Source organism: Aeromonas sp. A04 (genome assembly GCF_047780465.1).
GTDB classification, from domain to species: Bacteria; Pseudomonadota; Gammaproteobacteria; order Enterobacterales; family Aeromonadaceae; genus Aeromonas; species Aeromonas bestiarum.
The window spans coordinates 1-55,267 of record NZ_JBLNHP010000003.1 but is presented as its reverse complement, the minus strand read 5'-3'; the positions used below and the strand labels follow the sequence as shown (position 1 = coordinate 55,267).

Sequence of the window (55,267 nt, the reverse complement as noted above, 5' to 3'; positions counted from 1 at the left end):
GACCGAGTATTCCGGCCTGATGTTCGTGGTGCTGCTGGGGGTCTGGCTGTTTGGCGAGATCCCGGCCTGGAACCTTTGGGTCGGGGTGGGCTTTATCCTGCTGGCCATCCATTGGCAGCGTCGCCTGCGCTAGCGCGCTCTCCTCCATATGACAAACCGGCTGCTTGCCGGTTTGTCATATGAGCAGCTTATGAAGCCGATCCCGGTTGTGGCATCGAAAATAGGCTAGCCTGTCCCGCTCTCAGTGACAGGAACTCCGTCGTGACTCCCACCCTCTTTGCGGCCATCCTGCTGGCCGCGCTGCTGCACGCCCTCTGGAATGCGCTGGCCAAGCGCCAGGCCGAGGGGCGCGTCAGCGTCTTGCTGGTCTCCCTCTGCTCCGGGCTGTTTGCCGCCCCCTTCTTGCCGCTGGTGGGATTGCCTGTGGCTGCCGAATACCCCTGGCTGGCGCTCTCCATCCTGCTGCATTGCGGCTATTGCCTGTTTCTCGGTCGGGCCTATCGACTGGGGGAGTTCGGCCAGATCTATCCGCTGGCCCGTGGCAGTGCCCCCCTGGTGACCCTCTTGCTCGGGGCTCTGCTGCTGGGGGAGGTGCCCGGTGGGCTGGCGGTAGCGGGTGCCCTGGTGCTGGTGAGCGGGGTGCTGTTGATGGCCTGGCGCGGCGGTATCAGGCTGGCGCCTGCGGCACTGCGGGCCGTGCTGATCACTGCGCTGTTCACCGCCGCCTATACCCTCTCCGACGGCGCTGGCGCCCGCTCGGCCGGTGAACCGATACGCTATACCCTCTGGCTGTTTGCCCTGACTGCGCTGATGATGCCGCTGCTGATGCGCTGGCAGAGTCGCACCGCCTGGCGCGCGCTCGATCTCGCGGCATGGCGTACCGGTGCCCTCGGCGGCGCTCTGTCACTGCTTGCCTACGGCATCGTCATCTGGGCCATGACCCAGGCGCCCATCGGGCTGGTGGCGGCGCTGCGCGAGAGCAGCGTGCTGTTTGCCGTGTTGCTCTCCTGGTGCTGGCTGGGGGAGAAGCTGGGGCGGGTACGGCTGTGGGCCGCGCTGGTGATCCTCTGCGGTATCTTGCTGATCCGCCTCGGCTGATGGGTGACGACGTCAGGCCGGGATAGCCCCGGCCTGACGGTTGGCTCAGGGAGTGACCCGGGTCGTCAGGGTGAAGCCCTCCTCGCAGGGGGCGAGCTGCACCCGAACCTGGCCCAGCTCGGCCAGGGTGCCGACATGGGTGCCGCCGCAGGGGATGGTGACCTCTTGACCTTCAAGCATGCAGTGCCAGTAGCGCGAATCTATGATGGCCTCGCCGGCCCGGCTGCGGCGGATCTCGCCACCGGCCGACAGCCAGTCTGCCAACTGCTGGTTTACGCTGGTCTCGATCTGCGCCAGTTCCGCCAACAAAGCGTCACTATTGACCCCCTTCTTGCGCAGGCTTTTGCCGATACGGTACTGCTCTTGGGATCCCATGGGCTCGACCCGCGAGGTCTGGATGGCGAGGCGGTCAAAGTCGGCCTGATCCAGCGTGTCGCGCTCGCTCACCTCCTTGCGCCAGTAGGGAACCAGCATCCGGTTGAGGGCCAGCGCCGCCAGATGGCAGCCGCTGTGGCCCAGGCTCAGGGCGTGGCGGGCTGCGGCATCCACCTTCAGTTCAACCCGTGAGCCCACCGCCAGAGAGTGCCGGCCTGCCAGGGGATGCACCACCACGAAGGCCCAGCCTTCGGCGCCACGCTTGACCGGAATCTCTGTGTCCATGAACAGTTCGCCCTCTGGGCTGATGGCGCCCATGCGGCAGGGGCCCACGTTGGCGTCGCCGTCATCCCAGCAAACCGTGCCCACATCGCCTGGCTGATCGGGCCAGAGGTGGCTCTGGGGGTGGAAAGGAGTGAGGTCGGTGACCAGCAGGCTGGTGTCGCCGCTCTGGCAGAAGAGCACGCTGGCCTGTTCATGATGGTGGCCCAGCACGAAGCTGGCTCGGGTATGTTCCATGGATGGCTCCTGCGAATCGAAGAGGAAGAGAGAGCCGCAGCATACGCCAAAGTGCAGGCCGGCTCATTAACCTGGGTTAATGAGCCGGCCTGAATCGCGGGTTGTGAGCGCTAGATCATGGCAACCAGCAGGTAGGCGTTGAGCCCGATCACCAGCGCGACTATGAGGCGGCCGACGGCCTGGGTCACCGGGTGGTTGCGATACTCGCCCATCAGCGCCCGATCGCCGGTCAGGATCAGCAGTGGAATGAGCGCCAGCGCGATACCGAAGCTCAGCACCACCTGGCTCAGCACCAATATTTCGGTGGTGTTGAGCCCCATGGCGATCACCACGAAGGCGGGGGCCATGGTGATGGCGCGGCGTAGCCAGAGCGGTATGGTGAAGCGCACGAAGCCTTGCATCACCACCTGACCGGCGAGTGTACCCACGACCGTGGAGGAGATGCCTGAGGCCACCAGTGACAGGCCGAACAGGGTGGCGGCGGCCTGACCCAGCAAGGGAGTGAGCGTCTGGTAGGCGGTTTCGAGTTCGGCCACGGGCTGGTTGCCGGCGCCGTGGAAGGCTGCCGCCGCCATGGCCATCATGGCCAGGTTGACGAAGCCGGCTATGGTCATGGCGATCGCTACGTCCACCCGGGTGGTGTGCAGTCGCTGAGGCACTGTGCCCTGATCCTGGGTGTGCTGGGTCAGCGCCGAGTGCAGGTAGATGACGTGAGGCATGACAGTTGCACCGAGCACGCCAGCGGCCAGATAGACGGCGTCGCTGTTGGGCAGGCCGGGGAAGAGGGCGCCTTCCAGCAGGCTGGGCAGGTGGGGGCGGGAGAACACCAGCTCGACGATATAGGCCGCCGCCACGAACAGCAAGAGGCCGCCAACCACGAACTCCAGCGGCTTCTGACCGCGGGATTGCAGCATCAGAATGCCCCAGGTGACCACGGCCGTGATGCCGGCGCCTTCCAGCAGGGTGACGCCGAGCAGCAGCTTGAAGCCCACGGCCGCACCTATGAACTCGGCGAGATCCGTGGCCATGGCGATGATCTCCGCCTGTACCCAGTAGGCCCAGACCGCCGGTTTGGGCAGCCGATCGCGGATGTGCTCCGCCAGGTTCTTGCCGGTGACTATGCCGAGCTTGGCTGAGAGGGCCTGCACCAGCATGGCCATCAGATTCGCCCACACCACCACCCACAGCAGCTGATAACCGAAGGTGGAGCCGGCCTGGATATTGGTGGCGAAGTTGCCCGGATCTATATAGCCGATGGCGGCGATAAAGGCGGGGCCAAGCAGGGTCAGTTTGAATTTGCGGGCCGGGATGGCCGTGGTCAGCGCGGGTTGCATGGAATCACCCTCCATAAGATTATGGAGATAGAATAGATCTAAATGATAATTATTATCAATTGATGTTTTGTATCATACCCATAGATAAAAACATCTGTGGCGGCCAGTTGCAGTGAGGGATGTGATTTCGTACAATACGCCGCCCTAGAAAGCAGTGTCTAAACACACCATACGTTCCTTGCCTCCGAGGTCTGGCTGCACCTGGGCGGAGGCTGAATTAATCCGTAAGGAGCTAAAATGCGTCATTACGAAATCGTCTTCATGGTTCATCCGGACCAGAGCGAGCAAGTACCCGGCATGATCGAGCGTTACACCGGCGCTATCACCACCGCGGGTGGTACTATCCATCGCATGGAAGATTGGGGCCGTCGTCAACTGGCTTACCCGATCGACAAGCTGCACAAAGCTCACTACGTTCTGATGAACGTGGAAGCAGAGCAAGCCGTTATCGATGAACTGGAAACCAACTTCCGTTTCAACGATGCCGTTATCCGCAACATGATCATGCGCACCAAGCACGCCGTGACTGAAGTTTCTCCGATGGCCAAGGCCAAGGAAGAGCGCTTCGTCCGTCGTGACGACGAGCGCCGCGAAGATACTGTTGAAGCAGCGTCTTCCGAAGAGTAATTCTGGATCACTGAATAGAGGATAAAGGCCATGGCACGTTATTTCCGTCGTCGTAAGTTCTGCCGCTTCACTGCCGAGAACGTTACCGAGATCGACTACAAAGATATCGTTACTCTGAAAAACTACGTCACTGAATCTGGCAAGATCGTACCGAGCCGTATCACCGGTACCCGCGCCAAGTATCAGCGTCAGCTGGCACGCGCCATCAAGCGTGCTCGTTACCTGGCTCTGCTGCCGTACACCGATCTGCACAACAAGTAAGAATCGGCCCGGCACTTAAGCCTAACTCAACTTTTATAGAGGAAAGGTAATGCAAGTTATCCTGCTCGACAAAATCGCCAAACTGGGCGGTCTGGGTGATCAAGTCGCTGTTAAAGCTGGCTACGCCCGTAACTATCTGATCCCGCAAGGCAAAGCCGTTATGGCTACCAAGGCCAACATCGAGACTTTCGATGCTCGCCGTGCTGAACTGGAAGCCAAACTGGCTGCCGGTAAAGCTGCCGCTGAAGAGCGCGCTGCCAAGCTGGGTGAACTGGCTGCTGTTGTCATCGCCTCCAAATCTGGCGACGAAGGCAAGCTGTTCGGTTCCATCGGTACCCGTGACGTGGCTGAAGCCATCACTGCTGCCGGCGTTGCTGTTGCCAAGAGCGAGGTCCGCATGGGCAACGTTCTGCGTAACACCGGCGAGTACGAAGTTGTTGTTCAGCTGCACGCTGACGTCAAAGCAACCGTACAAGTTCAGGTTGTTGCCCTGTAATAGCGTTTCGCTTTTGCAGAAAAACCCGCGCACTTGCGCGGGTTTTTTATTTTGGGATCAAAGGGTAAAGTGAGGTTCTGTTCCTCTGGAGGAGATCCTTATGGCAGCCTGGGTCGAAGGTAGGGTCATCGAGCGCATCGAATGGACCCCTACCCTGTTTTCCCTGCGTGTGGAGGCCGAACTCGCCCCCTACAAGGCAGGTCAATTTACCAAGCTGGCCCTCGAGCAGGGTGAGCGCCGCATCCAGCGGGCCTACTCTTTCGTCAATCCCCCCTCTGCGCCTTACCACGAGTTTTACTTCGTCGAGATACAGGGCGGTGAGCTGACTCCTTCCCTCGGTTCCCTGCAAGCGGGCGACACTCTGCTGGTGCAATCCCAGGCGACCGGCTTTCTGACCCTGGATGAGCTCCCGCCCGGCCGCGATCTCTGGCTGCTCTCCACAGGTACCGCCATAGGCCCCTTCCTCTCCATGCTGGCGGACGGCGAGGCGTTCGAGCGCTTTGAGAACCTGGTGCTGGTGCACGGGGTACGCAAGGGGGAGGAGCTGAGCTACCGAGCGCTGATCGATGGTTTTTCCGAGCGCCACGGCGAGCGTTTTCGCTACGTGCCCTTCGTCAGCCGCGAGGCCTGGCCCGATGCGATGGAAGGGCGGATCCCGGCGGCCATCGCCGACGGGCGACTGCAGGAGCGAGTCGGGCTCGCATTTTCACCCGAGCTGAGCCAGGTGCTGATCTGTGGCAATCCGGCCATGGTGAAGGAGACGCAACAGACCTTGCTGGCATTGGGGCTGGCCAAGAACCTGCGGCGGGCGCCGGGCAACATCAGTGCGGAGAATTACTGGTAGTCCAATGAACACAGGGGCCATGGGCCCCTGTGTGATGTCTGCTGTGGTTTCGGCTAGTTCTTCTTGCCGTTCCCATTCCCGTTGCTGTTGCCCTTCTGCTTGTTGTGGCCCTGACCCGGATTGTTGCCGCTGTGGATGCTGCGGTTGTAGTGATCGCGATACTTGCCATCCACCTTGTCGCAGTTGAGCTGGATCCGGCTGTCGCCTATGCCGAGATCCAGGCAGTTGTTCTGCCACCAGTCGTACTCTTTCTGATCCCAGTTGATGTCCAGCTTGATGTCGTCGGTGGAGAGCTTGACGCCATCGTTGTTCTTGGAGGGCGGCGCCGCAAAGGCCACGCCGTGGACCAGCAGGAGGGAGAGCAGCAGGGCGGTTTTATTCATGATGACCTCGGATTCAGGGTGATTGCTATCAGTCTAGAAGGTGCAGGCTTAACCTGAACGGAACCAGCCATTATTGTGGCTACGCCGGCTTTGCGGCTTGGCACCTCACCTTGCCAGGGGGGCTGCGCCACTTCTTCGGTTCGACGGGCCCGCTTGTCATTGCGTCGAGGATGGCAGCTTGGGTTCGGCCCGTCATCATGCCGGTGGCGGCTATTTGCCCAATCTGGTCGCAGCCTGTCCATCCAGGGCAGTATCTGATTGAATTCAAACGATTAGCCTTCATTCTGTCGATGGGGGGACTATAATCGGCAGCCAACTTTTCCTGCACAGTATCCCCACTTCATCATGAATACACAGGCTTCCGCCATATTGCGCTACCCCAAGGGGTGGTTCGCTCTGACCACGGTGTACAGTTTTACCGGGTTGGCCATTCTGGCCTCCATCGTCTTCTCCCTGTTGCTGTTTCTCTCCATCGACGACAACCCCCTGATGAAGTGGCTGTTCGGCGGTCTGGCCATCATCTTCGAACTGGGCAAGTTCTACGTCTGGTACGAGTACGGCGAGTGCAAGGCGCGCCGCGATCTCGGCGGCGCCTTCTGGTCGTTGCTGTTCTACAGCGTGCTGGCTGCCATCTCCATCGGCGGCAGCATCGGCGGCATCAACAGTGCCACCAACACCATACTGAGCCAGCAGGCGCGCCACGAGAGGGAGCTGGCCCGCTTCGACGAGCAGATCGCCAGCATAGAGCGGCAGATCCAGCTCAACGAGGAGGCGGCCCGCAAGTACATAGAGATGGCGCGTATCTCCAGCGGCGTCAGCGGCTTGCAGCAGGCCAACACCAAGCTCAGGTTGAAGCAGGATGAGTTGCGCCAGGAGCGGGACGCCAAGCCGCTCAACGAGCAGTCCTCCATGCTGGGGCTGATGAGCAGTCTGGCGGACGGGGTGGGCATGAGCATCAGCCAGGTGCAGTTTCTGCTGGTCTGTTTCCTCTCGGTGCTGCTGGATGTGTTTGGCGCCTTCTTCGTCAGCCTGATCGGCGAGGAGAACCGCTTTCGTCGCATCTGGCTGTGGCAGCAGGCGCGGGAGCAGGCCGCGGCGCGGCAGGCGGAGGCTGCGATCACTGCGCCCCCGGTGGTGAGCAAGCCGGAACCCGAGCCTGCCGTGGTGGCCCAGGTGCGCTCCGTGCTGGAGAGCGGCGAGCTCAAATGCAGCAAGCGCGGGGTAGCCGAGGCGTTGTCGCTGTCGCTGGAAGAGGTGGACAGGGTATTCCAGCATCTGCTGGCCCAGGGGGTGCTGGGGCAGGGCAGCAATCGCCACTACCACCTCAGCGCGCAAGCGGGTTGATGATCTGGCCACCTAGAGGTGGCCTTTTTGTTGCCGCGTGCGGGCGGCGCTAGTGAGTCAGCACCATCATCAGGCTGAGGAAGGCGGCCAGCCCCCCACCTATGCCGATGATCCAGTAAAACCCCTTGGCCCCCTGTTTGAGCGGGATGCGGAAGTAGAGCAGAAACGCCCACCACCCCAGGGCCAGCAACAGAGGAATAAGAAACATTCGAGCCATGGTGTCCTCGCTGTTATTCTGTTGACCCTTGATCAGTCAACAGGATGGATTGTGCAATGACGCAGCTACAGATTACCGCATTCGGCGACCCCTCGGTACTCAAGCTCAACCCTTCGCAGGGCAAGGTGCCCGCCGAGGGGGAAGTCCGGGTGCGCATCTGCTTTGCGGGAGTCAATCCCATCGATGCCAAGACCCGGGCCGGCCTTGGCTGGGCGGCGGCCCAGAACAAGGACAAGCTGCCCTGGACGCCGGGTTATGATGTGGCTGGCGTGATTGAGAAGGTGGGCCCAGGCGTGACCTCGCTGGCAGAGGGAGATCAAGTGTGCGGCATGGTGGGCTTTCCGCTGGCGGGCGGCGCCTATGCCGACAGCACTGTGGTGAGCGCAGAGGCGCTAGTCAAGCTAGATGGCATCAGCCTCAAGCAGGGCGCAGCCCTGCCGCTGGCCGGTCTCACCGCCTGGCAGGGGCTGTTTGAACATGGTGCCCTCAAGGCCGGGCAGCGGGTGCTGATCCTAGCCGGTGCCGGCGGCGTTGGCCATCTGGCGGTGCAGTTTGCCAGCGCTTACGGCGCCGAGGTGGTCGCCACGGCCAGTCGTGACAATCACGGTTTTCTCCATGGCCTGGGGGCCGGTCATCTTGTGGATTACCACGACGCCGACTGGGTCGCGCAGATCCTGGCCCTGGGTGGGCAGGTCGATCTGGTGCTGGATCTGGTGGGAGGCGAGAGCGGCAAGGCGGCGCTGGCTTGCGTCAAGCCCGGTGGCCGTCTGGTGACTGTACCCACCATCACGGCCCAGCAGATCAAGGATGCGGCGGTCGATGCCGGCATAGAGGTGCTCGGCATGCTGGTGCACCCCGACAGCAAACAGCTGGCCCAGATGCTGATCCTGCTGCGCCAGGGGGATGTACACATCACGGTCGGTGGCGAGTTTGCCCTGGCCGAGGGGGCGCTGGCCCATCAGGCCATAGAACAGGGCCATGTGCGTGGCAAGCTGGTGCTGCGCATGCCTGCCGCCGATGGCCAGCCCGGATGACTGGCATTGCCGAGATGGGGCTGGGCTGGCTGTTTCTGAGCGCCTTTACCTCCGCCACCCTGCTGCCCGGCAGCTCGGAAGTGCTGCTGGGGGCCATGGCGGCCAAGGGCGAGTGGAGCATGACCAGCCTGCTGCTGTGGGCGACGCTTGGCAATACCCTGGGCTCCATGACCACCTGGTGGCTCGGCTGGCTCGCCACCTTCAAGAAAAAACCGGAAGATTTTCAAGGCCGTGGGGAACAAAAAGCCCTCGGCTGGCTCAAACAACATGGTCACTGGTGTCTGCTGCTGGCCTGGACGCCAGTGGTCGGTGATGGCCTCTGTCTGCTGGCCGGTTGGCTGCGTCTCTCCTTCTGGCGCTCTCTCATCCTGATCGGGCTCGGCAAATTATTGCGTTATGCCCTGGTTTTTCTGTTGGCCAGTCACATTTTCTAGCCCCTTTCTTCACTCACGAGGTAACCGTGAACAAACTCATTCCATTAAGTCTTCTTCTGGGCTTCACCCTGCCCGTGCTGGCAGCCCCCACCCTGGTGTCGGAGCAGGTCAAGGAAGAGGGCAAGCTCGGCATCCCTTACCAGATGTACAAGCTGGACAACGGTCTGACCGTGATCCTGGCGCCCGACAAGTCAGATCCCCTGGTGCACCTCGACGTCACCTATCACGTGGGCTCGGCCCGCGAGCAGGTGGGCAAGTCCGGGTTTGCCCACTTCTTCGAACACATGATGTTCCAGGGCTCGAAACACGTTGGCGATCAGGAGCATATGCGGATCATCAACGAGGCGGGTGGCGACATGAACGGCACCACCAACAAGGATCGCACCAATTACTACGAGACTGTGCCGGCCAATCAGCTGGAGAAGGTGCTCTGGCTGGAAGCGGATCGCATGGGCTTCCTGCTCGATGCGGTGAGCCAGAAGAAGTTCGAGATCCAGCGCGCCACCGTCAAGAACGAGCGCGCCCAGCGCATCGACAACCAGCCCTATGGCCTGGTGAGCGAGAAGGTGGGGGAGGCGCTCTACCCGCGCACCCATCCCTACTCCTGGCAGCCCATCGGCTATGTGGAGGATCTGGACCGGGTCGGGGTGGATGACCTCAAACAGTTCTTCCTGCGCTGGTACGGCCCGAACAACGCCACCCTGACCCTGGGCGGCGACTTCGATACCAAACAGGCGCTGGCCTGGATCGAGCAGTACTTCGGTTCCATCCCGCGCGGTCCTGACGTGGCCGAGCCTACCCCGGAGCCGGTGAGCCTGCCCGAGACCCGCAACGTGACGCTGGAGGACAAGGTCCATCTGCCGCTGCTCTACATCAGCTACCCGACCGTCGCCCTCGGCGATCCGCAGGAGCCGGCGCTGGACATGTTCGCCGACGTGCTCGGCGGCTCCGCCAGCTCCATGCTCTACCAATCGCTGGTGAAAACCGGCAAGGCCATAGACGTGGGCGCCTCCCACTACTGCGAGGAGCTGGCCTGCACCCTGACCGTCTACGCCTATCCCAACCCGGCGGTGGATGGCAGCCTCAAGACTCTCAAGGGGGAAGTGGACAAGGTGATCGGCGAGTTTGCCGGTCGCGGCCTCAAGCCGGAGGATCTGGAAAAGGCCATCAGCAGCTATCGCGCCTCGGCCATCTGGGGTCTGGACAGCGTTTCAGGCAAGGTGAGCCAGCTCGCCATGGGCCAGGTGTTCGCCCAGGACCCCAACTATGTGTTCAAGAGCCTGGATGCCATCGGCAAGGTGACCCCTGAGCAGGTCAAGGCGGCCTATGACAAGTTCATCGTGGACAAGCCGGCCGTGGTGCTGAGTGTGGTGCCCAAAGGCAAGACGGATTGGCAGGTGACCAAGCCGAACTTCACCCCCGCCAAGCGCGAGCTGCCCGATTACAGCCAGCATGGGGAGCCGCTGGCGCTGCGCCCGGTCAAGGACAACTTCGATCGCAGCGTGCAGCCCAAGGCGGCGGATGCGGTCAGCGTCAAGGTACCCGCCATCTGGCACGGCAAGCTCGACAAGGAGATCGAGATCATCGGCACCCAGAGTGACGAGATCCCGGCCGTCTCCATCATGGTCGCCCTGCCGGGCGGCATGCGGGCCGAAGGCAAGGGAGAGCTGGGGCTCGCCAGCCTCACCGCCAGCATGATGGGACAGGGCTCGGTACGCCTGACCGAGGCCCAGCTCAGCGACGAGCTGCAAAAGCTCGGCTCCAGCGTCAGCGTCTCCAGTGCCCAGTACAGCAACCTGGTCACCATCAGCAGCCTGACCGACAAGCTGCCCCAGACCCTGGCGCTGGTGCGCGAGGTGTTCGAGCGGCCCGGCATGCGGGAGGCGGACTTCGAGCGGGTCAAGGCGCAGATGCTGCAAGGCATGAAACAGAGCGAACAGCAGCCGGAGTGGCTGGCAGGCCAGGCGTTCCGCGAGCTGGTCTATGGCAAGCAGAACCGCCTCGGTCAACCGGGTGACGGTGTGCTGGCCGACGTCGAGAAGCTGACCCTGGCGGACGTGAAGCGCTTCTATCAGAACTACTACAACCCGACCAACGCCAAGGTGGTAGTGGTCGGGGATGTGGCTCAGCAGCAGGTGGAGGAGCAACTCGGCTTCCTGACCCAGTGGAAGGGCGCCACGCCGGTACTCGGCAGCCTCAAGCCCAAGGGTGAGCAGGCCAAGCCGGGCATCTATCTGGTGGACAAGCCGGGGGCGCCCCAGTCGGTGATCCGCATCGGTCGTCGTGCCATGGCGTTTGATACCACGGGGGATTACTTCACCGCCGGGCTGATGAACTTCAACCTGGGGGGCAACTTCAACAGCCGCATCAACCTCAACCTGCGCGAAGACAAGGGCTACACCTACGGGGCCAGCTCGGGCTTCTCCGCCAATCGCGAGGTGGGCACCTTCGCCACCGGCGCCAATGTGCGGGCCGATGCGACCGTGGATGCCATCCGCCAGTTCCTCAAGGAGATGGACAGCTACCGCGCGACCGGCCCGACCCCGGTGGAGCTGGCCTACATGCGCAGCGCCGTCTCCCAGCAGGATGCGATCTCATACGAAACCCTTGGTCAGAAGGCAGGTTTCCTGCTGCAGATGATCATGTATGACCTGAAGCCGGACTATGTGCAGGCCCAGAACCAGCTGATCAAAACGGTGTCACCCGAGGCGCTCAAAGCCAGCGCCGCCCGTTGGCTGGATCCGGCCGACATGGTGATTGTGGTGGTGGGTGACAAGCAAAAGCTTGAAAAACCCCTGAAGGAGCTTCATCTTCCCATCTATCCGCTGCAGCTGCCCTGAGGGCGCTTCATAAAAATAGCGCCGCCCCCCTGTGGGGCGGCCACACATGAGCCGTGAATATGACTACTACTAGCTTGTCACTCACCGAGTTGTTGACCGCCCTGGGTTCGCCGGAACGGCTGACGGCCCTCAAGGGGATCCGGCGCGGGATCGAACGTGAATGTCTGCGCATCACGCCGGAGGGGACCCTCTCCCAGACGGATCACCCCAGGAGTCTGGGTTCGGCCCTGACCCATGCCAACATCACCACTGACTACTCGGAGAGCCTGCTGGAGTTCATCACCCCGGCCACCGACTCCATCGACAGCCTGATCGAACAGCTGGGCGACATCCATCGCCACGCCATCCATCATCTCGGTGACGAGCGCATCTGGCCGCTCTCCATGCCCTGCTTCGTCGGCGACGAGGAGAGCATACGGCTGGCCCAGTACGGCAGCTCCAACATAGGGCGGATGAAGACCCTCTACCGGCAGGGGCTGAAGAACCGCTACGGCAGCCTGATGCAGGTGATCGCCGGGGTGCACTTCAACTTCTCCATGCCGGACAGCTTCTGGAGCGAGTGGCAGGATCTGGTGTGCGAGGGCTGCTGCAGCCAGCGCTTCATCTCCGACAAGTACATGGGGCTTATTCGCAACGTCTACCGCTTCGGCTGGCTGGTGCCCTATCTGTTCGGCGCATCCCCGGCCATCTGCGACTCCTTCCTCAAGGGGCGCAAGAGCAGCCTGCCGTTCCAGAAGACCGGCAAGGGTACCCTTTATCTGCCCTATGCCACCGCGCTACGCCTGTCCGATCTCGGCTACACCAGCAGCTCCCAGAGCAAGCTCAACATCAGCCACGACAACCTGCCCGCCTATGTGGCCAGCCTGCGCCGCGCCATCAGCACCCATGATCCCGAGTTTGCCAAGATAGGGGTCAAGGTGAACGGCGAGTACCGTCAGCTCAATGACAACGTGCTGCAGCTGGAGAACGAGCTGTACGCGCCGATCCGGCCCAAGCGTACCCCGCGCAGCGGCGAGAAACCCTCGGATGCGCTGGAGCAGCGCGGCATCGAATACATAGAGCTGCGCACCGTGGATGTGAACCCCTTCACCCCGTTCGGCATAGATGTGGATCAGATCCGCTTCTTCGATCTGTTCCTGGTCTGGTGCCTGCTGCGCCCGTCTCCCGTGCTGGGTGACGAGGAGATTGCCCGCAATCGCCGCAACCAGAACAAGGTGGTGCTGGAAGGGCGTCGCCCCGGCCTGGAGCTTGAAGACGAGCAGGGCAATGCAATTGGTCTTAAAGAGTACGGGCTCAAGCTGTTTGACGAGCTGGCTCAGGTGGCCTCCCTGCTGGATCGCTGCTGTGGCCGCAACCGCTACCGCGAGACGCTGGCCATGCACCGCGAGAAGCTGCTCAATCCCGAGCTCACCTACTCCGCCCGCCTGCTCAAGCAGTTGCTTGAGAGCGGTCAGGACAACGGCTGCTTCGGTGACGAGCTGGCGAGCCGCTATCGGGAAGAGATGCTGGCCGGCGAGCTGCAGTACTGGGATCAGGCCTACTTCGCGGGCGAGGCGCGGGAATCGCTGGCCAAGCAGCGGGAGCGGGAGCGCAGCGACAGCCTGTCGTTCGACGACTTCCTGGCCGACTACTTCGGTACCCGCCAGACCACGACCTGATCCGTCCCCCTTTCGATAGCCGCTCCTGGAGCGGCTTTTTTATTGCGTCTCTCCCGCCTCTCTCCGGCGTTTTTCCGTGGCCAGAGCGTTCGAAAATGGCGCCCGAAAATAAGTGTGAGTCAGCCTTCACTTCAGCAGGGCGGGTGGGGCTTTTATTGTCAATCCGCTCACATTTCCTCCTTTTGCGGCTTGAGTCTTGCGCCGTGGGCGCCTAACGTCACGACAACTGAAACGATTCAGCTTTCGCGAAAACCATTCACAAGAACAAGAGACACGAGGATAAATCCATGTTGAAGAGACTCTCCATTGCCGTACTGCTCGCCCTGGGTGCGAGCTCGGGCCAGGCCGCCGAATTTCTGCTGACCGACTCCCAGCAGGGACTGGATGTGGGGGACTGGAAGATCAGCAGCGACAAGCTGGGGATCAAGAGCCCTGTGCCCTTCTCCGTCGAGAAGAAGCGCCTGCACGGCGGGCGTCAGGAGGGGGTGGATCTGCTGATCGTCGACAACGGCGTGATGAAGATTACCCTGGTGCCAACCCGCGGCATGGGGATCAAGGAGGTCAAGGGGGCCGATGTGCGCCTCGGTTGGGATTCCCCCGTCAAGGAGGTGGTCAACCCGGCCTTCATCGATCTGGAGAGCCGCGCCGGTCTCGGCTGGCTCGATGGCTTCAACGAGATGCTGGTGCGCTGCGGTTACGAGTGGACCGGCCACCCCGGGGTGGACGACGACGGTCGCCTCAAGAGCCTGCATGGCCGGGTGCAGAACATACCGGCGTCCGTGGTCAGCGTGACCATAGACGAGGAGCCGCCCTATGCCATTCACGTGCTGGGCCGGGTGGACGAGCGCACCTTCAAGATGAGCGAGCTGGTTACCTGGACCCAGCTGAGTGTAGTGCCCGGTCAGGCGGAATTTGCCCTGCAGGACAAGCTGACCAACCACGCCGACTACGAGAACGAGTACCAGATCATCTATCACAGCAACTTCGGGACGCCGATCCTGGAGGAGGGGGCGCGCGTCAGCACCCCGGTGAAGCAGATCTCCCCGTTCAACGACTACGCCAAGGCGGGGCTGAAGAGCTGGCAAACCTATCTGGGGCCGACCAAGGGCTTCGATGAGATGGTGTTCAATCTGGTGCCCTACAGCGACGCCGAGGGCAATACCCTGGCGGTGCTGAACAACCGGCAGGGCAGCGCCGGTGTGGCTGTGGGTTACAACACGCACCAGTTGCCCGTGCTGACCCTGTGGAAGAACACCGATACCCGGGCCCAGGGCTATGTGACGGGTATCGAGCCCGGCACCAGCTATGCCTACAGCACCAAGTACCAGCGTCCGCTGGGACTGGTTCCCAAGATCCAGCCGGGGGAGACCAAGACCTTCGATCTGACCTATCGTTTGCTGCGAAATGGGGAGGAGGTGAAGCAGGCGCTGGCACAGGTGGATAAGATCCAGGCAGGTCGTCCCACCGAACTGCGTGAGCAGCCGCTGGTCAAGCTGCCCTGAGTGGCAAGCACACAGCAAAAAGCCGCTCTTGAAGCGGCTTTTTCATGTCAGGCGTAGGCACGCTCAGACATGGTTGTACATGGCCTCGATCTCGTTCTGGTACTTGGATTCGATGATCTTGCGGCGCAGCTTCATGGTGGGGGTGATCTCCCCCAGCTCCATGGAGAAGGCGCTCGGCAGCAGGGTGAACTTCTTCACCTGCTCGAACTTGGCCAGCTCCTTTTGCAGATCCTGGATGCGGGCATCGAAGAACTCCATCACCCGGGAGTTGCGCAGCAGCTCCGTCTTGCACTGGTATTGCAGGTTGATGGAGCGGGCATACTCCTCCAGCGACTCGAAGCAGGGCACGATCAGCGCCGACACGAAGTGACGGGCATCGGCGACGATGGCAATCTGCTCGATGAAGCGATCCTTGCCTATGGTCCCCTCCACCAGTTGCGGTGCCACGTACTTGCCGTTGGAGGTCTTCATCAGCTCCTTGAGGCGCTCGGTGAAGTAGATGTTGCCGTCGCCGTCGAGCTCGCCCGCATCGCCGGTGCGCAGGAAGCCGTCTTCGGTCATCACCTCGGCGGTGGCGTCTGGCTTGTTGTAGTAGCCGCGCATCACGGTCGGGGAGCGCACCAGCAGCTCGTTGCTCTCACCCAGCTTCACCTCTATGCCGCTGAGGGCAGTGCCGATGGAGCCCAGCTTGAACTGGTGGTCTTCGTAGCAGCAGACGGTGGCCGTGGTCTCTGTCATGCCATAGCCGTACTTGAGGTTGAGCCCCATGGCCTGGAAGAAGAAGTTCACGTCGTCGGCGAGGCGGGCGCCCGCCACCGGCAGGAAGCGGGTGCGACCACCGAAGCGGGCGCGCAGCTTGCGAAACACCAGTCGCTCCGCCAGCCAGAGCTGGGCGTAGAGCAGCGGCGAGGTCGCCTTGCCGGCCTGACGGCTGGCGACCAGCTGTTTGCCGACGCCGGTGGCCCAGCCGAACAGGGCACGGCGCAGGCGTGGCGCCTGAGCCACCTTGGCCTGGATCATGGCGTAGGCCTTCTCGTAGAGGCGCGGCACGGCGCACATCACGGTCGGCTGCACCTCGCCGATGACATCCATCACCTTCTGCGGATCGCGGATATAGACGTTCTCGGCGCCGCAGTAGAGCACATAGTAGGTCCAGGCGCGCTCGAACACGTGGCTGAGCGGCAGCATGCACAGCGATACATCCTGCTCGTTGAGGTCGAGGCGGCTGTTGTGCATCTCGAAGCAGGCGGCGATGTTGGCAAAATCGAGCATGACCCCCTTGGGTTCGCCCGTGGTGCCCGAGGTGTAGATCAGGGTCAGCAGGTCGTCCATCCGGTACTGGGTTTCCCGTACCCGCAACTCCTGCTCGCTGGCCTGATGGTTGCCGGAGACCAGAAAGGCCTGGAAGTGGCTGGCCGCTGGGCAGTCACGCAGGTTGACCTTGCCATCGAGGGCGACTATCTGGCGGATCTCGCCATCCTTCAACAGGGTGAGCGCCTGATCGAACTGGGCCTGTTCGCCGACGAACAGCAGGCCTATGTTGGCATCGCGTACGATATAGCGCAGTTGCTCAAGGGTGCTGGTGGGGTAGATGGGCACGCTGACGCCGCGGGCGGCCAGGATGCCGAGATCTGCCTGGGTCCACTCCGGCATATTGCGGGCGTAGAGACCCACCATTTCGGTGGGCTGGTGGCCGGCACGGATCAGCGCCTGGGCACAGTAGTCCATGGCCTGTCCCAGGGTTCGCCAGCCGATGGCACGCCACTGGCCATCCTGTTGTACGCGCAGGGCGGCCTTGTTGCCAAGCCGGGCGATACGTTCACGCATCAGTCGAACCAGATGGAGTTTCGGCATCAGTCAAACATCCTCAAGTAACAGTTGTACGCCCGCAGGGGCACTAAAAATCGCGCTGGAGTTTAAACTCTAAGATTACAGCTTACAAGTGTGCGCTGTTTGTCCTGGATCACAAAGTCAGCAATCCGGGCGAGCTTGAGGCATGATGGTCGATGACCAAGAGGAGCCATTCAGGGAGGGTGAACAATGAGTGTCGGGATCAAGGGCGTGGTCACGGGGGCATTGCTGTTGCTGGCCGGGGCCGGCGGGCTCTGGTTTGCGCTGGGGGATATGGCCAGCGAGCAAGACAACCCCTGGCTGATCGGCGCCGACGGATACGCCAAAGCGCAGCAGCTGGCCCTGCACAAGGGGTATCCGCTGCTCTATGTGATCGAGCGCGCCAAGTGCCGACGCTGCAAGGGACTGGACGCCACATTGTGGCAGTCAGAGGAGATGGCGCCCGTGCTGGCCAGGCTGGTCAAGGTGCGGCTCAACCCGGATGCGGGGGATGGCAGCGAGCACATACTGCGCCGCTTCCCGCAGGTGGCGACTCCGCCCGGCATCTATGTGCAGCAGCCGGGGGAACCGCTCAAGCCCATCAAGATAGTGGTGGATCTCCAGCAGATCTGGATGCCGGGCGTCACCTGGCGGCGCGGCTTCTTCATGCCGTTGTCGGCGGCCGGCTTCGAAGCCGTGCTGCACACCACCCAGAGCCTGCAGGATCCGGCCCTCGACAATGCCCCGTTGCTGTAGGGCGGCGGGCTAGCCGAAGTCGAACAGGCGGGACATGAGCACGGCATCTTCCCGATCCTGGCCGGTGCCGTAGTAGTCGGCGCGGCGGCAATACTCGGCAAAGCCTTCGCTCTCGTAGAGACCTATGGCGCGCTTGTTGCTGTCGCGCACCTCCAGGAACCAGGCCTCGGCCCCCTTCGCCTTGCTGCGCGCCAGATAGGCCTTCAGCAGCGCACGTCCCAGCCCCTTGCCCTGACAGTCGGGGTGCACGCAGATGTTCATCAGCGAGCTGTCGCCCGCCACCAGATCCGAGATGTAGAAACCGGCGGGGCGGCCATCCAGCAGCATCAAGCCATTGAGATAGCGCGGCCCGAAGCAGGAGATCAGGTTGGCCTGGCTCCAGGGCTCCTTGTGGGAGGCCTGTTCTATGGGGTAAATCAGCTCGAAATCTGTCTCGAGCAGGGGACGAAACTCAGGCATGGTGGCTCCGGGTCGGGGCGGCGGAAGGAAAGGGGGCAGATCCGGGCGACAGGGTCGCTTAACCGAGGCGCGATCTGAGTTGCTGCCACAGTGCCCGTTTCTGGGCCGGTGTCGGCGTGAGCGGGCAGACCAGCGCATCGGGCCAGGCGGGGTCGGCCCGTTCCAGCCAGAGCTGGGGGGGCTTGTGCCCGGCGGGCAGCGTGGTCAGCAGCGTCACCTCGTCGACGCCTATGCCGAGCAGCTGGCAGAGATCCGCCAGCAGGGTCGGGGCGGGCAGGCGAGGGGCCAGGATCCAGAGCTTGCCGGCCGGCGGCGTGTCGAGCTCAGGCTGGGCCAGTTCGACGGAGGGCAGATCCCGAGCAGGGGCTGGCTCGGCGGCCTCCTGGTGGCCTGGGGCGGCATGGGCCCCCAGCAGGGCCGGGCGGCGCAGTTGCCAGCTCTGTATGCCCATGCGGGCCAACAGGGTTTGACGCATCAGGTCGGGCGTGAGGCCGCTTTGCTCAAGGGATGGCGCCTGATGTGCGTTCTGACGCTCGGGATCTTGCATGGCTGTCGCTCTGTCTTGATCTGCATTGGTGAAAAAAGCTCTGCGCAGGGTACACTCGAACGCGTTTTGCTGCATCTTTTGCGGTATGTTTTAGCCAGGAGTGGTGGCCCAGCGCCCATGCGCCCGCCGGTTTTTCCCGCAGGTGGCCTCGACACAATACAATAAGCAGAACAGGGAACATTCGACCGAGTCGCGGGTGTGCCGGTTCCAGACAACCCCAGTATCGGAAGTGCGCTTATGCCACCTTTAGCACCACAGAATCTTCGCCTTGCCCCCATTCATGAACGCTTGCCACGCCTGCTGTCGGCCCTCGGCGAGGGATTGTATGAGCGCCAGGATGCCCTGCGGCTCGGTCTGCTGGCCGCCCTCAGCGGCGAGAGCGTCTTCCTGCTGGGCCCGCCCGGCATCGCCAAGAGCCTGATCGCCCGCCGCCTCAAGCTGGCCTTTCACGAGGCGCGGCACTTCGAATACCTGATGACCCGCTTCAGCACGCCGGAGGAGGTGTTCGGCCCCCTCTCCATTCAGGCGCTGAAGGAGGATGGCAAGTACCTGCGGCTCACCACGGGCTACCTGCCGGAGGCCGAGGTGGTGTTCCTCGACGAGATCTGGAAGGCGGGCCCCGCCATCCTCAACACTCTGCTCACCGCCATCAACGAGCGACAGTTTCGCAACGGCGACAGCCAGCACCCCATCCCCATGCGGCTGTTGGTGACCGCCTCCAACGAGCTGCCGGCGCCGGACAGCGGGCTGGAGGCGCTTTACGATCGCATGCTGGTGCGGATCTGGATGGACAGAGTGCAGGAGAAAGCCAACTTCCAGGCCATGCTGGCGAGCGACGGCCAGTCCCATCAGAACCTGCCCCCCTCGGTGCAGATCCACAGCGAAGAGTATGAGGCCTGGCAGGTGCAGATCGACCAGGTGCGGCTGCCCGACGACTGCTTCGAGCTCATCTATCAGCTGCGCCAACAGCTCGACAGCCAGCTGGCCCACAGCTGCTACGTGTCGGATCGGCGCTGGAAGAAGGCGGTCAGGCTCATCAAGGCGAGCGCCTTCTTCAACGGCCGCGACGAGGTGGCCCCCCTGGATCTGCTGCTGTTCAAGGATTGCCTCTGGCACGACGATGCCTCCCGCACCGCCCTGCTGGAGATGATGACCGAATTCTCCCGCCTCTATGGCTACCAGCAGCTGGCCATGACCCGCCAGCTGATGGGGCTGCGGGATCAGTTCAAGCAGCTCAGGAGCGCTGTGGCCCAGCGCCTGTGCTGCAAGGCGAAGCAGCGCCAGCAGTGGTTCGGACGCCGCGCCCGCGGCATCCAGATCCCGCTGGCCAATGCCCGTCCGTTTGGCAAGCTGGTGCACTTCAACCTGCTCACCCCGGCGGCGCTGGATGGCGACGATCCGGAGCGGCTGATCGAGACTCTGGTGTTCGATCGCACCCTGCTGTCGCACTGGCACCCCACCGGCGAGGCGCTGGTGGGCTGGCCGCTCGGCAACCCCAAGGAGGGGCACTACGAGCTGGTGCTGGACGACGAGCTGCGGCTGCAGGTGCTGGACCTGCAACGCCAGCAGATCCCGCTGGTGCTGGTGGAGCGCACTGCCATCCCCGAGGTGGTTATAGCCCCCTGGCAGGCGGCGCTCACCGGACTGCTGGCCGAGAGCGGCCTGCTGCAACAGGAGCTCAAGCGTCAGCGCGGCCTGTTCGAGCGCCATCAGCAGCACCTCTTCATCGGCCGTCACTGGCTGCAGCAGGTGGAAGACAGCTTCTTCGTGCTGAACCGGGATCTGGAGCAGCTGCGCAGCGACATCAGCCACTGGCACGATCGCCTGCCGAAGCTGGACGCCTGAGCCATGGGGAGCGTGAGTGGGGTAGCCATGAGCCATGTCGGCGGAGGTCGCCATGCTTGAGATCGGCATGATGGACTTGGGGCTGCTCATCGGCGAGGGGGAGCTGGCGGGGGAGATGGCGCTGCTGCTCGCCTCGGCGCCCAAGATCTCCGAGTTCATCAAGCGCTCCCCGCTGCAGGGCAAGCTGCTGCAAAAGCGCATCCGGCGCTGGAGCGAGCAGCTCGGCGAGGAGATGCGCCACAAGCCGGTGCCGGTGGCGCTGGAGCAGGAGTACCGCTTGTATCAGGCGCACAAGGGCCTGTCGCTGGCCGAGCTGATGGGGCGCTTGCCGACCCTGCTGGACGGGCTGGAACAGTTCAGCCCCTTCGCCGGCGAGGCGCGCAGCCTGGTGCGCCAGATCATGGCCCACCCCACCGACAGTCAGCGGCTGTTGCTGATGGAGAAGTGGCGCACCAGCCTGGTGGGCAGCCTGCTGCAACTGCAGCAGCAGATCGCCGAGGCGGAGCGGGAGAAGCAGCGTCAGGAGATAGAAGATCAGCTGTTGGCGAGCCGCACCCTGGCCGATGCGCTGGATCCGAACCAGATCTCGGCCGGCGGCCTCTGGGATCTGGCCCAGGGCAGCTGGCACAAGCGCAGCCTGGTGCTGATCAAGCAGTATGCCCGCATGTTGCAGCGCGAACCCCTGCTGGCCGAGATAGCCAACCTGCTGGGGCGCAGCGAGCAGGACAACCGGGCCAACGAGTCCCCGGTGCCGCCGGTGCAGGTACACGAGCTGGAAGAGGTGCAGACCGACGACGTGCCGGACGATCTGGTGGGCATACACCCCGCCAGCGATCTGATGCGGCTGTTGCCGAGCGAGGCCGTGATGCTGGCCCTGCCCGAGCTGGAGCTGGAGTTCTATCGCCGCTATCTGGAGCGGCGCCTGCTCAGCTACCAGTCGCGGGGCACCTTGCCGCGCCAGCGTCTCCTGCTGCGCACCCCCGAGCTGGGAGGCCATCAGCTGCAGCAGCGGGGCCCTTTCATCGTCTGCATCGATACCTCGGGCTCCATGGGCGGTTATCCGGAGGAGTGCGCCAAGGCGCTGTTTCTGGCCCTGCTCAAGGTGGCGATGGACGAGAAGCGGGGCTGCTATCTGATGCTGTTTTCTACCGAGGTGGCGACCCTGGAGATCACCGCAGACACGGGGCTGGACAAGGCGGAGCGCTTCCTCTCCATGAGTTTTCACGGCGGCACCGATCTGGTGCCCTGCCTCGAGAAGGCGTTGATCAAGCTCGATGATCCCGCCTTCGCCAGGGCCGACGTGCTGGTGGTTTCCGACTTCATCGCCCAGAGCCTGCCGCACGCCCTGCTGGATCGGATGAACCGCCAGCGCAAACAGCAGACCCGTTTCCACGCCGTTGCCATGTCCCGCCACGCCAAGCCGGCGCTGCTGCGGGTGTTCGACAACAGCTGGCTACTCGACTGCGGCCTGCGCGGGCGCCTGCTGCGACGCTGGCAGCGCAGCTGAAACGCGCCGTACCGGCAGACTGGCCAGCACAACCCCGACACACAAGAGGCCAAGCGCCAGCCACACCGGCGGCGTGACGGCTTCTCCCAGCAGCCACCAGGCCAGCATGGCCGCCATCACGGGCGTGAGCGAGCCGAGCGCCGAGCTGACCTCGGCGCCCAGGGTGCGGATGGCATGGGCGTAACAGAGCGCCGCCAGCAGGCCGGCGCCTATCCCTTGCAGCAGGCCCTGCCATAGCCAGACGCTGGCATGACTCACCGCGGGCAAGGGGCTCCACAGGAGCGTCGGCAGCAGCAACAGGGCCGACGGCACCGCCACCAGCGCGGCCGCATCCAGCGCCGCCAGTCCGCTGCGTCTGACCGCCAGGGTAAACAGGGCCCACAGCAGGGCCGCCCCCAGAAAGCAGACTTGTCCCTGCCACAATCCCGGTTTTCCGCCCAGCAACAGGATTGCGGTGGCCAGCGCTATGAGGGCGAGCCCCCAGCGCCGCTGCGCGGGGCAGGGGGCGCGCCACAGCAGCAGGCCCAGCAGGCTGACCATGAGGGGCACTGTGCCCGGGATCAGGGCGCTGCCCTGGGCCACAGGGGCCAGCTGCATGCCGGTGGCGCCGAGCCAGAAGAAGGGCAGGCCGGCCCCCGCCAGCATGGCCAGCTGCCAGCGAAGGGGCGTGCGGCGCAGGCGGATGCGGTGACGCCAGTAATAGGGGAGCAGCAGCAGGGCCGGAATGCCGAAGCGCAGCAGCGCCAGCGCCTGTGGCGGGAGCTTCTCCTCGGCGCCGAGACGCAGGGAGAGAAAGAAACCGGACCAGAGTAGCACGGTGGCGAGGGCGGCGGCCCAGCCGCTGTAACGGGGTGACAGTGTGAATGACATCGGGCTCCCTCCATGGCGTGTCCCGGGTCATTATCTCGCCAGGAGGGAGGGTGTTGCAGGGCAAACTGTTTGAGAAATTCGGGTGTAATTGCTAGTTTCAGCCAATCCAAAATGAATTTTTACCGGATATCACCAAGATGCTCGACAGGATTGATTTACATCTGCTGCGGCTGCTGCAACAGGATGGGCGCCTCACGACAGTGGAGCTGGCGGATCGGGTCGGGTTGTCTGCCTCCCCCTGTGCCCGGCGCCTGAAGCGGCTGGAGGGGGAGGGCCACATACGGGGGTATCGCGCCGTGCTGGCGCGGGAGAAGCTCGGCCTTGGCATCACCATCTTCGTCAACGTGCGGCTCAGCCAGCACAGGGAGCCGCTGGTGGAGGCCTTCGAGCAGGCAGTGGCAGCCATGGCGGAGGTGATCAGCTGTCACACAGTCTCCGGCAACTACGACTACCTGCTGGAGGTGGTGGTGCCCGACCTGCCCGCCTACGAGCAGTGGATCCGGCGGTTGCAGTCCCAGGACATGGTCAACGACATCAGCAGCCACTTCGCCATTCGCGCGGTCAAGGTGATGGGGCCGCTGCCCATTTGACCGGGTTCAGGTACAGGGCTGGTGGCCGAGTCCGCGCTCGTTCACCTGCTCCTGATCCAGCAGCGGCTGGCCGCTCGGCTGGGAGACGTAAAAGCCTCGCTTGCCGCTGCGCTTGACCCTGTACATGGCCTGATCGGCCCGGGCCAGCGCCGTGCTGAAGTCATCCTGTGGCCGGATCGCCGCTATCCCCATGCTCAGCCCTACGGCGGCGTCGCCGTTGGGCAGCTCGAACGGGGTCGAGATGGCATCTATGCAGCGGCGGGCCAGGTGGCTGGTGCGGGGATCCTCGCTGGCCCAGGGCAGCAGCAACACGAACTCGTCGCCGCCGAGGCGGCCGATCCTGACCCCCTCCTCGCAGCAGGCCTTGAGTCGCCGGGTGAGGGCGATCAGCAGCTCGTCTCCGGCCCTGTGGCCCAGGTTGTCGTTGACCTGCTTGAAGTCGTCGAGATCGATGAAGCAGATGGCCTCGAACGTCTGCGGGAACTGGCGTTGCAGCGCTGTGCGGTTGAGCAGGCCGGTGAGGGGATCCCGGTGGGCCAGCTGGGCCAGCTGCTGCTCGTACTCCTTCTCGTGGGTGATATCGATGTGGGTGCCCATCACCCGCAGCGGCTTGCCCTCTTCATCCCACTCCACCACCCGGCCCCGATCCAGCACCCAGGTGATCTTGCCATCCTTGGCGATCATGCGGTGCATCGCCTGATAAAACGGGCTCTTGCCGCTCAGGTGATCGAAGAAGGCCTGCAACACCCGCTCCCTGTCCTCCGGATGCAGGTGTTCGCGCCACACATCGAAGTGGGCCGACAGCTCCTTGGGCTGGTAGCCGAGCATGGCGCCCCAGCGCCGGTTGAAGATGATGAGCTTGCCGGTGGGCACGTGATTCTGCCAGATGCACAGGCCTGTGCCGTCCATGGCGGCCTCCAGCTTCTCCCGTGCATCCTCGGCCACCCGCTTCAGCCGCTCATTCTCCTGCAGCAGCCTGTCATAGGCGGCCTGCAGCTCCTCGTGTGTCATGAAGGCACTCTTCCCTGTGGTGAATGTCGCTATAGTCGATGCTGCTTTTCCTCCTGTAAAGGGGATGAGAACGCCAGTGTGAGGGCCAGCCTGAACCTGTGGTTTTTCTCTCCCTCACTCTGGTTGCTGTGCCCATGGGCAAGGAGAGATATGATGGGGCATCCGAGTGCCAGCACCATCGAATGGGGAAACCGAACCGGCATGAAACGCATCATGACCTTGATCCTGCTGACCTGCCTGTGCGGTGCCCCCGCCTGGGCGGCCAGGGTGCCGCTCGTCGAGCCGCAACTGTCCCGAGAGTTGCAACTGCTGGAGGAGGGATTCCAGCCAGACCGCATGTTCCGCTTGCGCATCGCCGCCCTGGTGGCGAGCCGCGCCGCTTACCCGCCCGAGGTGCAGGGCCGCATAGTCCGGCTGCAGTGCTGGGCCATGTCTGCCGAGCGGGACAGCGAATATCGCGCCGTGGTGGCCTTTGCCGACCAGGAGCTGGCCCTCGCCCGTGAGCGCAAGGACAGGATCACCGAGAGCGGCCTGCTCACCTGTCGCGGTTTTCACCAGCAGATGCTGGGCAACATGGAGCAGGCCGGGGCCGATTACGAGCAGGCGCTGGTGCTGGCGCGCAGGCTGGGGGATAGGGTGCAGGAGGCCGACATCCTCAGCTACCGTGGCGACATGAAAGCCTATCAGGGGGAGTTGGCCGAGGGGCTGATGGAGCTCATCGAGGCACACAAGCGCTTCGAGGCGCTGGGGCAGGATGGCAAGGCGCGGGAGGTGTTGTCCCAGATCGCCAACGCCTACCGGCGCATGGGGCTCTATGCACGGGCCGAAGGCTACTTTCAGGAGCTGGAGCGCGACTACAGCACCCTGGGGGATCAGGAGCGGCTGGTGGACATTCGCTCCCAGCAGGGGCTGCTCTATGCCGAGATGGGGGAGTTCAACCGCGCCTTGCCGCTGATGGCGCAGGCCGAGCAGCTCTATCGTTCGCAACACAAGGAGGGCTTGCTGGCCTGGATCCAGATAGAAATGGCCACCATCCTGATCAACCAGGGCAAGGTGGCCGAGGCCATGGCCAGACTGCAGCAGGCCGATGTCATACTGCGCAGCCGCGAGGATGTCGACAGCGTGACCCTGGCCCACTGGCAACTGGTGATGGGCATGGCGGAGGACGCACTGGGCCATCCGACCAAGGCGCTCTACTACCTGACGCACGCCGAACCCATCTTCGCCAGGGAGAAGAACCAGCGTTTCCTGGCACGGGTCTACGAGGTGCGGGCCCGCATTCTCGAACAGCAGGGCCAGGTCAATGCGGCCCTGGCCAGCCTCAAGCTGTACGTGCAGACCCGGCACGCCCTCGAGCTGGTGCTCAGGGAGCAGCGCTCCCTGCAGATGCGCTTCGAGTTCGATCTGGCCCGCAAGGAGCTGGAGAACCAGGCCCTCAAGACCAAGCAATTGTTGCAGGAGGCCAAACTCAAGCAGTTGCAGGAGCGGCGGCAATGGCAATACCTGGTGGTGATCCTGCTGCTGGTGGTGATGGGCATGCTGGCGCTGTACCAGTTCAACCGCTCCCGCAAGCTGCGTCGGCTCGCCATGACAGATGACCTCACCGGCATCCACAACCGCCGCCAGATCCAGGCCCAGGGGCAGGCCTGGTTCAAGCAGGCGAGGGAGCAGGGCAAGTCCCTGTGCGTACTGATCCTGGACATAGACCACTTCAAGCAGGTCAATGACAGGCTGGGCCACCACATGGGGGATCAGGTGCTGGCGGCCGTCGCCAGGAGCATAGCCGCCCAGCTGCGCACCCTGGACAGGGTGGGGCGCAACGGCGGCGAGGAGTTTCTGGTGCTGTTGCCCGACACCTGCATGGCGGAGGCGGTCGAGGTGGCGGAGCGGATCCGCCATCGGGTCTCCCAGCTGCGCATCGAGGGGATGCCGGAGGGGCATCCGGTGCACGTCAGCATAGGCTGTGCCCAATACAGCCCTCTCGACGACAGCCTGGGGGATCTGATCCAGCGAGCCGACGAGGCCATGTACAGGGCCAAGCAGGCCGGCCGCAATCGGGTGATGCGGGCCGAGTAGGGCGCTCCGGCGTCCTTCGCGAACGGCCCTAAGCCGGGCTGGGTATTTTTCACTCGCGCGGGTATAATGTCGCGCAATTTTGCTTTGACTCAGGCGAGAAGACCCATGTAATGCAACCCGCTTCCCCTGTCCCACCCGGTTGGCCTCGGTGCCGGCCCGTGTGGCGTTAGTTGCATGCAGTCCTGTGTATGCCGGCGGACCCGAGGCCGCATACATGCAAATGTGCCGTGAGTCGAATGCGGCATCCCGGATTTATTCCCACGGTGGCCAAGGCCATCGCTCAATAGAAGAACGTTGAATTATGTCAGCTGAATTTCTGAGTGAAGTCTCCAAGAGACGCACTTTTGCGATCATCTCGCACCCGGATGCGGGTAAAACCACCATCACCGAAAAAGTCCTGCTGTTCGGACAGGCCATTCAGCGCGCCGGTACCGTCAAGGGCCGTGGCTCAGGCCAGCATGCCAAATCCGACTGGATGGAGATGGAGAAGCAGCGCGGTATCTCCATCACCACCTCTGTGATGCAGTTCCCCTATGCCAACTGCCTGGTCAACCTGCTCGATACCCCGGGTCACGAGGACTTCTCCGAAGATACCTACCGTACCCTCACCGCGGTCGACTGTTGCCTGATGGTCATCGACGCCGCCAAGGGTGTTGAAGACAGAACCCGCAAGCTGATGGAAGTCACCCGTCTGCGGGATACCCCCATACTCACCTTCATGAACAAGCTGGACCGTGAAGTGCGCGATCCCATGGAAGTCATGGACGAGGTGGAGCGCGAGCTGAAGATCATGTGCGCCCCCATCACCTGGCCCATCGGCTGTGGCAAATCCTTCAAGGGTGTCTATCACCTCTACAAGGATGAGGTCTATCTGTACCAGACAGGTCAGGGCCACACCATCCAGGAGAAGCGGGTGGTCAAGGGCCTGCACAACCCGGATCTGGACGCCGCCATCGGCGAGGATCTGGCGGCCCAGCTGCGCGGTGAACTGGAGCTGGTGCAGGGCGCCTCTCCCGAGTTCGATCACGAGGCCTTCATCGCCGGCGAGATGACCCCTGTCTTCTTCGGTACCGCGCTCGGCAACTTCGGCGTCGACCACATGCTGGATGGCCTGACCGACTGGGCGCCGGCGCCCATGCCGCGCAAGGCCGAGAGCCGTCTGGTCGAGGCGACCGAGGAGAAATTCTCCGGCTTCGTGTTCAAGATCCAGGCGAACATGGATCCGAAACACCGCGACCGTATCGCCTTCATGCGCGTGGTGTCCGGCACTTACAGCAAGGGCATGAAGATGCGCCATGTGCGCATCGGCAAGGACGTGAACATCTCAGACGCCGTCACCTTCATGGCCGGTGATCGGGAGCAGGCCATCGAGGCCGTCGCTGGCGATATCATAGGTCTGCACAACCACGGCACCATACAGATAGGCGACACCTTCACCCAGGGTGAGGATCTCAAGTTCACCGGCATCCCGAACTTCGCCCCCGAGCTGTTCCGCCGCATCCGCCTGCGCGATCCGCTCAAGCAGAAGCAGCTGCTCAAGGGGCTGGTGCAGCTCTCCGAAGAGGGCGCCGTGCAGGTGTTCCGTCCGCTTATCAGCAACGATCTCATCGTCGGCGCCGTCGGTGTGCTGCAGTTCGATGTTGTGGTTTCGCGTCTGAAGAGCGAGTACAACGTCGAGGCGCTGTACGAGGCGGTCAACGTCTCCACCGCCCGCTGGGTGGAAGGGACCGACGTCAAGAAGTTCGAGGAGTTCAAGCGCAAGAACGAACTGAACCTGGCGCTGGATGGCGGTGACAACCTCACCTACATAGCCCCGACCATGGTCAACCTGCGTCTGTCTCAGGAGCGTCACCCGGACGTTCACTTCCGTCAGACTCGCGAGCACTGATAAGCGCTTGCCAGATAGGCAGACAAGATAAAAAAAGACCCCGCCCAGGCGGGGTCTTTTTTTGCATGGCGATCAAGGATCGGATGGGTGGATGGGCCAGCTGGAGACCGGCCTGGATGGCGTCAGGTCTCGTCCTCCATGCCGCTGGCGAGGCTCGCCAGCCAGCGTTTGACCAGCCGCAGCTCGGTTTCATCGAGGGGGGCCGCCAGCGCCTGCTCCAGCAGGGCGACCCTGGCCTTGGCCTGCGCCAGCAGTTCAGCCCCGGCGGGACTGAGGCTGAGCTGCTGGATGCGGCCATGGACCGCGTGAGGGGTGCGGGCCAGCAGGCCGCTGCGCTCCAGGCTGGTCACCATGGGGCTTATCGTCTGGGGGGTGAGCAGGGTCAGCCGGGCGAGCTCGGCGTTGGAGCTGCCGGGGTAGGCATCCAGCATGGTCAGCAGGGTAAACTGGGGGGCCGTGACGGGCAAGTCCGCCAGTGCCCGCTCCATGCGCAGGCGCTGGGCGGCGGCGGCCTGGCGCAGCAGATAGCCGAGGTGGCCCGCCTCGCCACGCTTGCCTTCGCCGGGGGTGGGAGTCTCTGGTTTCAATCCAGTCTCAACAAGGGGCTTGTCTATCATGTCAGGGGGCTGATATATTGTTCGTGTCCTGATATTAAGCCATGACGAAGGAGAACACCAGAATGAGCACCCGCATCGATTACCCCCACTTTCGCCAGCTGCTGCCAGCAGCCCACGATGCCTTGATCGCCGCCGGCAAGGCGGTGGACGACGCCGGCCTCGACAAGGAGCTGAGCGAGCTGGTGAAGCTGCGCGCCTCCCAGCTCAACGGCTGCAGCTTCTGCCTGCAATATCATCTCAATATCGCCCGTCGCAGCGGAGTGGGGCAGGCCAGGCTGGATCAGCTGGCTGCCTGGCGCGATGCCACCGTCTTCACTGCATCTGAGCGGGCGGCCCTGGCCTGGACCGAGTGCCTGACCCGTTTGCCCGAGGCCGGGGTGCCCGATGCGCTTTATGGGGAGCTGCGCGAGCACTTCAGCGAAGCCGAGATAGTGCAGCTGTCGGTGACTGTGGCCACCATCAACAGCTGGAACCGGCTCGGGGTGGCGCTGCGCTTCGTGCCGCCCGCCGCTCAGCTTTAAGCAGAAGAAAAGGGCGGCACCAGTGCCGCCCTTTTCTCATCCTCGACCCCATGTCTCAGGCGATCGTCTGGCCATCGCCGGTGCCAAGCGCCAGCACCATGCAGATCTCGCAGGCATCGTGGCCGGTGCAGCCGAGCGGCCCCGGCAGGTGCTCGAAACCCAGCGACGCGTAGAGCGTGGTCGCCTCGCGCAACACCTCGGTGGTTTCCAGATAGCAGCGCTGGTAACCCAGGATTCTCGCCTCGTCCAGCGCCTGCAACACCAGTCGCCGCCCCAGTCCCAGCCCGCGCAGGGAGGGCATGAAGTACATCTTTTGCAGCTCGCAGACCCGATCCTCTTCCCCCGCCAGCGGCGCTATGCCGCCGCCACCGAGGATGGTGCCATCGGGCCCCTCGATCACCCAGTAGCGGCTCTTCTCCCCTTGGTAGGTTTCGTGCAACCGATCCAGGTTGGGGTCGGCCACGCCATAGCCCTTGTCGGCGGTGAGGCCGTATTCGGCGGAGACGGCGCGCACCACGGCAGCGATATGGGGGTTGTCGGCGGCTGTGATGGGACGGATGCGGTAGCCCTGCTGACGGCGGGCGCGGGAGAGGGCGCTGCGGTAGAGACGCAGGCCGGCCCACAGCTGCTCGCGCTCGCTCAGAGTGAGCTGGGCCAGGGTCTCTTCCATGGCGTTGTCCATCTCCTGATGCAGATCCAGCAGCTGGGCCTGGCCGGCGATGGTGAGGCGCGCCTCCTTGCTGCGGCCATCGGACGGGTGGGGGTGCCAGCTGATGAGTTCGCGCTCGGCGAGCCGCGCCAGCGGACGGCTGGCGTTGGATTTGTCGATGCGCAGCCGCTCTGCCAGCTGCTGGTTGGTGGCGGGGCCGTTCTCCAGCTCGATCAGCAGATGGGCTTCTAGCGGGGTGAGCGCCAGTTCGCCGCACTGCTGGGAGAGCATGCCGAGTTCGCGAACCAGATCGCGCGACAGGGCGCGCAGGGGACGGGGATCCATATCAGGGCTTCCTATTTGGTTGTCGTCAACAACCAATATAGTCAACAAGTTGTCACTAGCAACCTTTTTATGAGGCTTGAATGGTGGAGCAGGAGGCGGGCAAGGAGAGGACGGACATAAAAAAGGGCCCGTAAGGGGCCCAAACATTGGAAACCCGCGCCCGGAGGCGCGGATCCCATCCTTGGTTGGTCATAAACCGGGGTGCTTACACCAGATCGGCCAGCATGGCATCGGCATAGGGAACCAGCGTCTCGCCCTTCTGCACCCTGGCGATGTAGTCCGGGTTGGCGATCAGCGGGCGGCCGATGGCGACGAGGTCGAAGCGGTTGGCCTTGATGGCATCCAGGGCTGTGTCGGCGCTGTAGTTGCCCACCCCCACCAGATGACCGTCGTAATGGGCGCGCAGGTAGTCGGAGGCGCGGCCATCCAGATAGTCGAAGGTGAGGCTGTCATCGAAGATGCCCAGATGCACATAGGCCAGGGCGCGCCGGTTCAGTTCGCTCAGCAGATGGTCGAACACGGCGCGATCCCGCTGGTCACCCTCAAGGTGCACATAGGCACCGGGGGAGAGGCGCAGGCCAACCCGCTCGGATCCGATGCGGGCGTTGACCGCATCCACCACTTCCAGTGCGAAGCGGCTCATGTTCTGCGGGCTGCCACCGTACTGATCGCTGCGCAGGTTGCTCGAGTGGTGCAGGAACTGATCGATGAGGTAGCCGTTGGCGCCGTGGATCTCCACTCCGTCGAAGCCCGCCTCTATGGCGTTGGCTGCGGCCTGGGCGTAATCCTCGGCCAGCTGGCCTATCTCGGCCACTGTCAGGGGACGGGGGACCTGATAGACCAGCTCGCGCATGCGCGGTACCGTGCCTTCATGGGCGACGGCAGACGGTGCCAGCACCTCGCCATGGTGGAAGAAGGGGTGGGAGAGGCGACCCACGTGCCACAGCTGGGCGAAGATCTTGCCGCCATTGGCGTGCACGGCGCTGGTGACGTTTTTCCAGCCTGCGATCTGCTCCGGGCTGTAGATCCCTGGGGTGTTGGGATAGCCCTGGCCGTCCGGACGAATGATGGTGGCTTCGGAAATGATGAGGCCGATGTCGGCACGACGGGCGTAATAGGCGGCCATCTGCTCGGTGGGCACCAGGCCCGGGCCGGCCATGCAACGGGTAAGCGGTGCCATCATGAAGCGATTCGCGAGGGTGAGGGTGTCGTTGAGGCGATAGGGCTGAAACAGGGTATTCATGATCGTCTGTCCTGAGGGAGTGATTCTTGAACGTGCATTCAAGACGTTTTTTGTTTTGTGTGCAAGTCTTTTTTGAACGAGCATTCAACATGGGTTGGTCTTGACTGCCCGCTGGGGTAAACTTGCCGCCCTTTTTGTTCCCCCTCATCGGCTCTGCGCCGGTGATCGCTTTTTCAACGGAGAAACCATGCGCAGCGCCGAGTTCAACCGGGACGACGTCTTGCGAAATGCCATGGAGGCATTTCGGGCCAAGGGTTACGCCAAGACCACCATGCAGGAGCTGGTGGCGGCGACCGGGTTGCATCCGGGCAGCCTCTACGCGGCGTTTGGCAACAAACGCGGCCTGCTGCTGGCGGCGGTCGATCACTATGTGCAGGAGAAAAGCGCGTTGCGTCGTGGCTTCTTTGCCGGCCAGAGCCCGCTGGCGGGGGTGCAGGCCTACCTCAGCCAGATAGTGAACGATGCCCTGTGCGGCACCTGTCTGGTGACGCGCACCCTGATGGAGCTGGCGGAGCAGGACGAAGAGCTGCACCTGCGGCTCAAGGCCATCTATGCCGAGCTGGATGCCGATCTGGCGCAGATCCTGAGTCTCGCCCAGCAGCGCGGCGAGCTGATGGCCGACCGCGACATCCCGACCCTGACCGCCTTCCTGCTCATCAACATCCAGGGTCTGGTCACCTTCGCCCAGTGCCGCCCCGACCGCGCCCTGCTCGATGGGGTCGTCACCCAGCTGATGACGGCCCTGCGGGCATGATGACAGGCAGAGAAACAACAGTGGCTCCCGCGGGAGCCACTGTTGTTTCTGGGGATGTTACACGCAGCTGGGTTGTTTGCTCCCTTCTCCCCTCACGGGAGAAGGGTTGGGGATGAGGGGCAGTCTCTGCTCAGCGCAATGAGAGCAAAAGAAGTCCCAGTACGGCCTCCATCCGACTCAATACATCGTTATTCCACACCCTGATCACCTGAAAGCCCTGCTCATTGAGGTAGGCCGTTCTTGTTTCATCATGATGCCGCCCTGCCGGTTCGTTGTGCTGCGACCCATCTACCTCGATGATCAGCTTCTGCTCAAGAGAGATGAAATCGACAATGTAGGGCCCGATGGGCATCTGGCGACGGAATTTCACCCCTGCCAGACGGCGGTTGCGCAATTGCTGCCACAGCTTCTGTTCGGCAAGGGTGGCTTCTCGCCTCATGCGTTTGGCAAAGGGATGGGTCTTCATGGCGCATATCCAGTGCTATTTGACCCTATTAGATATAGCCATTCCCTCGTCTGGTGGCTGAGTGGGTTCCTTCCCCTCACCCTGGCCCTCTCCCAGAGGGAGAGGGGACAGATCGAGTGACAGTTGTCATTTTGTTGGTCATCTCGGGGCCATCATGGCGTGTTGTGACAATGAACTGATGAACTAATGAGTCGATAGGTCGATGTGCTTGTGGGATCGATATACTTCGCCCCGACAGACAGGTTGTCAGCCATGTTGCCAGTGGCGCAGGATCAGCTCCCTTCTCCCCTTGCGGGAGAAGGGTTGGGGATGAGGGGGAGGTCATTTACAGCGGAAGAGAGGGGCTCGAGAGAGCTTACCTCGGGCCAACCAGCTCCTTCATCAGCCCTTTTAGCCATACCAATGCGGGCTGCCGGGCATGGTACGTGAGATGCCAGACGCAGCGGGCTTACCTCGGGCCAACCAACTCCTTCATCAGCCCTTTTAACCACACCAGAGCCGGTTGTTGCGCATGCACCGGGTGCCAGACGCAGTTGAGGTGATAGTCGGGCACATCCGCAGGCAGTGGCAGGCTTTTCAGCGGCCAGTGGCTGGCGAGCAGTTCGGCCACCATGCTGGGCAGCACCAGCAGGTGGTCGCTCTGGCTGACGATGGCGGCAGCGGACATATAGCTCTGACTGTTGACCGAGATGGTGCGACTAAAGCCCAGCGTCTTCAGATAGCGATCCAGGCTCGCCTCCGAGGTGCCGAGCGGAGAGTGGAACACATGGGGCATCTCGATCAGCTGCTCAAGCGTGATGCGCTCCTGCCATTGGGAGGGATCGCTCTCGGTCCCGGTGGTCGCCGATTTGGCGATGGGCAGATCGGCGCGCACCAGCCCGGCCAGCGGCTCGGTGAGCCAGGTCTCCTTGCCCAGATACCCAGGCACCTGCATGTATTCGTCAAAGCCCAGCACCAGATCGATTTCGCCGCTCGCCAGCTCGGCTTCGGGCAGGGTATCGCGCAGTATGCGGATCTCTATGGTGACCCCGGGTGCCAGCCCCTTGAGACGCTGAATGAGCGGCGGGATCAGCACGCACTCCACATAATCCGTGGTGCAGAGCACGAAGCGGCGCTTCGACTGGCTAGGCTCGAATACCTCCTCGTCGGAGAGCTGTTGCTCCAGCAGTCGTAGCGCCTGCTGCACGCCAAGATGCAGCCGCTGGGCGCGCGGGGTCGGCAGCATTCCCTGCGGGGTGCGCACCAGCAGCGGGTCGCCAAAGAAGGTGCGCAGCCGACCTAGGGCGTGGCTCATGGCGGGCTGGCTGATAAAGAGCGTCTCGGCGGCGCGGGTGACGCTGCCTTGCGTCATCAGGGCGTCAAAGGCGAGCAGCAGATTGAGGTCGAGCTGGTGCAATTTCATGGTGGGATCATTTGCCATGCTTATGGGACAATCCATCCTATTCATTTGATGGATGGGTGCGCAACTTCTTACACTGCGGACCACGCTTATTTTTTCCAGGGGGCGCCCGTCCGGCACGCTGCCGGGGCGGGGCCCGCCCGTTTCCCCCATTACCGGCCCCGTGAGGCGTGCATCGCCATCACAGGCCCGCAAGGATATTGCGATGAGCATCAAGACGATCAACTCCACCCCAGTCGCCGACGGCTTCACCATGCCCGCCGAGTGGGCGCATCAGCAGGCCGTCTGGATGATCTGGCCGTTCCGTCCGGACAACTGGCGTGAAGCCGGTCGCTTCGCCCAAGCGACCTTCGCCAAGGTAGCTGATGCCATAGGCAAGGCCACTCCTGTCTTTATGGGGGTGCCAGCCGAGTTTATGGAGCAGGCCCGCGCCATCATGCCCGCCCACGTTACCCTGGTAGAAATGGCCAGCGATGACTGCTGGGCCCGCGACACAGGCCCGACCGTGGTCACCAACGCAGCCGGCGAGTGCCGTGGGGTGGACTGGGGCTTCAATGCCTGGGGCGGCCACAAGGGCGGTCTCTACTACCCCTGGGATCAGGATGAAAAAGTGGCGGCCCAGATGCTGGCCCAGCACGGCATGGATCGTTACGATGCGCCGCTCATTCTGGAAGGGGGCTCCATCCACGTCGATGGCGAAGGCACCTGCATGACCACAGCCGAGTGCCTGCTCAACGAAAACCGCAACCCGCACCTGAGCAAGGAGCAGATCGAAGCTTATCTGCGTGACTATCTGGGCGTGAAGAGCTTTATCTGGCTGGGCGAGGGCGTCTATATGGACGAGACCGACGGCCATATCGACAACATCTGCTGCTTCGTGCGCCCGGGCGAAGTTGCCCTGCACTGGACCGACGATCAAAACGATCCCCAGTACGCCCGCTCCCTGGCCGCCCTCAAGGTGCTGGAAGCTGCGGTGGACGCCAAGGGTCGCCAGCTGAAAGTGTGGAAGCTGCCCCAGCCGGGCCCGCTGTTCTGCACCGAGGAAGAGTCCGCCGGTGTCGAGAGCGGTACCGGTGTGCCGCGCGAGGCCGAAGGTCGTCTGGCCGGCTCCTACGTGAACTTCCTCATCACCAACGATCGCATCGTCTACCCTCTGCTGGATGCCGCCACCGATGGCGAAGCCCAGCGCATTCTGGAAGAGATCTTCCCGGATCACACAGTGGTCGGCGTACCGGCCCGCGAGATCCTGCTGGGCGGTGGCAATATCCACTGTATCACCCAGCAGATCCCCTCCGGCAAGTAAGAACCGGTTCCAGTTGGTATTCAAAACCCCACGCAGTGGGGTTTTATCTCTTGATGACATGATGGTCGCAGGCGCTGATGCGGCGATCATCATCACAAACAGTCACCCTTTTACAGGAGATCCCCATGATCGAAGTGACAGAGGTTTCCATTGCCGAGCTGCGCGGTGCGCTCGAAGCAGGCCGCACCACAGCGGTCGAACTGGTCAAGGCCTATCTGGCCCGGATCAAAGCCTACAACGGCCCCGAGACTGCCACCAAGCTGAACGCCCTGGTGGTCGCCAACCCCGATGCACTGAAAGAAGCGCAAGCCTCAGATGCCCGCCGCGCCCGTGGCGAGCCCCTGAGCCCGCTTGACGGCATCCCCTACACCGCCAAAGACAGCTATCTGGTCAAGGGGCTGACTGCCGCCTCCGGCAGCCCGGCCTTCAAGGATCTGGTCGCCCAGCGCGATGCCTTTACCGTTGAGCGGCTGCGCGCCGCCGGTGCCATCTGCCTTGGCAAGACCAATATGCCGCCCATGGCCAATGGCGGCATGCAGCGCGGCGTCTACGGCCGTGCCGAGAGCCCCTACAACGCCGACTACCTGACAGCGCCGTTTGCCTCTGGCTCCTCCAACGGTGCCGGTACCGGCACCGCCGCCAGCTTCTCCGCCTTCGGTCTGGCGGAAGAGACCTGGTCGAGCGGCCGTGGCCCGGCCTCCAACAACGGCCTGTGCGCCTACACACCGTCCCGTGGCGTCATCTCGGTGCGCGGCAACTGGCCGCTGACCCCGACCATGGATGTTGTGGTGCCCTACGCCCGCACCATGAGCGATCTGCTGGAAGTGCTGGATGTGGTGGTGGCTGACGATAGCGAGACCCGTGGCGATCTCTGGCGCCTGCAGCCCTGGGTCAAGATCCCCAAGGCCTCCGAGGTGCGCCCGGCCTCCTATCTTGAGCTGGCTGCCAAGCCCGATGCCCTCAAGGGCAAGCGCCTCGGCGTGCCGCGCATGTTTATCAACAAGGATGAACTGGCCGGCACCAGCGAAAACCCCGGTATCGGCGGCCCGACCGGTCAGCGTATCCATACCCGCGAATCTGTGATCGCCCTGTGGGAACAGGCCCGTCAGGCGCTGGAAGCCGCTGGCGCGATCGTTGTCGAAGTGGACTTCCCACTGGTCTCGAACTGCGAAGGGGACAGACCCGGCGCGCCGACCGTGTTCAACCGCGGCATAGTCACCCCCGAGTTCCTCAACGACGAGCTGTGGGAGCTATCCGGCTGGGCCTTCGACGACTTCCTGCGCGCCAACGGCGATCCCAAGTTGAACAAACTTGAAGATGTCGATGGGCCGAAGATCTTCCCCCACGATCCGGGCACATTGCCGAACCGCGAGGGCGATCTGGCGGCGGGCATGGACGAGTACGTCAAGATGGCCAAGCGCGGCCTCAAGCGCTTTGACGAGATAGCCTCTGTGCCGGACGGCCTGCGCGGCCTTGAAAAGACCCGCAAGCTGGATCTCGAGGACTGGATGGACGAGCTCAAGCTCGACGCCGTGCTGTTCCCCACCGTTGCCGACGTCGGCCCGGCTGACGCGGACGTGAATCCGGCCTCCGCCGATATCGCCTGGAGCAACGGCATCTGGGTGGCCAACGGCAACCTCGCCATTCGCCATCTCGGCGTGCCGACCGTTACCGTCCCCATGGGGGTGATGGCCGATATCGGTATGCCGGTGGGCCTGACCTTCGCCGGCCGCGCCTATGACGACAACAAGCTGCTGCGCGTCGCCTCGGCTTTCGAGTCTACCGGCAGCAAGCGTATGGTGCCGCCGCGCACGCCGCCGTTGGGGTGATTGGTGTTGTGAGTTAAATAGCCAGGTAACTCGGTGATAACAAATAAAAACCACCCGCATATGATGGGTGGTTTTTATTTCCATCCTCTAGGGCTGCACCAAAAAATCTGCAGGAAAGTGATCTGGATTTTATTTAACGCTATTAGTAATAATCATACTTATTTCAATGAAAGATTATGTATGTTTTTAGTTGTGTTGGTTGAGTTTGCACCCTTAACCTCTGCACATTTTTGTGTGCCACTTGGTATATGTAACTCACGGAGAAACCAACCAATAATAATACCGATAAAAAAAATTAGTGCTATTTTATCTCTGGCTGATGGTTTTTTGGTTGTCAACTCTGGTTTTGAGGTGAAAAACCATTTACTGAAGAACCATGAGTTATAATTCATCTCTATTTCTGATATTATTTTCAAAGAAAGATCAAATAGAGCGTTTTTGTTGTTAAGCTTCACTGAATTTATTGTTGTGAGGTCACGTTCTGTAGACGAGTTTTTTTCAGCTGCAAGTCTTTTACTTAGCAAGTCTATTGGCATTGAACGTATGGTTGAATATAAGTCTGGGTTTATTATTTTCTTTTTTGAACGAGACTCTATACTTTTTATTTGTATTTCAATAACTGATGCTTTGTATGATATAAGATTATCTAGTTCGTCCTCAGAATAGTCTTCTTTGTCAATTATTGAGGCTAAATCATCGAATAATTTTTCGATAAGTGATAATATCTTATCTTTTTGTCTAGATATATCATTTTTTCTAAATGTTATATAGCTTATAAAAAAAGCAATAATCCATGGGATAGGTGTAATCACAATCTTGAAGTATTCTTCAATATTACTTTCCACGGGTATCCTCTGCTGCTGCGTTTAATCTTTCTGTTATCAGAGACTCGATGCTTTTAACATCGGCATGCTCATATGTGAGATGATTTTTTAAATACTCAAGAGTAAAGCCATCTTCTCTAATTAGCCCCCCGAATGCTTCATCAATGAATGAGCGCCCATATCTATTATAACCAGTAAGGATGACATGCACCTTAGAATATTCTTTGAGATATGGAACTAGCTTCTTTTTTCTAAATAAAAAGCCACAATCATCTCCACCATCAGACTCATATCGCCCATAAGGCTTTTTGCTGAAGTCATTAATTATATTGATTATTTTGATGTTTTTCATAGTTTGATATTCCATTGCACAATTGTGCCACCTATGCTCATTGGCAATGAGTGTACATGTTCCATTTTATCTTTTCCACTTAAAGTATAAAGACCTTTGTTGCTAAAAATCCATAGCTTCCCATTATCATGCTCTTCTACAAGTGCTTTAATGCTTTTACTTCCTTGGCCATGCTTGTCTTTATGAGTTCCACTTAAATCACCAATCATAGAAATTTTAATTAACTGTTCATCACTGATATCTGAAAAGCCGATTCTGTGTGCTATTTTAGATAGCCCATGCAAGCCAAGGGTTGTTTCAATTTCTTTATACTGCTTAGGGTAAAGCTTTTGTAAACTAGGTTTAAACCAATTATTAGACATTACAGTGTTCGGTATACCAACACCTTGATCAAATATGGCAAGATATAGTTCTTTCTGAACAACATCGCAGAGCATCCACCACTTTTTGTCATCTCGCGTTTGAATTTCTGGATATGCATGTAACAATACATTATTTATGGTTTCATGTACTGCATCTCCATAGATATGCTCTTCTGTAGCGGTCATATTTTCCTCATAAATAAATGACTTTATATGGTCAATTATTTCTTCACGGAATAGAGCTCCACACCCCTGTATTATTGATAAAGGTTTTTGAGATGTAAAGTCAGATGAGATTACCGCCTGCAGTCTATTTCTTTGTATACCAGCCTTTTTTATTAACGAGTTAACTTTAAAATTTTTATGTGAATACTTTATAGCGAATTTGCAGCCATTTGATACGGCCTCATCAATCGCTGCAAATAATAATACTGTAGCCGCAACAGTGAGTCTGCTTGTATCAATGAAGCTAATTAATATATTTTTATTAATAGAATTTCGAATGTCATTTATGATGCCAATTGTTTTTTCCACACTCTCATGTGCTACTTCATCAGCATTCTCAGCTTTATACAAACAAAATTCATTATGTACATGAATTAAATCAAAATTTACCTTTTGCTTGGTTTTTTTTCTTGGTCGCCATTCGTGTTTTAGTTTTTCCCTTCTTATATTATGCATCCAGCGTCTTTTGGCTATCAGGTCTTCAAAATTCATGCATCTATGCCCGTTAAATTTAAAAGTTTATTTATTGTCGAGTATAACTCGGTTGGGGTCTGTATGAAACCAAGGTTTCACAATGGTTCTCAATGTTACCCTATGTGTAGGCTCTGATTTCTCCTTACTAGAAAGCTAGTGGAACCTATCCTATTCCTTACGTTACTTCACCCAGACTTCACACAACCTCATTTTCCCCTCACAAATCCCCCGTATCTTCTGCCCACTGCGTAAAAGGCCCGGCTTGCCACAGGGGTGGCGAGGGGCTGGACGTATCGAGGGAGCAAGATGATGAAAGGTTGGATAAAGTGCGGGCTGGCCGGGGCCCTGGTGCTGATGGCGAGCTTCTGGGGCGGCAGCGTGCATGCGGCGGCGATATCGCTTACTCAGGTGAGTGGCCCCGTGTATGTGGTTGAAGATAACTACTATGTACAGGAAAACTCCATGGTCTATTTCGGGGCCAAGGGGGTGACGGTAGTGGGGGCGACCTGGACGCCGGATACCGCCCGCGAGCTGCACAAGCTGATAAAAAGAGTCAGCAGCAAGCCTGTGCTGGAGGTGATCAACACCAACTACCATACCGACAGGGCGGGTGGTAATGCCTACTGGAAGTCCATCGGCGCCAGGGTGGTATCGACCCGCCAGACCCGGGATCTGATGAAGAGCGACTGGGCCGAGATCGTTGCCTTTACCCGCAAGGGGCTGCCTGAGTACCCGGACTTGCCGCTGGTGCTGCCGAACGAAGTGCACGACGGCGACTTCACCCTGCAAGAGGGCAAGCTGCGCGCCTTCTATGCGGGCCCGGCCCACACCCCGGACGGCATCTTCGTCTACTTCCCCGACGAGCAGGTGCTCTATGGCAACTGCATCCTCAAGGAGAAGCTGGGCAACCTGAGCTTTGCCGATGTGAAGGCGTATCCGCAGACGCTGGCGCGGCTCAAGGCGATGAAGCTGCCGATCAAGGTTGTGGTTGGCGGCCATGACTCGCCGCTGCACGGCCCAGAGCTTATCGATCACTACGAGGCGCTGATCAAGGCAGCCCCGCAGGCATAGATAGCCAGGCTGCAGGGATAACAAGAGGCGCCGCCCCCTTGAAAGGTGCTGGCCAGAGAAAACGCCCGAACGGGCGTTTTCTTGTTTTCAGCGCACCGGATTTTCTGTGGCGGATCTCCGAGTCTTGCCGATCGGCAGCCGGCCCCCGGCATTAAGGCTGTTCAAGCCGGGTGCGCTTTCATAAGATGGATGCCTCTCTGGCCAGCCATTAACAAGCAATTGATATGCAATATAAATCCCTCGAGCGGCTGAAGCAGGCCTTTATCACCGGCATGTGGGCGTCGCTTGCCAGCATCATCATCGGCTTCGCCTTCAAGGTGTGGCTGGCGCAGTGGGTGGCCAAGGGGGATCTGGCGCTGTTCAACAGCGTGGTGGATTTGATCTCCCTCTCCCTCATCCTGATGACCGGCTTTCGCTCCTCCATGGTGGTGAGCTACTCCCAGACCAAGAACGATCGGGACATCATCAATATCTTCCGCTACTTCCTGGCAGGCATGGTGCTGCTCACCTGGGGGATTGTGATCCCCTATATCAAGCACGGGCTCCATATCCGGGTGGAGTATCTGCAACTGGTGGGGGTCATCTTCGGGCTGGGGCTCAAGGTCTATTTCACCAATCTGGTGGCCATGTACCGCATGTACGATATCTCCAACAGGGTCACCTGGCTGGAGCCGCTCGCCAATGCCCTGCTGTTTATGGCCTGCTACTTCGGGCTGGGGATGGATGCGCTCTCGTCGCTCTTCTACGGGCTGACCTCCTCTTCGCTGGTCATTGCCGGTTATATGTATCTCTATCGGCGCAGGGCCATCGCCACCCGGCCGCTGGCCAAAGTCGAGCTCGGCCCCGAGATGCGCAGCTATGTGAAGAAGAGCTTTACCGCTTCGCTTGAGGCGGGGGCCAGCATACTGATGATCTACATCACGGTACTGCTCACCATACGCCACTTCAGCATCGACGAGCTGGGGGATTTCCAGGTGGTGGTGCGCCCCATCTTCACCTATATGACGCTGCTGTTTGTGTTCCCCATCTACCGCTTCGTGCTGCCCGAGCTGGCAGTCAATCTGCGCAACGGCGATCACCGCCAGATCAGGATGATCCGCCGCTGGATCTTCCGCTTCTCCGCCATCGTCAGTCTGGTGTTCTTTGTGCTGATGCTGCTGGCGGGCAAGCCGCTGGTGTTGCTGCTGTTCCCCGTCGACTATGTGGGGGCCGTGCCCGTGCTGTTCCACTTCTCCATCTTCTTCATCTTCATGATGCTCAACGGCTACCAGCTCGCCTATATCAAGGCCCACGGCCACTTCACCCAGAGCCTGCTGATCCGCCTGGTCGGCATAGTGGCGCTGGTGGCGGCTTACTATCTGGTGGCCGAGTTCACCAGCAACGTGGTGGCCATTATCGTGGCGCTGGGGTTGGGCTATATGGTGATGTTTATCCTCTCCACCCTGGCGGAGCACAGGATCCTGAAATCCCTGCCACTGGTGCTGACGGCCCGCTAGCTGGTCAGTCGCCAAGGATGGCGCTGGCCTGTATCGGATAACAAAAAACGCCCATGCGGGCGTTTTTTGTGGGCGGCGTTGAGGCGGCTTAACGCTTGCCCTTGCCGCTCTTGTTGCCACCGCCGAGGGCCTGCTTTCTGGCTCGCTGCTTCTGGGCCGCCTTGCTGTTGCGGCGTGGCTCGGGTTCGAAGCGGGTGAGGTCGGGCTCAAAGCCCGGGAACCACTGCTGGGGCAAGCGGGTGTCGAGCACGGCTTCCACCTTTTCCAGCAGAGGCGCATCTTCCGGGCTGAACAAGGTGATGGCCAGCCCCTTGTTGCCGGCGCGGCCGGTGCGACCGATGCGGTGGACGTAATCCTCTGCGACAAAGGGGAACTCGAGGTTGATCACGTAGTTGAGATCGCTGATATCGAGGCCGCGGGCGGCCACGTCGGTGGCGACCAGCGCCTGCAAGGTGCCGGCACGAAACTCCAGCAGCACCTTCTCCCGCGCCCCTTGCGACAGATCGCCGTGGAAGGCCAGCGCATTGATGCCCGCCTTGCCGAGCTGCTGGGCCAGCTTGTCGGCGCCCTGGCGGGTGCGGCTGAAGATAAGCACAGGCGCCCAGCCCTTCACCTTGATCAGGTGCTCCAGCAACGCCAGCTTGCGCTCGCCATCCACCGCATAGACCCGCTGCTCCACCTCGGCCGCCGTGGTGTTGCGCGGTGCCACCTCGATCAGCTCCGGGTCGCGCAGCAGCACGCGGCTCAAGGCAAACAGGTTGTCGTCGCAGGTGGCGGAGAAGAGCAGGGTCTGGCGATCCGCCGGTATCTGTTTGAGCAGCGCCTTGATCTCGTCCATAAAGCCCATGTCGAGCATGCGGTCCGCCTCGTCAAACACCAGATGGCTGAGGCGCTCAAGGCTCAGCGCCCCCTGGCGCAGATGGTCGAGCAGCCGGCCCGGGGTGGCGATCAGCAGATCCACCCCGGCTTTAAGTGCCTCCACCTGCGCGGCTATGCTGACCCCGCCGTAGACCAGGGCGCTGGTGAGGTCGGTGCCCTTGGCGTAGCGCGTGACGCTCTCATGCACCTGCACCGCCAGCTCGCGGGTCGGCACCAGTACCAGGGCGCGGATGGGGCGGGAGGCATCGTTCGTCGGGTTTTGCAGCAACAGCTCCAGCAGCGGCAGCACGAAGGCGGCGGTCTTGCCGGTGCCGGTCTGGGCGCCCGCCATCAGATCGCGCCCCGTCAGAATGACCGGGATGGCGCTGGCCTGCACCGGGGTCGGTGCGGCATAGCCGAGTTCGGTTAGGGTCTGCTGCAGACGGGGGGAGAGGGCCAGTTCGGCAAAGGAGGCAATGGACATAGAGGCACCAGTGTGGGGTTATCGCGGTCAGGGCCACGACAGAAACAATCGTAGTGGCCGGCATGGTAACAGAAGCGGGGGCATGGGCAGAAGGCGGGTGAGGGGAGTGGGCCTCTATCCCGCGCTTCGCCCTGCTGGTCGGGCTCGGGAGCTGCGCCATGGCGAGCAGCGCCCTGTGGCGGTCAGCGGCAGTGAAACACCTCTTCCAGTGCATCCACCACGGCGCGTACCCGGCTGGCTTTCTGCAGGTCGGGGTGGAGCACCAGCCAGATGTCGACCGGATCGCTGAGGGCGGGCAGCACGCGCACCAGCTCAGTTTCTTTGTCTGCCAGAAAGGTGGAAAGCAGGGCTATTCCCAGCCCCTGGCGGGCCGCCGCCAGCAACAGCAGCTGGGCATTGCACTGCAGCACCACGTTCGGTTCGTGCAGCGGCTCCCCGCACAGGCTGTGCCAGTGGCGGGAGACCAGCTCCTTGGCAAACAGCAGCAGGGCGTGCTGACTCAGGCCGTGGCCGCTCTTGGGCGTGCCGTGGCGAGCCAGATAGTCGCGAGAGGCGTAGAGCCCCATCTCTATGGTGGTGAGCCGCTTGATCACCAGCTCGTCGTTGTCGGGACGCAGCCCCCGGATGGCGAGATCGGCCTCCCGGTAGGCGATGTCGCTGACGCTGACCGCCGTCTGCAGGCTGAGGCGGATACCTGGGTGGCGCTCGCGCAGCAGGGTGAGGGCGGGCAGCACGAAGGCCTGGGCCAGGGTGTCCGTGGTGGCGATGCGCACCTCGCCGCACAGGCTCTGATCCCCGGCGCTCGCCTTGCGCTCTATGGCCTTGATGGCCTGTTCCATGGCGCTGGCATCCGCCAGCATGGTTTCGCCTAGGGGGCTCAGATCATAGAGTTTGGGGGTACGGATAAAGAGCTTGGAGCCCAGATTCTGTTCCAGTGCCGTGATGCGTCGCCCGACGGTGGCCTGATCGACCCCCAGCACCCCGGCCGCGCCACGCAGTGTGCCCTGTCTTGCCAATGCGAGAAAAAAACGTGCGTCATCCCAGTTGATCATCGAGCCTCCCACTCAAAGTGCCCCCTCGGGGCGAGCCCATTAGAAGCCAGCGCAGGCGGGATCACAAGGCGAGCGTGGCCTTGTTGGCATGCAAATAGATGTCATCGGCATGCATTATTGAAGCAGGTTGATGCATTTGTGCTGCTGTCGGGAGGGATGGTCGGGCGCTATCATGGCCGACTCTCGTCAGCGGGGCTCGGCCTCGCGTTCATCGGAGTTGTGCATGTCATCATCCCTCTGTGCCGCCCCCTCTGCGGCGGCTACCTCTCATCGCGCCATCCTGCTGTTTCTGCCGCTGGCGCTGATGTCGGCGTTGCTCAACAGCAGCGTGCCCACCCCCCTCTATCCCCACTACCAGCAGGCACTGGCGCTGAGCGATGTCAGCCTCACCCTGATCTATGGCGGCTACGCGGCCGGGGTGCTCATCTCCCTGTTCGGGGTGGGCAATCTGGCGGGGCGGGTGGCGGACTTGCGCGCCATGATATTGCCGGCGTTGCTGGCGGTCGCGGGGGGCGCCCTGCTCTTTTCCCTGGCCGATTCGTTCTGGTCGTTATTGCTGGCACGGGTGCTGGCCGGGATTGGCACGGGTGCCCTGACCGGCGCCGCCAATGTGGCGTTGCTGCGTTTCGGCCCCCGCGATGGCGGCAAGCGGGCGGCCCTCAGTGCGACCCTCTCCTTCACCGCCGGACTGGCGCTCGGCCCGGTATTCAGCGGGCTGGCGTTGCAGCTGGACTTCTATCCGACTCAGCTGCCCTTCCTGCTCATCATGGGGCTGGCGGCCTGCGCCATGACAGGTGTTGTGCTGAGCTGGCCCGCCAGCGCGCAAGGGGCGCTGGCCGCGGCGCACGGGCAGGGCAAGGGATCCCTGGGGGAGGGGCTCAAGGCCACTGGCGTTGCATTCTTTCTTTGCGCGGCGGCCCTGTTTACCGCCTGGGCGGTGGCGGCCAGCCTGCTGGCCATCGGCCCCAAGGTGGTGAGCCAGTTGCTGGGGCTGCGGGATCTCGGCCTGTTCGGCTATCTGATCGCGGCTTATATGGTGCTCTCCGGCCTGTGCCAGCTCTGGGCTCGCCGCCTCGATGCCCGCCATACCCTGCAGAGCGGTTGCCTGGCGCTGGCACTCTGCGTGCTGCTGTTTACCGGCGCCGTACACGTCCAGTCGCTCTGGCTGGCGGGGCTTGGGCTGCTGGTGGCCGGTTATGCCCAGGGCGCCGTGTTTGTCGGCAGTGCGACCCTGGTCAACCGCATCTCCCCCGGCGCCAGCCACGCCCGGCTGGTATCGCTCTTCTACGTGATCGCCTATGTGGCGAACTGGGTGCCTGTGCTGCTGGGCTGGGTGAGTGACAGTGTCGGCCTGCGGGCGGCGGTGGATCTGCTCGCCGTCGGCAGCGTGCTGATCAGCCTTGGGCTGGCCTGGGGGGTATGGCGCAGTCGCTTCGAGCGGGCTGCGACTTGATAGGCTCGCCCATCAATCCGCCAGCAACACGCGTTTGGCATCCAGATGGTGCATCCATTCCCGCAGGATCAGCAGCACGGCGGCAAAGCGTCGCCCCTTGGGCAGCTGGGCCGCCGCCAGCGGATCCCCTTCCACCATGGCGGCAAACTGGCCGAACAGCTGCTCTATGCTCTCCCGGCTCAGCTCATGGCTGCCGAGCTCGCCAGCCAGCGGGAGCGGGCTGTGCAGCGTCACCAGCTCGTGGGCCGGAATGCGGGCCGCGAGCGGCATCAGCACATCTTCCACCACCATGATGGCTCGCTCCAGTTCGAGTGCGCTCGGCGGATCCTGGCGAAACGGGGCCGGTGTCATGGCCTCGAGACCAAATGCCAGCTTGTAGGTGATGGTGATGCCGTCTGCCTGGGTGATCTGCACCTTGCTGGTCTGCTCCCCCAGCTTCAGCATGATGGCGGGGTGACTGCTTGTCATGGGATCTCCTTGCCGTGTTGATGACCAGATCTATCCATACACCCGCCCATGCTTGCTGGCGAGGGCTTTCAGCTCCCCCATCCGGGTGATACGGCTTGCAAACTTGGTTATTGATGGCATTCTGGATGTCTAAATGGCTATTTTCATCTCTACACTTCAGGAGTTCTGATATGGATATTCGCACCGCTCCCCGCGCTCTCGCGCTCGCCCTCCTGCTGACCAGCAGCCTCGCCTGTGCCAACGAGGCCCTGGTGATCCAGACCGATTTTGGTCTCAAGGATGGCGCCGTCTCGGCCATGAAGGGGGTCGCCTTCGGGGTGGACCGTACCCTGCCGCTCTATGATCTGACCCACGAGATCCCGGCCTACAACATCTGGGAAGCCTCCTACCGCCTCTATCAGACCATCAACTACTGGCCCAAGGGCACAGTCTTCGTCAGCGTGGTGGATCCGGGCGTGGGCACGGCGCGCCACTCAGTGGTGCTCAAGACCAGAAGCGGTCACTACATAGTCTCGCCGGACAACGGCACCCTGACCCTGGTGGCCGAGCACTTCGGCATCGAGGCGGTGCGCCAGATCGACGAGAAGCGCAATCGCCTCAAGGGCTCCGAGAAGTCCTACACCTTCCACGGCCGCGACGTTTACGCCTACACCGGCGCCCGGTTGGCCTCCGGAGCCATCAGCTATGAGCAGGTGGGCCCGCTGCTGCCGGCCGAGGTGGTGAAGATCCCTTACCAGCCGGCAGTGGCCGAGCAGGACGGCACCGTCAAGGGCACAATCCCGATCCTGGATGTGCAGTACGGCAACGTCTGGACCAACATAGACGAGACACTGCTCACCAAGGCGGGCGTCAACAAGGGGGATCAGGCCTGCCTCAAGATCAGCGAAGGGGACGTGCTCAAGTACGAGGGCAAGGCCCCCTACGTCAGCAGCTTTGGTGACGTGCCGGAAGGCCAGCCGCTGGTCTACCTCAACAGCCTGCTGCAGGTCTCGGTGGCGCTGAACATGGACAGCTTCGCCGCCAAACATCAGGTGCAGTCCGGTGCCAACTGGCATATCAGCCTGAAGAAGTGCTCATGATGCGCTCCTGAGGCTGCCCAGGGCAGGGCGTGAAGAGAAAAGGAGGCTGGCGTCCGCAAGGGGCCGGCCTCTTTGCTGTCTGGCTCGCGAGGCCCGGCCAGACCCGCTTGTTATCAAGCTGCATATTAGATGAACACAATTGATAATGATTGGCATTTGGTTGGATAATCGCGCACTTGTCAGACCACACACACCCGAGCGATGAAAACCAGCCTCTTACTGGTCAGTTTACTGATCCTGGCCGCCTGCAATGACAACCAGAGCCAGACTCCCGTCACCCCACCGCCGGTCGTGACACCGCCTCTGGTTGAGCCCCCCATAGTCGTGCCACCCACTGAGCCACCGATTAAGCTCGCGCCGACCCATACCCGCACCGAGTTGACCCTGAATGTGGATCTGGATGAGCGGCTGGGGGCGGGGGCGACTCTGGCGCTGCGCCAGCTTGCCACCGGCATCGAGGTAACCCGCGAACTGGATCAGGCGTCCCCCCTTGCCATGACGCTGCCTCCCGGCCTGTTGCTGGATCAGCCGCTGGAGCTGGTGGGCAGTGATGGCAGTTATATCTTGCGGGCCAGTTCGGTGCGAGTCGCGGATCTGGCCGCCGGTGCCGGCCTTGTCCGTCGCGCAGGTGTGCCCGCGCTGCGACTGGATGAAGAGGCAACCGCCCTCTTCCTGCTGGCCGACCAGAGTGGTGATGGCAGCCTGAGTCAGGCTGAGTGGGGAAGGCTGGAGGAGATACGGCTGCAGCAACAGGCCGCCATCCAGGATTATGCGACCCTGCTGCTGGCCCAGCGTCAGCCGGGGGCCGAGCTCAACTACCCGGACAGCTGGCAGATGCTGCTGGCCCTGCGCGATGACAAGGGGGCACGCAACTGGTATCGACGCAGCAACAGCGGGCCTATCCTGGCGGCCCAGAGGCAGCACTACCCGGCTATTCCCAGCCAGCCGGACGAGCCGGAAACGGCGGAACTGCTGCGCCTCGATGATGATGGGCTGCTGGTCACGAGCGGGGCATGGCGCTGTTTGCACTATGTGCGCACGGCAAGCGGGGTCAAGGGCAGCCAATACTGGCTGTGGGGGAGCGACAGCGCCGGGTTGCCCCTTGCCACTCGCCTCCGGCTTGCCGAGGCGCCGACCGGTTGCGGGCGCAATGACTGGCGCCTGCCGACCTTAAGCGAGTTTGAACGGCTGCTCGCGGCAGACAAGCTGAGCTGGCGCTATCCCAATACGTTTGCCACCGCCATGCCCGAGCAAGTCTGGCTGCGGGACGGATCAGACCAGGCTCGCCTGTATCATCTGGCGACCCGCAGCTGGCTGGATGAGGGAGAGGGGAGCCTGCTCTGGTATGCGCTGGCGCCCTATCCGGTGCGCCCCCTGGTGGACCGTGACAGCAGCCAACCCGAGATGTCCACCTTGCGTGCCCAATACTCAGGCCCCTCTGCCCAGTGGCCTGCGGCCAGGGTGGATGACGGGGTCGAGTGGCAGGAGCTGGGGCCGCTGCCGGCCGTGCCCTTCCCGGCCGACAACCCCTATAGCCGGGCCAAGGTGGTGCTGGGTCAGCAGCTGTTCTTCGACAAGCTGCTCTCCCAGGCGAAAGACATCAGCTGCGCCAGTTGTCACGATCCGCAAAAGGGGTGGAGCGATGGCCTGAGCGTGTCGGTTGGTCATCTGGGGCAGAAGGGGACTCGCAATGCGCCCACCATTCTCAATGCCGCCTATAGCAGCAGCCAGTTCTGGGACGGGCGGGTGGCCTCGCTGGAGGAACAGTCGCTCCATCCCATCCAGAATCCGGTCGAGATGGCGCTCGATCACGACGAGCTTCTGGCGCGGCTGCGGGCCAGCCCGGACTACCCGGCGGCCTTTGCCACGACCTTTGGGGATGATCATATTTCACTCGAGCGGGTGGCCAAGGCCATCGCCACCTTCGAGCGCACCATCATCAGCCGTGACAGCGACTTCGAACGCTTCGTCAGAGGGGATACCCAGGCGCTCAGCGACAAGGCGCTGTGGGGGATGCACCTCTATCGCACCGACGGACGCTGCATGAACTGCCACTCAGGCCCTCTGCTGAGCCAGCACCAGTTAGAGAGCGTGGGGCTGGCCTACTATGGCCGCAATCTGGAGGATCGCGGCCGCTTCCTGCAGACCCGTCAAAAGGCGGACATGGGGCGCTTCAAGACGCCCGGCCTGCGGGACGTGGCCTTCACGGGCCCTTACATGCATAACGGTGTCTTCCCTATTCTGGCGCAGCGCATCGGTGGCTCGGTGCAGGGCGTCGTGGCCATGTACAACTTCGGGGTGACCAAGTGGAGCAGCGGGGTCGGCTTCCCGACCGGGGTGGATCAGCATGATCCCTTCTTCCCCAAGGCATCCGATCACCTGCATGCCCTCGGCCTCTCCAACGATGAGCTGGAGGCCATAGGTGAGTTCTTGCGCAGTGCCTCCGCCGAGCCGAGACGCACACCGGCCACGGTAGCCGAACTGGGGCTGGCACAGGTGGATGACGCGACCCCGGTCGCGGCCATTGCCATCGACTTGCAGGTGACGCCGGCCAGGCCCCAGCTGGAGGTGGGCCGGGCACTAGCGCTGCAAGCAGGGCTGCGGCTGAGCGATGGGGCTCTGATCCCGGTGAGCGGGCCCTTGCAATGGCAAAGTGAAGAGCCAGAGCGGGTGAGCGTCGATGGGAACGGGGTGATCCAGGGGCTGGCCGTGGGCCCGGCCCGTATCCAGATAAGTGCGGGCAAGTACGCGCAGGCCGTGACGGTGCAGGTGGTGGATGCCCAGCCCGATTTCAGCCAGGGCTGTCGTCATCCCGAGCTGGCGGTGGGCCAGCTGGTCTTCGTCTGCCCGCTGACCCGCGCCGAAGCGGACAGGCTGGCGATCGATTACGATGGCACAGCCCGGGACGAGGAGGGGGATTACAACCCCTTCACCGCCGACTATGTGGTTATGAGCCAGGCGCGAGCCCGCAGTTATTGCCAGCAGCTGATTGCCCGCGGGCACGATGACTGGCGCCTGCCGGTGGCACAGGAGTTGGCAGCCCTATTTGCCGCCTACCATCAGCGTGGTGAAGATATGAAGCTGCTGACGGAGCAAGGCTGGCCGCTCTACAGCCGGCTCTGGAGCAGCGATGCTCCCAACGACGAGGGGGAGGCGCCTCTGTTCGATCCGGGCAGCGGCGAGCTCATCACGGATCTGCCGCAAGAGGCCCACGGGGTCGCTTGCGTGCGGGCTCGCTAGTCGGCCAGCATTATCCACTCTTCAATACGGGCGCCACGGCGCCCGTATTTTTTGCAGGCTTAGCGCAGGGCGGTGGGGGGCGGCACTTCTATATAGCGCCCGTCCAGCTCCCGCTGGTAGTAGTGGCCGGCTCTGACGTAGTTGCGACGGCCATCCAGGTCCAGCGGGGTGAGGCTCGTGTCCGTCTGCACCTCGATCACCTGGGTTGGCGGCGTGACCACCACATAGTGACTCTCCTGCTGCTGGTAATAGATGTCGCCGAGCACATAGTAGGTGAGCCCGGCCAGCAAGACTGTCTCCACCCCGCCGGGCAACAGATCGATGCGATGGCCCGGCGCGGGGGCGGACCAGGGGCCTGCATAGTGGCCATGGCGGGCCGCGGGAGGCGACATCTCCCGTCCCGGCGGGCCGCCAGCTCCACCCCCGCCAGCGCTCGCGGGGAGGGTGATGAGCAGCGCCAGTGCCCAGGGCCAGGATCTATCCCTGTTCATCCTATTGGCCCTTGAGCGGGGCTGTGGCGGACTGGAGCCTGATTGGCTGGGGTGGCAGCTCCCGCACGCTGACCATCACCTCGTAACTTTTGTTGGCCTCGGCGGCGGGGATGTTCTTGAACAGCTCCTGGGCCGTGGCCCGGGGATCCTTGCTCTGCTTGCTGGCCTGATAGAGAACCGGGGGTGGCGCCGGTATCTGAGCGCCGAGGTGGCCTGGCATGGGGGGCGGCATGTCGCTGGCGTGCACAGACAGGCTGCCGAGCAGCAGAGGCAACAGGAGGGTTTTGCATGACATGGGATGACTCCGTCCGGGTGAATATGGCCCATCAAACGCCAGCCTGGCTCTGCGCTCAATCGCTTTTACACCCTCTTTTCACCCCCTTTACAGTTGTGACAACGGGCGCCTGGGCGCCCGTTGTGTGTCATGGGAGGAGGTCGGCCTCAAAACTCGTTGGAGAGCGCCTTGTAACCCTTGACCAGGTCTATGTTGGTGTGGGCCACGTCCTCGGAGAACTCGGTGGCATCCACTGTGACCCTGGGGATCTCGGCTAGATCGCTCTGCTGGTTGATGCGAGTGGTGGAGGGAACATAGAAGCCGGGCGGCAGATCGCAGCCATCCACCACAGAGTTGTGGCGCACCACCGAACCTTCACCTATGTGGCAGTTGAACAGCACGCTGTTGAAGCCGATGAAGACCCGGTTCCCCACTTCGCAGGGCCCGTGCACTATGCTGCGGTGGGCGATGGAGGTGTATTCGCCTATGGTGACGGCGGCGCCGGACTTGGAGTGGATCACCACCCCGTCCTGAATGTTGGAGTTGGCGCCTATGATGATGGGCTCCATGTCGCCACTGGCATCCACCTCGTCGGCGCGGATCACCGCATAGGGGCCGACAAACACATTTTCCTTGATGATCACCTTGCCACAGATGATGGCAGTCTTGTCGATATAGGCTGATTCGTCGATGACCGGCAGGTGGCCGGAAGGATTCTTGCGGATCATGTTACATCCTGTTGAAGATGAAATCGGGACGGGGAAAAAGGCGAGGCCACTGGCCTGCCGGTGGGTCAGCTTACGCCTGTGGGCCGGGAGGGGGAACCCCTGACTGGTCAGACCCCTGGGGTTGTGCGCTCACCTTGTCGGGGTGTTCCCGACGCGCAAATTATGGGAGCATGACTTCTGCCAAACGGGCCGTGTGGCCCGCCTGGTACTCTTTTGATATAAGGCTGGATACCCAAGATGAAGAAGATTGTTGCGCTGCTCGGCACCCTGCTGTTCTCCCCCTTGTTCTCTTCTGCCGTGCAGGCCAAGGGGGAGGCGGGCGAGTTTGACTATTACGCCCTGGCGCTCTCCTGGTCGCCGGAGCATTGCGCCGTCAAGCCGGCCGATCGGGACCAATGTTCCCGCCTGCTGGGATTCGTGCTGCACGGCCTCTGGCCCCAGTACCAGCGCGGCTACCCGAGCAGCTGCTCCCGCGAGCGGCTGGATCCTGCCATGGAGCAGCAGTTTGCCGGGCTCTATCCCAGCCGTTTTCTCTATCGCCATGAGTGGGAGAAGCACGGTACCTGCTCCGGCCTCGACCAGCCGCAGTTCCATCAGCTGGCCAGCGACCTGCATCTGAAGGTGAAGATCCCGGCCGCGTACCAGTCGCCTGCCGAGCCCCTGCGCAAGAGCCGTTTCCAGCTCAAGGCGGATCTGGCCAGTGCCAACGACTGGCTGGCGCCAGACAACATCACGGTTGCCTGCGCCGACGGGGGCCGCTTCCTGCGGGAAGTCTACATCTGCATCAACAAGGAAGGGACGGATGCCGTCACCTGCTCCGATGAGATGCAAAAGCGTGAACTGCGCTCCTGCGGTCAGCCGGACTTCCTGCTGCGCAGCGTGCGCTGACCCCTCCTTATCTTCATCGGGCCCCTTGCGGGCCCGATGTGCAAATACCTCCATCGGAAAGGAGTCTGGCAATGACCGACATGAAACAGTTCTCGGCGCGAGAGCGAAGCCTGCTGCTCGAGGTGAAAGGAGTGGGCCCCACCGTCATCGGCCGGCTCGAACACACTCTGAGCGAGCTGGCCGGGGCGGACACTAGCCACATAGTCCAGCTGGTGGCCAGCATGCTGGGCTCAACCTGCTGGCAGAACAGCCCGCAGGCCCGTGGCGCCATCGATGGTGCCATAGCGTTGGCGCGCAGCCAGGTTGCAGTCGACGCCGTTTCGGACTGTGAGCAGGGAACATAGCCATGAGCCTGTTCGCCGAACTGGGGATGCGTTATCCCATCATTCAGGCCCCCATGGCGGGTGTGCAGGACAGCGGGCTGGCGTTGGCCATCACGGGGGCCGGTTGTCTGGGTTCCCTGCCGGCGGCCATGCTCAGCCCGACCGGGCTGCGAAGCGAGCTTGTTCGACTTGCCGCCTGCGGTCTGGGACCGTTCAACATCAACTTCTTCTGCCATCGGCAAACCGAGCCGGATCCGATCGCCCTCGCAGGTTGGCGGCAGACCCTGGCACCTTACTACGCCGAGTTCGGGGTGCATGCCGAGGAGACTGTGACTGTGCCCGGTCGTGCCCCGTTCAATGCCGAGCATGCCGCCATCCTGGCCGAGTTCAAACCGGCCGTGGTCAGCTTCCATTTCGGCCTGCCCGAGCCGAGCCTGCTGGCCCGGGTGAAAGCCACTGGGGCAAAAGTCTTTGCCAGTGCGACCACGGTAGCAGAAGCGCAGTGGCTGGCCCGTCACGGCGCCGATGCCATCATAGCGCAGGGGCTGGAGGCGGGTGGCCATCGCGGCCACTTCCTCGATGAGGATCTCGCCTTGCAGCAAGGTACCTTTACCTTGCTGCCACAGATAGTGGCCGCTGTGGACCTGCCCGTCATAGCCGCCGGTGGCATAGTCGATGGCAAGGGGATCCGGGCTGCCCTGGCGTTGGGGGCCAGCGCGGTGCAGATGGGAACCGTCTTCCTTTGCTGTCATGAGGCGACGACCTCTGCCCTGCATCGCGCGGCTATTCATTCGGCCCAGGGCCAGCATACGGCCCTGACCAGGGTGTTCAGTGGTCGCCCGGCAAGGGGGATAGTCAATCGGTTGATGCGGGAGCTGGGCTCGCTCTCGGATCTGGCACCTGACTTCCCCCATGCCAGCAGCGCGCTGGCCCCATTGCGTGCGGCAGCCGAAAAGGTGGGTGAGAGTGGCTTCTCGCCACTGTGGGCGGGCCAGAATGTCTCCGGCTGCATGGACCTGCCAGCCTCCGAGCTGATCGCCGCATGGGTGAAAGAAGCGGGCCTGGCGTGAGCGCTTCCTTATATAGGTAGGTGAGCGGGAGGGTCGCCATGCGAGGAGTGGTTCTTCTACGGGCTATGCGGGTAACTCAATAAGGCCAAACGGGCCGTTTTACGGTGTTTCTGTGGATAAGTTTGTACAAAAGCTGTGGTTGGTTATGAATAACTAAATAAGTGCCGATTTTTGCAGTTTTATTGCATTGCGACCCTTGCCAACGCGATCAATCTCTCTATAATGCGCCACATCGACAGGGCAAGCGGCAACGCAGTAAAGCCAGTCGGTGCCTCGAAAAGCCTTTGAAAATAAGGCTTGACTCGAGAAGGCGGTTGAGTAGAATTCCACTCCCGCAGCAACACACTGTTGCGTCGCTCTTTAACAATTTGAATCAAGCAATCTGTGTGGGCACTCACAGCATCGAACATCAAACAATTTTGTTGATTTTCAATGTCTGGTGAAGTGACCAAAACGACTTGTTAGCAATAACAAGTCGAACAGTTTATTTCAGCAATTCATTGAGCCGCTGAGTTACTCCGGTAACAACGCAAACCAAACTTAAATTGAAGAGTTTGATCATGGCTCAGATTGAACGCTGGCGG

The 55,267-nt window shown here is 61.9% G+C and carries 53 protein-coding genes (1 of these 53 cut by a window edge); 30 read left to right on the top strand and 23 right to left on the bottom strand.

Annotated features, from left to right (window positions below; translation table 11 throughout):
• Positions 1-133 carry the 3' portion of a DMT family transporter gene (locus tag ACM3N8_RS11510; protein WP_172955202.1) on the top strand. 728 nt of this gene lie to the left of the window's left edge, so the window shows 133 of its 861 coding nt (coding positions 729-861); its start codon lies beyond the left edge, outside the window; it ends in the stop codon at positions 131-133.
• A 128-nt stretch (positions 134-261) separates the two neighbouring features.
• The gene (locus ACM3N8_RS11505) at positions 262-1,098 is read left to right on the top strand and encodes a DMT family transporter (protein ID WP_290019064.1); all 837 of its coding nucleotides are present in this window, start codon (positions 262-264) and stop codon (positions 1,096-1,098) included.
• 45 nt (positions 1,099-1,143) lie between these two features.
• Here ACM3N8_RS11505 and ACM3N8_RS11500 read toward each other — a convergent pair whose 3' ends face one another.
• On the bottom strand, positions 1,144-1,992 hold the full coding sequence (locus ACM3N8_RS11500) for a hypothetical protein (protein WP_416016151.1): 849 nt from the start codon (positions 1,990-1,992) through the stop codon (positions 1,144-1,146).
• A gap of 110 nt (positions 1,993-2,102) precedes the next feature.
• The gene (locus tag ACM3N8_RS11495; RefSeq protein WP_416016150.1) at positions 2,103-3,326 is read right to left on the bottom strand and encodes an Nramp family divalent metal transporter; all 1,224 of its coding nucleotides are present in this window, start codon (positions 3,324-3,326) and stop codon (positions 2,103-2,105) included.
• Between the two features lie 237 nt (positions 3,327-3,563).
• Between ACM3N8_RS11495 and rpsF the strand changes: the two genes are divergently transcribed.
• From rpsF to ACM3N8_RS11475, 4 genes are all read left to right on the top strand, one after another.
• Positions 3,564-3,953 carry a 30S ribosomal protein S6 gene (rpsF, locus tag ACM3N8_RS11490; RefSeq protein WP_005313395.1) on the top strand — a complete coding sequence of 130 codons (390 nt, stop codon included), beginning with the start codon at positions 3,564-3,566 and terminating at the stop codon, positions 3,951-3,953.
• A 30-nt stretch (positions 3,954-3,983) separates the two neighbouring features.
• Positions 3,984-4,214, top strand: coding sequence for a 30S ribosomal protein S18 (gene rpsR, locus ACM3N8_RS11485; RefSeq protein ID WP_005313392.1), 231 nt, complete (start codon positions 3,984-3,986; stop codon positions 4,212-4,214).
• A 49-nt stretch (positions 4,215-4,263) separates the two neighbouring features.
• The gene (gene rplI, locus ACM3N8_RS11480) at positions 4,264-4,710 is read left to right on the top strand and encodes a 50S ribosomal protein L9 (protein WP_043135484.1); all 447 of its coding nucleotides are present in this window, start codon (positions 4,264-4,266) and stop codon (positions 4,708-4,710) included.
• Positions 4,711-4,810: 100 nt separating this feature from the next.
• Positions 4,811-5,554: a ferredoxin--NADP reductase gene (locus tag ACM3N8_RS11475; RefSeq protein ID WP_416016149.1), complete on the top strand. Its 744-nt coding sequence runs from the start codon at positions 4,811-4,813 to the stop codon at positions 5,552-5,554.
• 53 nt (positions 5,555-5,607) lie between these two features.
• Here the strand turns inward: ACM3N8_RS11475 and ACM3N8_RS11470 are convergent, their stop codons facing one another.
• Positions 5,608-5,937, bottom strand: coding sequence for a hypothetical protein (locus ACM3N8_RS11470; protein ID WP_290019071.1), 330 nt, complete (start codon positions 5,935-5,937; stop codon positions 5,608-5,610).
• Positions 5,938-6,282: 345 nt separating this feature from the next.
• On the opposite strand from ACM3N8_RS11470, the gene ACM3N8_RS11465 reads away from it, so the two are divergent.
• Positions 6,283-7,281 carry a Preprotein translocase subunit SecY gene (locus ACM3N8_RS11465; RefSeq protein WP_290019072.1) on the top strand — a complete coding sequence of 333 codons (999 nt, stop codon included), beginning with the start codon at positions 6,283-6,285 and terminating at the stop codon, positions 7,279-7,281.
• 49 nt (positions 7,282-7,330) lie between these two features.
• Here the strand turns inward: ACM3N8_RS11465 and ACM3N8_RS11460 are convergent, their stop codons facing one another.
• Entirely contained in the window at positions 7,331-7,498 is a 168-nt protein-coding gene (locus tag ACM3N8_RS11460) for a hypothetical protein (protein ID WP_005308905.1), read from the bottom strand.
• Between the two features lie 56 nt (positions 7,499-7,554).
• Between ACM3N8_RS11460 and ACM3N8_RS11455 the strand changes: the two genes are divergently transcribed.
• The 5 genes from ACM3N8_RS11455 (at position 7,555) to ACM3N8_RS11435 (ending at position 14,966) form a co-directional block, all read left to right on the top strand.
• Positions 7,555-8,532, top strand: a complete 978-nt coding sequence (locus ACM3N8_RS11455; RefSeq protein WP_290019073.1) for an NADP-dependent oxidoreductase — start codon at positions 7,555-7,557, stop codon at positions 8,530-8,532.
• Positions 8,529-8,966 carry a YqaA family protein gene (locus ACM3N8_RS11450; RefSeq protein ID WP_043135490.1) on the top strand — a complete coding sequence of 146 codons (438 nt, stop codon included), beginning with the start codon at positions 8,529-8,531 and terminating at the stop codon, positions 8,964-8,966. Before ACM3N8_RS11455 ends, ACM3N8_RS11450 begins: the two co-directional genes overlap by 4 nt.
• 26 nt (positions 8,967-8,992) lie before the next feature.
• Positions 8,993-11,806 (top strand): M16 family metallopeptidase, encoded by a 2,814-nt coding sequence (locus ACM3N8_RS11445; protein WP_416016148.1) that lies wholly within the window; start codon positions 8,993-8,995, stop codon positions 11,804-11,806.
• 59 nt (positions 11,807-11,865) lie between these two features.
• Positions 11,866-13,464 (top strand): glutamate--cysteine ligase, encoded by a 1,599-nt coding sequence (gene gshA, locus ACM3N8_RS11440; protein WP_241278991.1) that lies wholly within the window; start codon positions 11,866-11,868, stop codon positions 13,462-13,464.
• 287 nt (positions 13,465-13,751) lie between these two features.
• Complete coding sequence (locus ACM3N8_RS11435) at positions 13,752-14,966, top strand: aldose 1-epimerase family protein (RefSeq protein ID WP_416016147.1); 1,215 nt, start codon at positions 13,752-13,754, stop codon at positions 14,964-14,966.
• 63 nt (positions 14,967-15,029) lie between these two features.
• Here ACM3N8_RS11435 and ACM3N8_RS11430 read toward each other — a convergent pair whose 3' ends face one another.
• Positions 15,030-16,820 carry an AMP-dependent synthetase/ligase gene (locus tag ACM3N8_RS11430; protein WP_043557545.1) on the bottom strand — a complete coding sequence of 597 codons (1,791 nt, stop codon included), beginning with the start codon at positions 16,818-16,820 and terminating at the stop codon, positions 15,030-15,032.
• Positions 16,821-17,006: 186 nt separating this feature from the next.
• On the opposite strand from ACM3N8_RS11430, the gene ACM3N8_RS11425 reads away from it, so the two are divergent.
• A complete protein-coding gene (locus ACM3N8_RS11425; RefSeq protein WP_416016146.1) occupies positions 17,007-17,552 on the top strand; it encodes a hypothetical protein in 546 nt (181 codons plus the stop codon).
• Between the two features lie 9 nt (positions 17,553-17,561).
• On the opposite strand, the gene rimI is transcribed toward ACM3N8_RS11425, so the two are convergent.
• A complete protein-coding gene (rimI, locus tag ACM3N8_RS11420) occupies positions 17,562-18,011 on the bottom strand; it encodes a ribosomal protein S18-alanine N-acetyltransferase (RefSeq protein ID WP_416016145.1) in 450 nt (149 codons plus the stop codon).
• A gap of 58 nt (positions 18,012-18,069) precedes the next feature.
• Positions 18,070-18,558, bottom strand: a complete 489-nt coding sequence (locus tag ACM3N8_RS11415) for a hypothetical protein (protein ID WP_416016144.1) — start codon at positions 18,556-18,558, stop codon at positions 18,070-18,072.
• Positions 18,559-18,795: 237 nt separating this feature from the next.
• On the opposite strand from ACM3N8_RS11415, the gene ACM3N8_RS11410 reads away from it, so the two are divergent.
• The gene (locus tag ACM3N8_RS11410; RefSeq protein ID WP_043135499.1) at positions 18,796-20,403 is read left to right on the top strand and encodes an ATPase RavA domain-containing protein; all 1,608 of its coding nucleotides are present in this window, start codon (positions 18,796-18,798) and stop codon (positions 20,401-20,403) included.
• A 52-nt stretch (positions 20,404-20,455) separates the two neighbouring features.
• On the top strand, positions 20,456-21,910 hold the full coding sequence (gene viaA / locus ACM3N8_RS11405; RefSeq protein ID WP_098984954.1) for an ATPase RavA stimulator ViaA: 1,455 nt from the start codon (positions 20,456-20,458) through the stop codon (positions 21,908-21,910).
• On the opposite strand, the gene ACM3N8_RS11400 is transcribed toward viaA, so the two are convergent.
• Entirely contained in the window at positions 21,857-22,780 is a 924-nt protein-coding gene (locus ACM3N8_RS11400) for a DMT family transporter (RefSeq protein WP_416016143.1), read from the bottom strand. The two genes, viaA and ACM3N8_RS11400, sit on opposite strands and share 54 nt — an antisense overlap.
• Before the next feature lie 137 nt (positions 22,781-22,917).
• On the opposite strand from ACM3N8_RS11400, the gene ACM3N8_RS11395 reads away from it, so the two are divergent.
• A complete protein-coding gene (locus ACM3N8_RS11395) occupies positions 22,918-23,370 on the top strand; it encodes an Lrp/AsnC family transcriptional regulator (protein ID WP_416016142.1) in 453 nt (150 codons plus the stop codon).
• 6 nt (positions 23,371-23,376) lie between these two features.
• Here ACM3N8_RS11395 and ACM3N8_RS11390 read toward each other — a convergent pair whose 3' ends face one another.
• The gene (locus ACM3N8_RS11390) at positions 23,377-24,381 is read right to left on the bottom strand and encodes a sensor domain-containing diguanylate cyclase (RefSeq protein ID WP_098980751.1); all 1,005 of its coding nucleotides are present in this window, start codon (positions 24,379-24,381) and stop codon (positions 23,377-23,379) included.
• 213 nt (positions 24,382-24,594) lie between these two features.
• Here ACM3N8_RS11390 and ACM3N8_RS11385 point away from each other — a divergent pair, with 213 nt between their 5' ends.
• Together ACM3N8_RS11385 and prfC are read left to right on the top strand one after the other, a co-directional pair.
• Complete coding sequence (locus tag ACM3N8_RS11385; RefSeq protein WP_416016219.1) at positions 24,595-26,457, top strand: diguanylate cyclase; 1,863 nt, start codon at positions 24,595-24,597, stop codon at positions 26,455-26,457.
• Between the two features lie 301 nt (positions 26,458-26,758).
• Positions 26,759-28,345 carry a peptide chain release factor 3 gene (gene prfC, locus ACM3N8_RS11380; RefSeq protein WP_043135503.1) on the top strand — a complete coding sequence of 529 codons (1,587 nt, stop codon included), beginning with the start codon at positions 26,759-26,761 and terminating at the stop codon, positions 28,343-28,345.
• A 122-nt stretch (positions 28,346-28,467) separates the two neighbouring features.
• On the opposite strand, the gene ACM3N8_RS11375 is transcribed toward prfC, so the two are convergent.
• Complete coding sequence (locus ACM3N8_RS11375) at positions 28,468-28,932, bottom strand: MarR family winged helix-turn-helix transcriptional regulator (RefSeq protein ID WP_416016141.1); 465 nt, start codon at positions 28,930-28,932, stop codon at positions 28,468-28,470.
• Between the two features lie 92 nt (positions 28,933-29,024).
• Here ACM3N8_RS11375 and ACM3N8_RS11370 point away from each other — a divergent pair, with 92 nt between their 5' ends.
• Positions 29,025-29,483: a carboxymuconolactone decarboxylase family protein gene (locus ACM3N8_RS11370; RefSeq protein ID WP_098980748.1), complete on the top strand. Its 459-nt coding sequence runs from the start codon at positions 29,025-29,027 to the stop codon at positions 29,481-29,483.
• Positions 29,484-29,538: 55 nt separating this feature from the next.
• Here ACM3N8_RS11370 and ACM3N8_RS11365 read toward each other — a convergent pair whose 3' ends face one another.
• Entirely contained in the window at positions 29,539-30,477 is a 939-nt protein-coding gene (locus tag ACM3N8_RS11365) for a bifunctional helix-turn-helix transcriptional regulator/GNAT family N-acetyltransferase (RefSeq protein WP_416016140.1), read from the bottom strand.
• Positions 30,478-30,682: 205 nt separating this feature from the next.
• Positions 30,683-31,720, bottom strand: a complete 1,038-nt coding sequence (locus ACM3N8_RS11360; RefSeq protein ID WP_416016139.1) for an alkene reductase — start codon at positions 31,718-31,720, stop codon at positions 30,683-30,685.
• Between the two features lie 187 nt (positions 31,721-31,907).
• On the opposite strand from ACM3N8_RS11360, the gene ACM3N8_RS11355 reads away from it, so the two are divergent.
• Complete coding sequence (locus tag ACM3N8_RS11355; protein WP_005313321.1) at positions 31,908-32,474, top strand: TetR/AcrR family transcriptional regulator; 567 nt, start codon at positions 31,908-31,910, stop codon at positions 32,472-32,474.
• 130 nt (positions 32,475-32,604) lie between these two features.
• Here ACM3N8_RS11355 and ACM3N8_RS11350 read toward each other — a convergent pair whose 3' ends face one another.
• Positions 32,605-32,940, bottom strand: coding sequence for an endonuclease domain-containing protein (locus ACM3N8_RS11350; protein WP_290019087.1), 336 nt, complete (start codon positions 32,938-32,940; stop codon positions 32,605-32,607).
• Between the two features lie 448 nt (positions 32,941-33,388).
• Complete coding sequence (locus ACM3N8_RS11345; protein WP_416016138.1) at positions 33,389-34,342, bottom strand: LysR family transcriptional regulator; 954 nt, start codon at positions 34,340-34,342, stop codon at positions 33,389-33,391.
• Positions 34,343-34,544: 202 nt separating this feature from the next.
• Here ACM3N8_RS11345 and aguA point away from each other — a divergent pair, with 202 nt between their 5' ends.
• Positions 34,545-35,642 carry an agmatine deiminase gene (gene aguA, locus ACM3N8_RS11340; RefSeq protein WP_416016137.1) on the top strand — a complete coding sequence of 366 codons (1,098 nt, stop codon included), beginning with the start codon at positions 34,545-34,547 and terminating at the stop codon, positions 35,640-35,642.
• Between the two features lie 125 nt (positions 35,643-35,767).
• On the top strand, positions 35,768-37,471 hold the full coding sequence (locus tag ACM3N8_RS11335; RefSeq protein WP_416016136.1) for an amidase: 1,704 nt from the start codon (positions 35,768-35,770) through the stop codon (positions 37,469-37,471).
• Between the two features lie 158 nt (positions 37,472-37,629).
• On the opposite strand, the gene ACM3N8_RS11330 is transcribed toward ACM3N8_RS11335, so the two are convergent.
• Genes ACM3N8_RS11330 through ACM3N8_RS11320 form a run of 3 tightly spaced genes read right to left on the bottom strand, consistent with a single transcriptional unit; the run spans position 37,630 to position 39,726 of the window.
• A complete protein-coding gene (locus tag ACM3N8_RS11330) occupies positions 37,630-38,316 on the bottom strand; it encodes a hypothetical protein (protein WP_416016135.1) in 687 nt (228 codons plus the stop codon).
• Positions 38,306-38,647, bottom strand: coding sequence for an STAS-like domain-containing protein (locus ACM3N8_RS11325; protein WP_416016134.1), 342 nt, complete (start codon positions 38,645-38,647; stop codon positions 38,306-38,308). Before ACM3N8_RS11325 ends, ACM3N8_RS11330 begins: the two co-directional genes overlap by 11 nt.
• A complete protein-coding gene (locus tag ACM3N8_RS11320) occupies positions 38,644-39,726 on the bottom strand; it encodes a hypothetical protein (RefSeq protein ID WP_416016133.1) in 1,083 nt (360 codons plus the stop codon). The genes ACM3N8_RS11325 and ACM3N8_RS11320 overlap by 4 nt, the downstream gene beginning before the upstream one ends.
• A gap of 291 nt (positions 39,727-40,017) precedes the next feature.
• On the opposite strand from ACM3N8_RS11320, the gene ACM3N8_RS11315 reads away from it, so the two are divergent.
• Positions 40,018-40,779: a CphA family subclass B2 metallo-beta-lactamase gene (locus tag ACM3N8_RS11315; RefSeq protein ID WP_416016132.1), complete on the top strand. Its 762-nt coding sequence runs from the start codon at positions 40,018-40,020 to the stop codon at positions 40,777-40,779.
• Between the two features lie 224 nt (positions 40,780-41,003).
• A complete protein-coding gene (locus ACM3N8_RS11310) occupies positions 41,004-42,275 on the top strand; it encodes a hypothetical protein (RefSeq protein WP_416016131.1) in 1,272 nt (423 codons plus the stop codon).
• Between the two features lie 88 nt (positions 42,276-42,363).
• Here ACM3N8_RS11310 and ACM3N8_RS11305 read toward each other — a convergent pair whose 3' ends face one another.
• The gene (locus tag ACM3N8_RS11305) at positions 42,364-43,617 is read right to left on the bottom strand and encodes a DEAD/DEAH box helicase (protein ID WP_416016130.1); all 1,254 of its coding nucleotides are present in this window, start codon (positions 43,615-43,617) and stop codon (positions 42,364-42,366) included.
• A 182-nt stretch (positions 43,618-43,799) separates the two neighbouring features.
• A complete protein-coding gene (locus ACM3N8_RS11300) occupies positions 43,800-44,669 on the bottom strand; it encodes a LysR family transcriptional regulator (protein ID WP_043135524.1) in 870 nt (289 codons plus the stop codon).
• Between the two features lie 223 nt (positions 44,670-44,892).
• Here ACM3N8_RS11300 and ACM3N8_RS11295 point away from each other — a divergent pair, with 223 nt between their 5' ends.
• The gene (locus tag ACM3N8_RS11295; protein ID WP_290019095.1) at positions 44,893-46,122 is read left to right on the top strand and encodes an MFS transporter; all 1,230 of its coding nucleotides are present in this window, start codon (positions 44,893-44,895) and stop codon (positions 46,120-46,122) included.
• A gap of 12 nt (positions 46,123-46,134) precedes the next feature.
• On the opposite strand, the gene ACM3N8_RS11290 is transcribed toward ACM3N8_RS11295, so the two are convergent.
• Positions 46,135-46,590 (bottom strand): hypothetical protein, encoded by a 456-nt coding sequence (locus ACM3N8_RS11290; protein WP_290019096.1) that lies wholly within the window; start codon positions 46,588-46,590, stop codon positions 46,135-46,137.
• Positions 46,591-46,760: 170 nt separating this feature from the next.
• Here ACM3N8_RS11290 and ACM3N8_RS11285 point away from each other — a divergent pair, with 170 nt between their 5' ends.
• Both ACM3N8_RS11285 and ACM3N8_RS11280 read left to right on the top strand, forming a co-directional pair.
• Positions 46,761-47,669, top strand: a complete 909-nt coding sequence (locus tag ACM3N8_RS11285; RefSeq protein WP_290019097.1) for an SAM hydrolase/SAM-dependent halogenase family protein — start codon at positions 46,761-46,763, stop codon at positions 47,667-47,669.
• A 201-nt stretch (positions 47,670-47,870) separates the two neighbouring features.
• A complete protein-coding gene (locus ACM3N8_RS11280; protein WP_290019098.1) occupies positions 47,871-50,909 on the top strand; it encodes a cytochrome c peroxidase in 3,039 nt (1,012 codons plus the stop codon).
• Positions 50,910-50,968: 59 nt separating this feature from the next.
• Here ACM3N8_RS11280 and ACM3N8_RS11275 read toward each other — a convergent pair whose 3' ends face one another.
• The 3 genes from ACM3N8_RS11275 to ACM3N8_RS11265 form a co-directional block, all read right to left on the bottom strand.
• Positions 50,969-51,301, bottom strand: coding sequence for a DUF6515 family protein (locus ACM3N8_RS11275; RefSeq protein WP_290019099.1), 333 nt, complete (start codon positions 51,299-51,301; stop codon positions 50,969-50,971).
• A gap of 100 nt (positions 51,302-51,401) precedes the next feature.
• Positions 51,402-51,695 carry a hypothetical protein gene (locus ACM3N8_RS11270; protein ID WP_290019100.1) on the bottom strand — a complete coding sequence of 98 codons (294 nt, stop codon included), beginning with the start codon at positions 51,693-51,695 and terminating at the stop codon, positions 51,402-51,404.
• A gap of 146 nt (positions 51,696-51,841) precedes the next feature.
• A complete protein-coding gene (locus tag ACM3N8_RS11265) occupies positions 51,842-52,402 on the bottom strand; it encodes a carbonate dehydratase (protein WP_042869323.1) in 561 nt (186 codons plus the stop codon).
• A 237-nt stretch (positions 52,403-52,639) separates the two neighbouring features.
• Here ACM3N8_RS11265 and ACM3N8_RS11260 point away from each other — a divergent pair, with 237 nt between their 5' ends.
• The 3 genes from ACM3N8_RS11260 to ACM3N8_RS11250 all read left to right on the top strand — a co-directional run bounded on the left by ACM3N8_RS11260 (position 52,640) and on the right by ACM3N8_RS11250 (position 54,683).
• Positions 52,640-53,290: a ribonuclease T2 family protein gene (locus tag ACM3N8_RS11260; protein ID WP_290019101.1), complete on the top strand. Its 651-nt coding sequence runs from the start codon at positions 52,640-52,642 to the stop codon at positions 53,288-53,290.
• Positions 53,291-53,361: 71 nt separating this feature from the next.
• The gene (locus tag ACM3N8_RS11255) at positions 53,362-53,634 is read left to right on the top strand and encodes a helix-hairpin-helix domain-containing protein (RefSeq protein ID WP_416016129.1); all 273 of its coding nucleotides are present in this window, start codon (positions 53,362-53,364) and stop codon (positions 53,632-53,634) included.
• Between the two features lie 2 nt (positions 53,635-53,636).
• Entirely contained in the window at positions 53,637-54,683 is a 1,047-nt protein-coding gene (locus ACM3N8_RS11250) for an NAD(P)H-dependent flavin oxidoreductase (protein WP_416016128.1), read from the top strand.
• Positions 54,684-55,267: the final 584 nt, after the last annotated feature.

What these genes read in the sequence shown, in the direction of transcription:
- ACM3N8_RS11500 (WP_416016151.1), bottom strand. Translation starts at nt 1,992, where the DNA reads ATGGAACATACCCGAGCCAGCTTCGTGCTGGGCCACCATCATGAACAG.
- ACM3N8_RS11495 (WP_416016150.1), bottom strand. Translation starts at nt 3,326, where the DNA reads ATGCAACCCGCGCTGACCACGGCCATCCCGGCCCGCAAATTCAAACTG.
- rpsF (WP_005313395.1), top strand. Translation starts at nt 3,564, where the DNA reads ATGCGTCATTACGAAATCGTCTTCATGGTTCATCCGGACCAGAGCGAG.
- rpsR (WP_005313392.1), top strand. Translation starts at nt 3,984, where the DNA reads ATGGCACGTTATTTCCGTCGTCGTAAGTTCTGCCGCTTCACTGCCGAG.
- rplI (WP_043135484.1), top strand. Translation starts at nt 4,264, where the DNA reads ATGCAAGTTATCCTGCTCGACAAAATCGCCAAACTGGGCGGTCTGGGT.
- ACM3N8_RS11475 (WP_416016149.1), top strand. Translation starts at nt 4,811, where the DNA reads ATGGCAGCCTGGGTCGAAGGTAGGGTCATCGAGCGCATCGAATGGACC.
- ACM3N8_RS11470 (WP_290019071.1), bottom strand. Translation starts at nt 5,937, where the DNA reads ATGAATAAAACCGCCCTGCTGCTCTCCCTCCTGCTGGTCCACGGCGTG.
- ACM3N8_RS11465 (WP_290019072.1), top strand. Translation starts at nt 6,283, where the DNA reads ATGAATACACAGGCTTCCGCCATATTGCGCTACCCCAAGGGGTGGTTC.
- ACM3N8_RS11460 (WP_005308905.1), bottom strand. Translation starts at nt 7,498, where the DNA reads ATGGCTCGAATGTTTCTTATTCCTCTGTTGCTGGCCCTGGGGTGGTGG.
- ACM3N8_RS11455 (WP_290019073.1), top strand. Translation starts at nt 7,555, where the DNA reads ATGACGCAGCTACAGATTACCGCATTCGGCGACCCCTCGGTACTCAAG.
- ACM3N8_RS11450 (WP_043135490.1), top strand. Translation starts at nt 8,529, where the DNA reads ATGACTGGCATTGCCGAGATGGGGCTGGGCTGGCTGTTTCTGAGCGCC.
- gshA (WP_241278991.1), top strand. Translation starts at nt 11,866, where the DNA reads ATGACTACTACTAGCTTGTCACTCACCGAGTTGTTGACCGCCCTGGGT.
- ACM3N8_RS11435 (WP_416016147.1), top strand. Translation starts at nt 13,752, where the DNA reads ATGTTGAAGAGACTCTCCATTGCCGTACTGCTCGCCCTGGGTGCGAGC.
- ACM3N8_RS11430 (WP_043557545.1), bottom strand. Translation starts at nt 16,820, where the DNA reads ATGCCGAAACTCCATCTGGTTCGACTGATGCGTGAACGTATCGCCCGG.
- ACM3N8_RS11425 (WP_416016146.1), top strand. Translation starts at nt 17,007, where the DNA reads ATGAGTGTCGGGATCAAGGGCGTGGTCACGGGGGCATTGCTGTTGCTG.
- rimI (WP_416016145.1), bottom strand. Translation starts at nt 18,011, where the DNA reads ATGCCTGAGTTTCGTCCCCTGCTCGAGACAGATTTCGAGCTGATTTAC.
- ACM3N8_RS11415 (WP_416016144.1), bottom strand. Translation starts at nt 18,558, where the DNA reads ATGCAAGATCCCGAGCGTCAGAACGCACATCAGGCGCCATCCCTTGAG.
- ACM3N8_RS11410 (WP_043135499.1), top strand. Translation starts at nt 18,796, where the DNA reads ATGCCACCTTTAGCACCACAGAATCTTCGCCTTGCCCCCATTCATGAA.
- viaA (WP_098984954.1), top strand. Translation starts at nt 20,456, where the DNA reads ATGCTTGAGATCGGCATGATGGACTTGGGGCTGCTCATCGGCGAGGGG.
- ACM3N8_RS11400 (WP_416016143.1), bottom strand. Translation starts at nt 22,780, where the DNA reads ATGTCATTCACACTGTCACCCCGTTACAGCGGCTGGGCCGCCGCCCTC.
- ACM3N8_RS11395 (WP_416016142.1), top strand. Translation starts at nt 22,918, where the DNA reads ATGCTCGACAGGATTGATTTACATCTGCTGCGGCTGCTGCAACAGGAT.
- ACM3N8_RS11390 (WP_098980751.1), bottom strand. Translation starts at nt 24,381, where the DNA reads ATGACACACGAGGAGCTGCAGGCCGCCTATGACAGGCTGCTGCAGGAG.
- ACM3N8_RS11385 (WP_416016219.1), top strand. Translation starts at nt 24,595, where the DNA reads ATGACCTTGATCCTGCTGACCTGCCTGTGCGGTGCCCCCGCCTGGGCG.
- prfC (WP_043135503.1), top strand. Translation starts at nt 26,759, where the DNA reads ATGTCAGCTGAATTTCTGAGTGAAGTCTCCAAGAGACGCACTTTTGCG.
- ACM3N8_RS11370 (WP_098980748.1), top strand. Translation starts at nt 29,025, where the DNA reads ATGAGCACCCGCATCGATTACCCCCACTTTCGCCAGCTGCTGCCAGCA.
- ACM3N8_RS11365 (WP_416016140.1), bottom strand. Translation starts at nt 30,477, where the DNA reads ATGGATCCCCGTCCCCTGCGCGCCCTGTCGCGCGATCTGGTTCGCGAA.
- ACM3N8_RS11360 (WP_416016139.1), bottom strand. Translation starts at nt 31,720, where the DNA reads ATGAATACCCTGTTTCAGCCCTATCGCCTCAACGACACCCTCACCCTC.
- ACM3N8_RS11355 (WP_005313321.1), top strand. Translation starts at nt 31,908, where the DNA reads ATGCGCAGCGCCGAGTTCAACCGGGACGACGTCTTGCGAAATGCCATG.
- ACM3N8_RS11350 (WP_290019087.1), bottom strand. Translation starts at nt 32,940, where the DNA reads ATGAAGACCCATCCCTTTGCCAAACGCATGAGGCGAGAAGCCACCCTT.
- ACM3N8_RS11345 (WP_416016138.1), bottom strand. Translation starts at nt 34,342, where the DNA reads ATGAAATTGCACCAGCTCGACCTCAATCTGCTGCTCGCCTTTGACGCC.
- aguA (WP_416016137.1), top strand. Translation starts at nt 34,545, where the DNA reads ATGAGCATCAAGACGATCAACTCCACCCCAGTCGCCGACGGCTTCACC.
- ACM3N8_RS11335 (WP_416016136.1), top strand. Translation starts at nt 35,768, where the DNA reads ATGATCGAAGTGACAGAGGTTTCCATTGCCGAGCTGCGCGGTGCGCTC.
- ACM3N8_RS11325 (WP_416016134.1), bottom strand. Translation starts at nt 38,647, where the DNA reads ATGAAAAACATCAAAATAATCAATATAATTAATGACTTCAGCAAAAAG.
- ACM3N8_RS11320 (WP_416016133.1), bottom strand. Translation starts at nt 39,726, where the DNA reads ATGAATTTTGAAGACCTGATAGCCAAAAGACGCTGGATGCATAATATA.
- ACM3N8_RS11315 (WP_416016132.1), top strand. Translation starts at nt 40,018, where the DNA reads ATGAAAGGTTGGATAAAGTGCGGGCTGGCCGGGGCCCTGGTGCTGATG.
- ACM3N8_RS11310 (WP_416016131.1), top strand. Translation starts at nt 41,004, where the DNA reads ATGCAATATAAATCCCTCGAGCGGCTGAAGCAGGCCTTTATCACCGGC.
- ACM3N8_RS11305 (WP_416016130.1), bottom strand. Translation starts at nt 43,617, where the DNA reads ATGTCCATTGCCTCCTTTGCCGAACTGGCCCTCTCCCCCCGTCTGCAG.
- ACM3N8_RS11300 (WP_043135524.1), bottom strand. Translation starts at nt 44,669, where the DNA reads ATGATCAACTGGGATGACGCACGTTTTTTTCTCGCATTGGCAAGACAG.
- ACM3N8_RS11295 (WP_290019095.1), top strand. Translation starts at nt 44,893, where the DNA reads ATGTCATCATCCCTCTGTGCCGCCCCCTCTGCGGCGGCTACCTCTCAT.
- ACM3N8_RS11290 (WP_290019096.1), bottom strand. Translation starts at nt 46,590, where the DNA reads ATGACAAGCAGTCACCCCGCCATCATGCTGAAGCTGGGGGAGCAGACC.
- ACM3N8_RS11285 (WP_290019097.1), top strand. Translation starts at nt 46,761, where the DNA reads ATGGATATTCGCACCGCTCCCCGCGCTCTCGCGCTCGCCCTCCTGCTG.
- ACM3N8_RS11280 (WP_290019098.1), top strand. Translation starts at nt 47,871, where the DNA reads ATGAAAACCAGCCTCTTACTGGTCAGTTTACTGATCCTGGCCGCCTGC.
- ACM3N8_RS11275 (WP_290019099.1), bottom strand. Translation starts at nt 51,301, where the DNA reads ATGTCGCCTCCCGCGGCCCGCCATGGCCACTATGCAGGCCCCTGGTCC.
- ACM3N8_RS11270 (WP_290019100.1), bottom strand. Translation starts at nt 51,695, where the DNA reads ATGTCATGCAAAACCCTCCTGTTGCCTCTGCTGCTCGGCAGCCTGTCT.
- ACM3N8_RS11265 (WP_042869323.1), bottom strand. Translation starts at nt 52,402, where the DNA reads ATGATCCGCAAGAATCCTTCCGGCCACCTGCCGGTCATCGACGAATCA.
- ACM3N8_RS11260 (WP_290019101.1), top strand. Translation starts at nt 52,640, where the DNA reads ATGAAGAAGATTGTTGCGCTGCTCGGCACCCTGCTGTTCTCCCCCTTG.
- ACM3N8_RS11255 (WP_416016129.1), top strand. Translation starts at nt 53,362, where the DNA reads ATGACCGACATGAAACAGTTCTCGGCGCGAGAGCGAAGCCTGCTGCTC.
- ACM3N8_RS11250 (WP_416016128.1), top strand. Translation starts at nt 53,637, where the DNA reads ATGAGCCTGTTCGCCGAACTGGGGATGCGTTATCCCATCATTCAGGCC.